Origin of the sequence: Acholeplasma laidlawii (assembly GCF_015709225.1) — a bacterium.
Classification (GTDB): Bacteria; Bacillota_I; Bacilli_A; order Acholeplasmatales; family Acholeplasmataceae; genus Acholeplasma; species Acholeplasma laidlawii_A.
On record NZ_JADNRS010000049.1, the window covers coordinates 1 to 57,671 of the forward strand.

Genomic DNA, 57,671 nt, shown 5'->3' on the forward strand with positions numbered 1-57,671 from the left:
TTACCTTTAGATAGGTAGGCCCTGATTCTTTATATATATATTATATAGTTAACTGAATTATTAATCCTGTAAGCGCGAATAATAAGGACGTGGTCCATAACATGATATAAGTCATTCTATCAATTATATTTCTATCTTGAATGTACTCTGGGTAAGTCATCTTCATACGCTTACCAACAATACCTTTAAAGAATTGTTGGACACCGTATATAAATAAGTCAAATACACCTTCATTTGCTACAAATACCATCCAGCCAAATGTAAAGAGTATAGCGGCTGAAACATAAAAGTAATCAAAGAAATACTTCCAGTCTGGTGAATATAAATAAATTAAACCAAATACAATAGAACCAATCACTATATCTATTAATAATAGTTTTAAAATCTTTCTTTTGTCTCTCATAGGTAAAACTCCTTAAAAAATTGTAAGTGGAAACAGTCAAAGTATATCATAAAAGGGCGATTTTTACGTTTAAAATAAAATTTTTTGCTATGAATACGTTTACATTACAACATTTGTCGTTTTTTTGAAATATTATTGTTGACTAAATAAATCAATTATAGTAAACTCTTTCCATACCTTAATTTGGGTAGAGAGGAAAAGAGAGAATGAAAAAAATATTATTTACACTTTTAGTGTTACTAAGCGCATTAGTTTTAATCGCATGTACTCCAAAAGATAGTAATACATATCGTACTTACACAAGCGGAACAGCTAAATTGAATCCATATTCTGAAAGTTTAGCAACTGCTAGTGAATTATTTGATTATGTTACAGATTCACTATATACAGGAGACTACGATTGGGCTAAAGCAATTGAAGAAGGAACTGCTACAAAAGTAGGTGACTTTACAAATGCTGCATCATTACCATATGCACGTGTTCCAAGAATGGCGGCTGGGGAACCAGTAGACGTTAATGGAGACGGTACTGTTTGGGAAATCACACTTAGAACTGACCTGAAGTTCCAAGATGGTACTCCAATCAACGCAAATACATTTGATTATTCATGGAGACAATTATTAGATCCTGATCAATTAAACGTAAGAGCAAGTAACCTTTATGATGCATCTAACTTACCGTTAGTAAACGCAGAGGCTTACACAAAACAAAAGAGTCCAAAATCTGATGCTTTTGGTGAATTTGTTTGGTTAGTAGATGGAAAAGAAGTGTCCATTGATAACGCATATTCACACGAAGTTGGTGGTTTTGACTACTACTTCGCTACAGTAGAAGGTTATTTTGTTGAATTCTATGGCGCAGATTATGCATCATACTTCCCAAGAAACTATACTAACTGGGCACTTACATTAGAAGACGGTTCATTATTAGCTGAAGACGCAGCTGGTAATCTTTCAAAATTACCTAACGGTGATGCAAACCCTGCATTCGATGCAGAAACAGCATTAGAAGGTTATGTTGCTGGTAGACCACAATTAAGATTTGAAGACGGTGCAGTCGTACCGGTTGCTGAAAATGGCGAACCAGTTGGCGGAACAAAAATCCCTAACGATCCTATGGCTTGGGCAAATGTTGGTTTCAAAGTTACAGGAACTCACAAATTCCAAATCACATTATCAGAACCTAAAGACGCTTGGTACGTTAAAGGTCAATTAATGAGTGGTATTACAGGTGTTGTTCACGAAGCTAAATACGAAGCTGGTAAATCAGCTGATAAACGTACTACTACTTACGGTACAATTGACAACCCATTAGTATCTTATGGTGCTTATAACTTAATCGAATGGCAAGATGGCGTATTATACTTATTTGAAAAGAATGATGATCATTACGCAGCTGACGAATATAGAATTGAAAGAATTAGATACGATGTTATCGCTGATCAAAGTATTGCAGTTAACGAATTTAAAGCAGGGCGTTTAGATATCGTTGGAGCAAGCGGTGAATACTTCAAAGAATTCAAAGACTCACCACAATTAAAATTAACTCCATCAACAGTGTTCTTCAGATTTGCATTTAACATTGCTGAAAGACCTGATGGATCAACTAATCCGATTTTAACTTATCCAGAATTTAGACAAGCATTCTACTACGCAATTGACCGTGAAGAATTTGCATCTGAAGTTAGAGCTCCGGCTTATGCTAACCAAGGATTCATCGGACCTGTCTACATTGCTACTGAATATGGTTCCGTTTCATACCGTGGATCAGACGCAGGTAAAGCAGTATTTGCTCCATTATCACCAGAAACAACTGGATTTAACCCAACTAAAGCTAAACAACTATTTGATGCAGCTTATGCTAAATCAGTAACTGATGGCAATATCGCAAATGGCGACAAAGTAACTGTAGAATATACATATTACAAAGTTGAAACTAACGACACTGTTGCTGACTGGGTAAAACAAACAGTTGAAGCTATCTTTGGTGATAAGTTCGAACTTAAATTAAATGGTGTATCTTCTGATGCATTAGACGCGGCTTGGGATAACTTTGACTTCGACATGACATTTGGTGGATGGCAAGGTCTAAACTTCAATCCAGTTTCCTTAATGGGTCAAGTTTATAACTCAATTAGTGGTGCAAATAACATGTTAGAAAATGGTTTCAATACTGGTGATATCGCGTTAGAAATCGAACTTCCAAACACTAAAGCAGCATTACAAAGATGGGTTGCTGACTTTAATGAAGAAACAGCATCTGAAGCACAATTAGCAGCATATGGAAGATGGACAGCAGCTTTAGCTAACTTTGGTGATACAGATACATATTCTGCGACATTTGATAATGTATATAAAGCAGCAGCATCTACATTCTATAACGTAAGTGATGTAAACTATACAGGTCGTAACGATGACTTTGATAGAATCACTGCAGCTATGGAAGCGGCTTTATTAGAAGAAATGATCGCGATTCCATTATTTACATCAGTTTCAGCTACAGTTTATAGTTCAAGAGTCAAATTTGAAGCTACCGAATACCATGCATGGATGGGTTGGGGTGGTCTAAAATACATGTACCTTGACTAAAAAAGTATTGTATTTTAACTAAACACATAGTATAATAAGTAAAACTTATTTCGACAGTAAGACCCTGATGATATAAAGCATTAGGGTTCTTATGTCGTATGAATGGAGAAATTATGAGAAATTATATCTTAAAAAGGGTTTTCCTCATTTTCATAACAGCGGCAATTATCATTTTTTTAGTATTCGTATTTATTAAAATGTTGCCAAACTATCACGCAGCTGTTCTAGGAGTTGACCCAGAACTACGAAAACTACTTGAGGAATTAGAGGGATATAATAAGCCGATCTTAGAACAATTTGTGATATGGATAAGAAATATTATTCAGTCTGGTAGTTTAGGAAGATCATTAAATAGAAGTAGAGACGTTACTGCTATTTTAGCTGATAGAATTCCTGTATCACTTAGATTAAATATCGTTCCTTATTTATTATCAATTCCAATTGGTATAGGATTAGGGATTTGGGCCGCACTTAAAAAGAATAAACTAACCGATCATTTAATTTCGATTGGTGTTGTTATTTTTATTTCCGTACCAACCTTTGTTGTAGCAACATTACTACAATATACAGTTGTCTACCAACTAGAGTGGTTAGACACACCTTTTGTTGCATCTAATATTGACTTCGCAGAGAATATCTTTAGAGGTCTAGCATCTTATGTAATGCCTGTTGTCGTTATGACTATTGGTTCTGTAGCTGGTTTAACAAGATTAACTAGAGCGGAATTAACGGAAGTATTAACATCAGAATTTATGTTATTAAGTAGAACAAAAGGATTAAACAAAAAGCAAGCAACAGTAAGACATGCGCTAAGAAATGCATTAGTTCCAATTGCACCATCTTTACTTGGTGGATTTGTATCTATCCTTTCTGGATCACTAATTATTGAAAGAATCTTTAGAGTTGAAGGCGTCGGTGGTATTTACATCGAAGCATTCAACAACAGAGATTATCCGTTAATCATGGGTTATCTAATGTTTTATACTGTAATCGGTTTATTTGCAGGTTTAATCGTTGATATTTCATACGGTATTATTGATCCAAGAATTAGAGTAGGAGCTGGAAAACGATGAACAATATAAATGTAGATAAAAGTAAATTTGTATTTACTCAAGATACGGGCGTTATCTATGATGAACAACTTAAGTCAAAGTCTGTAGGTTATTATCAAGATGCTTGGAACCGCTTTAAGAAGAATAAAGCTTCTTTAATCGCGTTTATTATCTTAATCGTTATTATGCTGATGTCAATGGTTGGTCCTCACATCAGAAACTATGATCTTGTAAGTAATCAAGAAAGTAGAAAATGGACTGACAGATTAAAAGAAATGCCGCCAAGAATCTCTGGTTTAGAGTGGCTTGGTTTTAATGGTCACAAAACCTTAGAAGGGTTCCCTCAACGTTTTGATATTTTACTTAATGATCAGAATGCTGAAGGTATTATTATTGGTAACTTTAGTAAACCAAATGCAGTAGGTATGGTTAAAGTTAAAGTTGACTATTACAAGTATGTAGATTACATGAACTCTTATGATAGTTATTTATCATTATCTATTAAAGAATATGAAACTATTAAAGCATATGAAGCATCAAATCCTGGTGAAGTTATTATTCATGAGGATGGTGAACTAATAAACGGTACATACCGTGTCAGAGTTCATTTCTTTAAATTCTTAGAAGTGGTTTATGGAAACACAAATCAAGACTTTTGGTTTGGATCTACAGTTGCAGGTAATGACCTATTTACATTAATGTGGGAAGGTTTAAGTGTTTCTTTATTAATCGCATTTATGGTTGCTGCTATTAATATTATTGTAGGTATTATTGTTGGTTCTATATCTGGTTATTATGGTGGTACATTAGACTTAGTTATTGAACGTATTTCTGAAATTTTATCAGGATTACCGTTTATGGCTATCTTAACACTATTATTATTAAGATTTGGTAATACAACTTGGATTGTTATCATAGCATTCACATTAACCGGATGGCTAGGTATATCCGCACTAACCCGTGCACAATTTTATAGATATAAAAACCGTGAATATGTACTTGCAGCTAGAACACTAGGTGCTAGTGATATTCGTATTATGGCAAAACATATTTTCCCGAGTACTGTAGGTACTTTAATTACATCTTTAGTATTATATATTCCAGGTGTTATTACATCAGAATCAACATTTGCATACCTTGGTATTATTAACTATAGTAATGCTCAAAGTTTCGGTGCATTACTATCAGATGGTCAAGCACGTATGATGTCAGCATTCCATTTAGTTATCTTCCCATCATTAGTTATTTCATTTATGATCTTAGCATTTAACTTATTTGGTAATGGTTTACGTGACGCATTTAACCCATCCTTGAGAGGAGTTGAAGAATAATGTCAGACAAAATTTTATCCGTTCAAGATTTAACTGTCTCATTTAGAACTCAACAAGGTACACTAAAAGCCGTTCGTGGAATTAACTTCGATTTACATCGTGGTGAAACACTTGCGATTGTTGGTGAAAGTGGTTCTGGTAAGAGTGTTACATCTAGAGCAATTATTGGTATATTAGCTGGAAACTCCATCCATGAAAAAGGATCTATTTACTACTATGACAGTGGCATTAAGAAATTAAAGCAAACCGAAGGTAGTGAAGAAGATCAACAAAATGAAGATGAAACTGATATTATCGACTTAATGACAATCTCAGAAGATGATTTCCATTTATTAAGAGGGACTAAAATCTCAATGATCTTCCAAGATCCAATGAGTAGTTTAAACCCAATTATGCGTGTGGGTAATCAAATTTCAGAAGCCCTTTATTTAAAAATGGGTATGACAAAAGAACAAGCTAAAGCAAGAGCTATTGAACTTATGGAAGAAGTGGGTATTACAAATGCTGCACAACGTTATTCTAACTATCCGTTCCAATTTTCAGGTGGGATGAGACAAAGAATCGTTATCGCGATTGCACTTGCAAATAATGCTGAAATCCTAATCTGTGACGAGCCAACTACAGCTTTAGACGTTACAATTCAAGCTCAAATATTAGAATTAATTAATCGTATCAAAAAAGAACGTAACCTTTCAGTTATCTTCATTACACACGATTTAGGTGTTGTTGCGAATATGGCTGACCGTGTTGCAGTAATGTATGCTGGTAAGATTGTTGAAACTGGTAATGTGGAAGAAATCTTCTATGATCCAAAACACCCATATACTTGGGCACTTCTATCAGCAATGCCTGATTTAGATTCAAAAGATAAACTATTTGCTATTCCTGGAACACCACCAGATATGCATTTCCCACCTGTTGGTGATGCTTTTGCCCCAAGAAATAAATTTGCTATGCAAATCGATTTTGAGCAAGAACCACCTCTATTTAAGGTCAGTGAAACGCATTATGCTTCAACCTGGTTGTTACATCCAGATGCACCTAAAGTGGATTTACCTGAATCTTTAAAGAGAAGAATTGAAAAGAATAAGGCAGGTATAACACGATGAATAGAGAAAAAGTCTTAGAAGTTAAAGGTCTAGAACAACACTTTAAAGTGGGTTCAGGACGTAATAAAATGGTCGTTAAGGCTGTTGACGGGATTAGTTTTGATATCTATAAAGGTGAAGTATTTGGTCTTGTAGGTGAATCAGGCTGTGGTAAAACTACGACTGGTCGTACAATCGTTAAATTATATGATGCTACGAATGGTGAAATCTTATTTAAAGGTCAACGTATTGGTGGTGGTGTAGGTACTTATGTTAAGCGCATTAAAGAAGCTAAAGCAGAAGCTAAGGCAGAAATCGATGCATTAAAGAGCGATACTACTACGGATAATAAAGATAAAATAGCACAAATTAAAAAAGATTTAAGTTTATTAGTTAAAGCCCAAAAACAAGAAATTAAAAGAATGAAAAAGGACAATGCTTTCAAAGGTGAATTAATAAACACCATGAAGAAAGTACAAATGATTTTCCAAGATCCAATTTCATCCTTAAATCCACGTATGACAGTTAAAGAAATTATCGCTGAGGGTTTACGTATTGGTGGTTTAAGGGATTCTAAAGTTATTGATGAAAAAGTATTTGAAATCTTAAAAGTTGTTGGTCTTGTTCCAGAACACGCATTCCGTTATCCACATGAGTTCTCAGGTGGACAACGTCAACGTATTGGTATTGCCAGAGCGTTAATTGTTGAACCTGAATTATTAATTGCAGACGAACCTATTAGTGCACTTGACGTATCTATTCAAGCTCAAGTCATTAACTTACTAAAAGATTTACAAAGTACTTTAAACTTAACTATTTTATTCATTGCTCACGACTTATCAGTTGTTAAATACTTTAGTGATCGTATCGCGGTTATGCACTTTGGTAAAATTGTTGAATTAGCTTCATCAGAAGATTTATTCAATAATCCACTGCATCCATATACTAAATCACTTTTATCAGCAATTCCATTCCCGAACCCAATTTATGAAAAGACACGTAAGAGATTCTCTTATGATGCATCAGTTCATAACTACAGTGAAACAAATCAACCATCGCTAGTCGATGTTGGTGGTAATCACTTTGTATACGGTTCACCAGATGAAATTGCAAACTATAAAAAAGAAGTTGTAGAAGCATCTAAAGCTAAAACTAGCTCAACACCTGTTGATGTAGTAGCTAAAGCTGAAATTGAAGAAAAAGTAGTTGCTAAAAAAACAGCTACTAAGAAACCGACAGCAGCAAAAGCACCAGCTAAAAAAGCTGATGCAACAACAAAAAAGGCACCCGCTAAAAAGCCAGCTGCTAAAAAAGTAACTAAATAAAACTTTTTAAAAAGAGAGTTTCCTTGGGGAACTCTCTTTTATCTTTAACTAGTTATTTATTTAATAAATCAATTAAATGTTTAGATGCAAAATCATAATATGGAGTTGGTGGATTTGTTGTACTGTGAACAAAATAAGCAACATGATCATCCAAAAAGTGGTAAACATTAATTAAAACAATGTTTTGTTTGTGGTTTCTAGCAAATAATACCATGTTTGTAGATTTAGCAAGTTCTTGTGTAAACTTCTTATCTGATTTAAACTGGTAAATAATTCTTTGACTATATTTTGCATTTTTGTATAGATGCATTTCTAATTTGTTAATCGATTTTTCAATGATTTCATTTTCAAAACTTAAGCTATTATCTGCAATCGCAACCACAATATAAAGCGTTTTAAATGCACGTTTGTTATTTGGTCCATTATCTATCTTATAGTAAATGCTGTAACCGCCATAAGACTTATATAACTGGTATTTTTCTTTTTTTAACATCTCAAACCATGCTTGAGATAATATGATCTGGTTTGTTTCTACTGCAGGTGCTAGATTTTCAAATAATGCACTATGTCTATATAAGAAATTATAGTAATCAAACTTAGATTTTAAGACTAAACTTAAGATTAAACCAATAAGTAATATGACAAATAAAATCGGCATTAACACATTAAATTCAAGTGGTAAAAATAGTAAAAACACTAAGAGTGCAAAGGTGATTACGACCTCAATTAAGATCCAAATTAAAAACTTTTTTTGTAATTTATTATATGTATTCATATCATCATTTCCTCTAGTGATATTCTATCATATTAACGTCCTAAATCGTAAATATAGAAGTCAGTTTCATGGGTTTTTACCACAATTAGTTTAAATTATGTATTTTATACATCATATTATAAATAGAAATGTAGTAACAATATTAGAATCTTTAAAATAACTTAAATATAAAACCTATGTTTAGATATCTAAGGCATTTAATGTTATAATAATTTAGGTAAATATTAATTTGTAGAAGGAGAATATAATGTCAACATTAACAATCAATGATTTACACGTATCCATTGAAGACAAAGAAATCTTGAAAGGTGTTAACTTAACTGTAAAAACAGGTGAAGTACACGCAATCATGGGTCCAAATGGTACAGGTAAATCCACTTTAGCTTCAGCATTAATGGGCCATCCTAAATATGAAGTGACACAAGGAAGTGCATTTTTAGATGATGCAGACCTATTAGAATTAGAAGTAGATGAGCGCGCTCGTCAAGGACTTTTTTTAGCTATGCAATACCCACAAGAGGTTAGTGGTGTAACCAATTCAGATTTTATGCGTCAAGCATTAAAAGCTGTTACAGGTAAAGATGTACCACTTATCAAGTTCATTATGGATTATGAACAATATGCAAGTGAATTAAAAATGCGTGAAGACTTACCACACCGTTACTTAAACGAAGGTTTTTCAGGTGGGGAAAGAAAACGCAATGAAATACTTCAACTTAAAACTTTAAAACCTAAATTTGCTATTTTAGATGAAATTGACTCAGGTTTAGATATTGACGCATTACGTATTGTGGGCGAGAATGTCAACGACATGGTTTCACCTGATTTTGGGTGTATACTAATTACCCACTATCAAAGAATTTTGGATTACATTAAACCAACACACGTTCATATTATGATAAATGGTAAGATTGTATTATCAGGTGGTAGTGACTTAATAGAAAAAATCGATCAATCTGGTTATGAATGGGTAAAAGAAGAACTAGGTATTGATTTTGAAGTTGGTAAAGAATAATTATGAGTATTATCCAATTAACAAATGTAAATAACCAATCACTACCAAGTGGTGTTACATTTAGTGACAATACATTAAAATTATTAAAAAAATCAGTTTTTAAAGACACTTTAACAATCAAACTTAACCATAGAGAACTAACGCGTTTAAATATCGTTGTTGAACCGAGTGTTGAAGCTAAACTTATTTTAGAACTTAATGACACGGATTCAAGTGATGTAACTTATGATATAGACATGAAACTTATGGAAAATTCACAAGTAAAGTTTCTACTTATTTCAGAAGTTCAATCAAACAATGCTAAGTTAAATTTTAAATCATCAAGTTTAGCAGATTCTAATATGGAGTTTATTGGTGGTTTTGTTAACAATGTGATGGATGCTAAACTATTTTTAGATCTTGATGGTAAAGGTGCTAATTTAAGGGTAAGAACAATTACAGTATCAAGTACAGATCATAGTCAAAAGCTAGATATTCATATGACACATTATGCACCATTTAGTTCAGCAGAAATGACCAACGTTGGTATAGCTGGTCAAAATGGTATTATTAAAATCAATGGTGTTGGACAAATTGAACAAGGTATGAATGGTTCATCAGCATTCCAAACACTTAAAGGTATTATTACAAATGATAAAGCCCAAATCGATGTGAACCCAATATTAATTATTGATGAACATGATGTGAAGGCTGGACATGCCGCTACAGTTGGTAAAATGGAAGATGAAGTTATCTTTTATTTAAGAAGTAGAGGTATTACATTAGAAGATGCGCAAAGATTAATTATTAATGGTTATCTACAACCAATTATTGATGAAATTGATGATGAACTCATCAAAGAAAATGTAGCAAAAATCGTAAACGAAAGAATATAGATAAATGATTGATGTAAAGAAGATAAGAGCACAATTTCCAGTTTATTCAAAATATCCTGATACAAGGTTTTTTGACTCTGCAGCAAGTGCTTTTAAACACCAATCAGTAATAGACGCTATGATGGATTATTTATCCTTTAATGGAACCAATGTTCACCGTGGTGTATATCAACTTGCAGCAGAATCAACTGAAAAGTATGAACATGCAAGAAGCGTGATTGCAAAGTTTATTAATGCGTCCACTGAGGAAGTTATCTTTACAAAGTCTACAACACATAGTTTAAACTTAGCAGCAAACAGTTTAGGGTTAACACTTCAAAGTGGCGATGAAATTATTTTATCTGAGTTAGAACATCATTCCAACTTACTACCTTGGTTAGAACTAGCATCCAGATTAAATTTGGTCGTTAAGTTTATACCTTTAATGGATGGTATGATCACGATTGAAAACTTCAAAACTGTTTTAACAGGTAAAACGAAGTTAGTCATTACGCATCACATGTCTAATGTGATGGGTTATGAAACACCACTTCAAGAGATGGCAAAACTGACACATGCTGTTGGTGCTAAAATCATTGTTGATGCTGCTCAATCTATTGTTCATATTAAAACCGATGTGAAAGCACTTGATGTGGATATCTTAGCCTTTAGTGGTCATAAAGTCTATGGACCAAATGGTATCGGTGTTTTATATATCAAAAGAGGGCTGATGTCTAAACTATCTCCAACAGAATTTGGTGGAGAAATGGTTGATAAAGTTCATTTAGAAGGCTCAACTTGGAAAAGTGGTGCCTATAAATTTGAAGCAGGTACTCCTGCAATAGCAGAGGCTATAGGACTTGCTAAAGCATTAGAGTTTATTGATTCAGTTGGTATTGAAAATATCCATCAACACGAACTTCACCTAAGAAATTATGTTGTAACTAAATTAAAAGATGAACCAGGTATAACTATTTTTAACAAACATGGAAAGACCAGTCTTTTATCGTTTAACATTGATGAGGTACATCCTCATGACACATCAAGCTTCTTAGATCAACATGGTGTTGCTGTAAGAGCGGGACATCATTGTAATCAACTTACAATGAAGTATCTAAATCAAGATGCAACGGTGCGTGCATCATTTGCAATATACAATAGTATTGAAGACTGTGACATATTAATTAAAGCAATCCTTGAAACAAGAGATTTCTTCCACAGTATATAGAAAGGAACTATTTATGGACTTAAAAACATTATATCGCTCAGTAATCATGGATCATTATAAAAACCCTAAAAACAAGGGATTAATCAATGATGAGGGTTACTTAACGGTCCACTTAAATAATCCAACATGTGGGGATGACCTAATTGTTCAATTACTCATCAAGGATGATAAAATTATCGACTTAAAACAACAAGGCAAAGGATGTAGTATATGCTGTGCATCTGCATCTATAGCCTCTGAACTATTAAAAAATAAAGACACAACAGAAGCCATAAAACTTATTCGTACCTTTTATGATATGTTAACTGGCAAAGAAATTAAAGATAAATCCGTATTAGAAGATGCCTTAGCATTTGAAGGTGTTGGTCAATTTCCAGCAAGAATCAAATGTGCAACACTTGCATGGAAAGCATATGAGAAGGGTTTAAATCCTTTGGAAGGAGAACAAAATAATGAGTGACACAAAAACAAAAATAGATAATATTGTTGGTGACTATCAGTTTGGATTCATAACGGACTCTAAACCCATCATGGATACTGGTAAAGGTATTAATGAGAAAATAGTTAGACAAATATCTGAAATTAAAAAAGAACCAAAATGGATGACAGACTATCGTTTAGAATCCTATAATAATTTTATAAATACACCAAACCCTAACTGGGGTCCTGATTTAAGTTTTATTGATTTTCAAGAATTTACTTACTATATCAAATCTACTGATAAAGCAATGAACTCTTGGGATGATGTACCGGAAAAGATTAAAGAAACTTTTGAACGCTTAGGTATTCCTCAAGCTGAAAGAAATTACTTAGCAGGTGTTTCCACACAATTTGAATCTGAGGTTGTTTACCACAGTTCAAAAGAAGAGTTAGAAAAACTAGGTGTTATCTATGTAGATACAGATACTGCAATTAGAGAGTATCCGGAACTTGTTAAAGAATACTTTGGTACAGTTGTAAGTAATAAAGATAACAAATATGCTGCACTAAATGCTGCAGTATGGTCAGGTGGTTCATTTATTTACGTACCAAAAGGTGTACGTGTAGAAAAACCACTACAATCATACTTTAGAATTAACTCTGATCAAATGGGTCAATTTGAAAGAACACTTATCATTGTTGATGAAGGTGCTTATGTAAACTACGTAGAAGGTTGTACAGCACCAATTTATCAAAAAGACTCGCTACACGTTGCAACTGTTGAAGTGATTGTTAAAAAGAATGCAACATGCCGTTATACAACCATTCAAAACTGGTCAACAAACGTTATTAACTTAGTTACTAAACGTGCATTTGTCTATGAAAATGGACATATGGAATGGATTGATGGTAATATCGGTTCTAACGTAAATATGAAATACCCTTCTTGTATCTTATTAGGTGAGCATGCAAAGGGTACGACAATTTCGATTGCTTTTGCAGGAAAAGACCAATGGCAAGATGCTGGTGCTCGTATGATTCACGTTGCCCCAAATACCACTTCAAACATTATTTCTAAATCGATTGCTCGTGGTGGTGGTAAGGTCAATTACCGTGGTAAAGTATCCTTTGGTAAAAACGCTAAAGGTTCTAAATCCAATATTGAATGTGACACGATCATCTTAGATGGTATCTCAACATCCGATACAATTCCTATTAACGTCATTAAAAACTCCGATGTATTCTTACAACATGAGGCAACAGTATCTAAAATATCAGAAGAACAACTATTCTACTTAATGAGTCGTGGTTTAACTGAAGAAGAAGCTACTGAAATGATTGTAATGGGCTTTATTGAACCATTTTCAAAAGAACTACCAATGGAATATGCTGTCGAGTTAAATCAATTGATTAAACTTGAAATGGAAGGCTCTATTGGTTAATAGATATATACGAACCACCTTATAGATAATAAATGCTATAAGGTGGTTTTCTTTTTATATAGTATAATGAGTATAGAAATTTATTTAGGGGTATTTATGAAAAAAATTATTTTGGCTATATGTATATTAACTGTATCATTTTTTTTGGTATCATGCGAGATAGGTAAAACTAACTATGAAATTAACCTAGATATGCCTGATTTTTTATATATTGGAGATAGTATGATACTTGAACCAACTAGTAGTAATGTTAACGATAAATTTACTTTTCAATCTAGTAATGTAGATGTAGCTTTAGTCGATACAACAGGTAATATACGTGCATTAAGTGTAGGGACTACAATAATAACTGTTACAAATGCCACAAACAATATCTTTGAAAAGGAAGTCACGGTACTTGCATTACCACCGGTAGAGGGGTTACAACTAAATGTTGTAAGTGAGCAAAATAATTTATTCTATGTTGGTAAGATATATCAGGTAACATTAGATTTTTTACCTGATAAATCATATAATTCTGATGTAAGATATAGTTATACTGCAAGCTTTATCGACTTTGATGATAAAACAGGAAATATCAAATTTTCTAAAGCTGGTAAGTATAGCTTAACTGCTTATCTTGCTAGTGACTGGCAAACTCAAACGACGATTGAATTTGAAGTGGTTTATAGTGATGAAGTTGAAGCATATAATCTATTATTTATTGGAAATAGTTTAACAAAATATACCTATAACATTCCAAATTTTATATATGAAATGTTAAGAGCGGATGATGTAGTTGTAAACTTTTTATTAGATAGTACAACTCCACAATGGATTATAGATCATGAAATCAACTTTAATTTTCTTATAACTAAAGATCAGTATACACATGTGTTTTTACAAGAGTATAGTAATGGACCCATCATGGATTATAAAAAGTTTGAAGATGCAGTCGTCTTGTTTGATAAAAAAATTATGGCACAAGGCGCTAAAACAGTACTTTATCAAACGTGGGGCTATAACTATGAAGACACATTAGCACGTGATAATATGACGAATCAATTAGGCGCGTTATACGAGCAAGCCGCTACAAAGATAGATGCGACACTATCACCAGTGGGTTATGCTTTCTTAAATATAAGTCAAAACCATCCAGAAATTAATTTATATCAAGACCTAAACCATCCAAGTTTATACGGTGCACTACTTTCTGCATATACACATTATGCAGTACTAACAAACAGATCACCACTTGAAAATGATTGGGTCCATCTAGATTTAGATGAAACTATTATGACGATACTTAAACAAGCAGCACATGATACAGTATTTAACTCCTAGACTTAAAAATAAAACACTTTAAACTAAAATCTTTCAGTTTAAAGTGTTTTTAAATAGTCCATTAAATCTCTTCGTTTTTGTTTCAGTTTTGAGTCGATATTTTCTATATAGAAAGTAATCAATGTCACTTCATGTGCTTGAAATTGAATTAAAGTAGTATCAAGTTCTTTGATAAATCCTTGAATTTTAAAGTGTATATATTCCCATAGAGCTATATACTTTTCATTCTTCATTAAACTACCATCCATGGCGTATTCAATACCAAAATCTAAAATGAGGTTTTGCGGATAATATGGTAGATTGTTTTTATCTAAATTTAGGTCATGAATAAGTATGTAACTTAAGATATCTATTCTAGATATTAAATTGATAAAGCTCACATGATGTTTAGCAAGTGTATCTGTAATTAAAAATAGATAACCAAATGAGGATTGAAGTTCACAGTATTTTAATAGATCATCTAATTGTTTTAATTTAGGTCTATTTAAATAATCTATTTTTGAGGTTATAAATACTTGGAACCAATCGATATAAATATAAGGATTTGCTAAGTGCTCTTTAAGTAGTGCTTTAAACATCTTATGATCTGATGTATAACCATTTTTATAAGCTTTAAAAAGCGTTTCATGCGCTTTAAGTTCATCAACTGTCTGTAGTTGTTCAATATGTTTTAAGTGACTATAAATAGTTTGATATAAATTGCGTATCTTTTTATCTTTAATCAGTTTTAAATCTTTATCTTGAAGCATAATTGGAAACCCTCTTATAATTACTATCAACTAACATTATAACACTTTATAATAGATTTAAAAAAGGGTGATAAGCATGATTTACTTTATTAAAAATGAATCAGATGGAGGCATCATTTATCCGAATAGAAGAAAATCTGGAACCTCTGCATTAGCAGTGGTTAAAAAACTATGTTTAAAGCACTTAACAAGTTTTGAAAGCTATCAGAAATCAGTACGCAATATAACAAAGGAACAATATAAAATACCGATTGTTTTAAGTAGCAAATATGCTTTTTTTGCGACAAAGTCATATCATCATATAGATAGTATTTGGATAAATTATATGCAGATAAAAGAAATTATATATATGGATAAATATATAGAGTTCATATTTGATGAAACTTACCGAATAAAGGTCGATTTATCGACTAAAAGTTATCAAAGATTAGTCAGTCTAATATTTAAAGTACTTAATTACAAAGTAAGTTTAGAATGAATACACTTTCAATTAATAAGTTATTGGCAACAATTTTATGTTCATGGTATAATATGACATGGAAAAACGTTTAACATAAGGAGAAATAAAATGGCTAAAAAAACAATTAGAGACATCGAATTAAAAAACAAAAGTGTATTAATGCGCGTAGACTTCAATGTTCCTTTGAATAAAGACGGATCTATCTCAGATGATACACGTATTACAGCTGCTTTACCTACAATTGAATATGCAATTGAAAAAGGTGCTAAGTTAATACTGTTCTCACACTTAGGACGTATTAAAACAGCTGAAGATAAAGCAACAAACTCACTTAAACCAGTTGCAGCTAGATTATCGGAATTAATCAACAAACCAGTTGTATTTATTCCTGAAACAAGAGGCGAAGCTTTAGAGGCTGCTGTTAAAAATCTAAAATCCGGTGATGTGTTAATGTTTGAAAATACACGTTTTGAAGATTTAGATGGAAACAAAGAATCTAAAAACAATCCAGAATTAGGTAAATACTGGGCATCATTAGGGGATGTATTTGTAAATGATGCGTTCGGTACAGCGCATAGAGCACATGCTTCTAACGTTGGTATTGCAAACAATATGGAAGTTTCTGTTGCAGGTTTATTACTTGAAAAAGAAATCAACTTTATTGGTGGAGCATTAGAAAATCCTGAAAGACCATTCGTTGCGATTTTAGGTGGTGCTAAAGTATCTGATAAAATTGAAGTGATTAAAAACTTACTAAAAGTTGCTGATAAAGTATTGATCGGTGGCGGTATGGCATTTACATTCTTAAAAGCTCAAGGCTTTGAAGTAGGTAAATCCTTAGTAGAATTAGATAAATTAGATTTAGCTAAAGAATTACTTGAGTTATCTAATGGTAAAATTGAATTAGGTTTTGATGTTGTTACAGGTAAAGCATTTGATAAAGATACTGAAACGAATGTAAGATCATTTGATGCAATTCCGGCAGATGAAATGGGCTTAGATATTGGACCTAAAACAGTAGCAAGATTTAAAGAAATTATTGCAAGTGCTAAAACTGTTGTATGGAATGGACCTCAAGGCGTATTTGAAATGGAAAAATTTGCAAATGGTACATTAGAAGTTACAAAGGCATTAGCAGACTTACATGGTAAAGCAATTACAATCGTTGGTGGTGGAGACTCTGCAGCAGCGGTTGCAAAATTTGGTCTTGAAGATAAATTTAGTCACATCTCAACCGGTGGTGGTGCTTCCTTAGAGTATTTAGAAGGTAAAGTATTACCAGGTGTAGAATTGGTAGATGTAAAATAATGATAGATATCGGCAAGAAAATCAGAGCACTCAGACTTGGTAACAACCTGACTCAAGAAGAACTTGCTAACCGCTTAGAATTGACTAAAGGCTATATTTCACAATTAGAAAACAATTTAACTTCACCTTCCATTCAAACATTATTTTCATTACTTGAAGTGTTAGGTGTAGAAACACATGAGTTCTTTTCTAAACCAGAAGGCGAAGACGCAAAAATTGTATTTACCAAGGAAGACTTTTACGAAAAAGAAAACCCTGATTTAGGGTCTACAATTTCATGGATTGTTCCAAATGCATTAAAGTATGAAATGGAACCAATTATTATTGAAATCATGCCGGGCGGTCAATCTACAATAGATGATTCACACCCTGGGGAAGAATTTGGATACGTATTAGAAGGTCAAGTGACCTTAGTATTAAACAAAACTAGACACATCGTAAAAAAAGGCGAAACCTTTTATTACATGGCTAATAAAGAACACTACTTACAAAATTTAGGAAATAGTGTGGCAAGAGTCCTCTGGATTTCCACACCACCAATGTTTTAAAAAATAAAGGAGAATGACTATGGAAAAAGAAATTATCATCGGTTCTACCGCTGGACTTCATGCAACACTAGCTGCTAAAGTCGTCCAAACAGCATCTAAATATGCTGTAGATATTAAATTATACTATAAAGATAAAGTTGTTGATCTCAAATCAATCTTAGGATTAATGAGTTTAGCAGTACCTAAAGGTGAGAACGTTAAAATTGTTGCAGCAGGACCTCATGCCGAAGAAGCAATTAAAGACATCTCTTCAATCTTAGGTTAATAGCAATGGCAAAAAGAATACCTGTAATTGCAGCAAACTGGAAAATGTTTAAAACTAAAGATGAGGCTTTAGAATTCATTTTCGCTGTAAATGGTGCAGTACCAAGTAGAGACGAAGTTGAGTCTATTATTTGTGCGCCAGCAATCTTATTAAACTTATTAGTAAAACGTGAAGGCGAACATATCCGTATCGGTGCACAAAATATGCATTATGCTGATGAAGGCGCATTTACTGGAGAAAACTCACCCGCACAAGTAAAAACAGCTGGTGCTGAATATATCTTAATTGGACACTCAGAACGTCGTAGTTTATTTAATGAAACAGACAAAGACGTGAACTTAAAAATGCATGCAGCATTTAAATATGACTTAGCTCCAATTTTATGTATTGGTGAACAATTAGATACAAGAGAAGCTAATAAGACTAAAGAAGTACTAGATGTTCAATTAGACAAAGCATTTGAAGGCGTTTCTAAAGAACAAGCATTAAAAACTATTGTAGCTTATGAACCAGTGTGGGCAATCGGAACAGGTAAAACTGCTACACCACAAATGGCAAATGATACAATCAAAGATGTACGTGCTAAACTAAGTGACCTATATGGTGCTGAAGTTGCAGCTCAAGTACGTATCTTATATGGTGGTTCTGTTAAACCAGATAACATTGAAAGTCTATTACAAGAATCAGATATCGATGGTGCATTAATTGGTGGCGCAGCATTAGATCATAAAAACTTCTTAACATTTACAAAAGCAGCAAAAAACAAATAATTAAACTTAAAGTGGGTCATGGATGAACGCCATGACCCTTTTATTATGCTAAAATAAAGTAAACATATGTATCCAGTTGACTACCTATATACCCCTATAGGTATAAATAGTGAATTTATGCTTTAAAAAGTGTAAATATGGGTAAAATCCTAATATTTAATGATTTAAAGCATATCAATTTATCAATATACCCCTTATGGTATAATTGAAGGTATAAATAAGGAGTAAAAATGATGATTAAACGAGCATTTGATCTATTGAAAACTAAAAAATATATAATTCAAGGTATCATATTTCTATTGTTATTCTTGTTTATATATTTTATTGTAGATTACTTAAATATGTCCTACGAAACTATGGCAAACCAATTTGGTATGTATCTTGTAGTGATTAACATCTTCATGAATGTTATCATGGCAATCCTATCAACGCTTTTAATGAACTTATCAACAGCAATGGTAGAGATTAAGGGTAGAGAATCTAAAGCGTCAAATTTAGGGTTTGTATCTGTATTATTTGGTATACTAACCTATGGTTGTACAAGTTGTGTGATTGCATTCTTTGCAGCAATCGGGATTAGTTTTAGTGTCATTGCATTACCACTTGCAGGATTCCCATATAAAATCATATCACTAGTACTTATAGTACTTGGCTTAGGTATTGTCATTAGACAAATACACTCAGGCGTTTGTAAAATTAAACTTTAGAGAAGATTAAGGAGAATTTAGATGTTTAACTTTAATTTAGATACACAACTTCATAACACATTCAACACAAACTTAATATATGACTTTATCGTTATTGGTGGTGGTCCATCTGGATTAAATGCAAGCATTTATGCACATCGTCTTGGTATGGTAACAGGTATCATTACTTATGATATTGGTGGTCAATTACTAAATACCAATGATGTAGATAACTACTTAGGATTACCAAATGACACCGGTAGTGGATTAACAGAAAAGTTTATCTCACATGTTAAACAGTTTAAAATCCCAGTTTTAGATAAAGTCTATGTTGATAAAGTAACAAAAGATAATGATATATTTCAAATATATTTAAACAACGGTGAGATGGTTCAATCAAAAACAGTCTTACTCTCAACAGGAAGCACACCTAAAAAGTTAGGCATTCCAGGTGAGGATATATTTGATGCTAAAGGTATATCTTATTGTGCAATATGTGATGCACCATTTTATAAAAACAAACACGTTGTTGTTGCAGGTGGAGGAAACTCCGCAATAGAATCCGCACTGGATTTAGCTAAATGGGCGAAAAAAGTTACAGTCATTCAAAGATCTAGATTTAGAGCAGATAAAATACTACTTGAAAACATGTATAAAAACGATAAGATCGATTACATGCTAGAAACTCAAATACTAGAAGTACATGGTACGAAACAAGTAGATGGTTTAACGATATTAGATAAGAAGACAAATAAAACTTCAATCTTTAAAGCAGATGGCTTATTTGTTGCAATTGGTATGAAACCAAACACGAAGTTTATTAAAGACTTCGTGAAACTTAATGACTATCATGAAGTCATCGTAAATAGTAAACAAGAAACTAATATACCTGGGCTTTATGGAGCAGGTGATATGGTAGATCAACCTCATAAACAAATAATCATAGCTGCAGCAGAAGGTGCAAAAGCAGCGATACATGCAAACCAATATTTAAAATTCAAAGGAGAATAACAAAATGAAAAGTTTATTAACACCAGATGTAGCTGGACAAATTAAAGAAGTATTAAAAATGATGGAAAATCCAATCAAAGTCATTTTATTTACATCACATGATTGTGAATCATGTGAACCAACTTTACAATTACTAGAAGAAGTAAGTGCTTTAAATGATAAGATTACTTTTGTTGAAAGAACACTAGAAGACGATAAAGTAGAAGCTGAAAAGTATAATATAACCTTAGCACCTACATTTGTTATACTAGATCAAAACAATAACTTTAGAAACTTTAGATTCAATGGTATACCTGCAGGTCATGAAATCAATTCACTTATTTCAGCATTAATTGATAGTGCTTCAACTAAGCCATTCTTTGATGAAAAGACACTTGCAAGATTAAGCAAAATTGACAAAGATGTGAACATTAAAGTGTTTGTAACATTAAGTTGTCCACATTGTCCTGGTGCAGTATCAAGTGCATTTAGACTAGCAATGACAAATCCTAATATTACAGCAGATGCTTATGAAGCTCAAACTTTTAGTGATTTATCCATGAAATATAATGTAAGCAGTGTACCAAAGATTATTATTAACGATAAGTATGAATTCTTAGGTAATCAACCAATTGAAGCATTCTTAAACGAAATAGAAAAAATTAAATAATATAGTTATAATGTTTGTTAAAATATGACAAAAATATCTTAATAAACTTGACAATACCGTTATATTTAGTTTGTAAAATAGTAATGCATTCGATTTAAAGTATGCCCTAGGTGGAAGATTGATTAAATTTAGAATTAAAATTAAGACAGTATTTATACTGGATGGTTATTTTTCAATTGAATAACCATCTTTTATTTTAAATAATCACCGACTTTACAATAGAAATTCTTTGTTTATTAATTATGATATAATATGGATATAGTGAACTAATTTTTAAGGGGATATGTATGAAGAAAGTAATATGGATATTTTTCGCAGTATTTTATTTGACTTCATGTTCGAATTTAGCACCTAAAGTCAGATTTGAGGTTGATGGGGGAATGCCAATTAATCCAATCTTGTTTGAAGATGTTGATAAGTTACCTATACCTATAAAAGAGGGTTTCAGTTTTGATGGATGGTATCTAGACAGTGATTACCATGAAGAGTTGATCAATTCCACCCAAATATCAAGAAATACCACACTCTATGCTAAGTGGGCAATAAATCAATACACTATTTCATTTGAAGTAAACGGTGGCACTGAATTAGAGAGTAATGTCTATGATTTTGAAGCTATAATTAATTTACCAATATTAGACAAAGAGGGTCATGTGTTTCAAGGTTGGTATTTAGATAGTAACTTTACAAATAGATTTGATTTAGTAAGGATGCCTTCAAAAAACATAACTTTATTCGCAAAATGGTTGTTGGCAGAGTATGAACTTAATTTTTATCACGAAAATCAATTATTATCAAGCATTACATTAGCGTATAATCAAGAGATTACAAAAAACATGATACCGGCTATACCAATTATCGAAGGAAAATCATTTGATCGATGGACACTTGAAATACCAAATAGTATGCCAGCAAATGATGTCAACGTGTCAACTATGTACAAGATAACTGAACATTTGATTACATTTATAGATTATGATGGCACGATTTTATTAGAAGCAATTGTGAAGCATAACTCTGATGCACCTTTACCACCAACACCAAATAATCATGAAGGAAAATTATTTTTGGAATGGAAGGGACAGACTAAAAACATCACTAGTGATGGTATTGTTGTAGCTGTTTATAATGATCTACTAACTGTATCCTTTGAAACAAATGGAGGATTTAATATTGAAGACGTTCAGATAGTGAAAGGTAGTTTGCTAACAAATTTACCTATAGCTATAAAAGAGGGTTTCAGTTTTGATGGATGGTATATAGATTCAGATTTGGTAATCGTATTTAATGAGAAAGAGATTTTGACTGAAGATATTCACTTATACGCCAAATTTAAGCGTGATGAAATTACAGAAATTGTAATTATGCATGGTGCGCCATATGAGGTTGACCCATTCGATGCGGCTTACTCTGGTAGAGATCAACAAGAAAGACAAAATAAACAAAGAGAAGTTGAATCAAGACTAAATGTTAAAGTGGTTTATAAAGGATTCCCTGCAGCGGCAGCTTGGGGACCAGACCGTGTTAATGAGATTATTAAAGCGTCAGTAGCGGGAGCTCCATTAGCAGATATCTTATGGACAAATTCTGACTGGACTGCTCAATTAGCTAACGCAAATGCAATTGTTCCGGTTGACAAATATTTGTCATCAACCGGTACAAACATTACAACAGAGGCTAAACAACTAGGAACATTTAAGGGTCAATTCTATGCATTCTCAGCAAACAAACCTACTGTGGATGTTGGTCTATACTTCAATATCGAATTAGTTAATGACTTAGGTATTGAAAATCCAGCTGTATTATACAATAATGGTGAATGGACTTGGTCTAAATTTGAACAATGGGCAGATGCTGCTAAAGCTGCGCTTCCAAGTTTGGGTGATGACTATAAAGTTCTAGGTGGTGTACGTGCTGTATATGCTGAAAATATGATTCCATTAAATGGTGGTTCATTAATAAACGTATTATCTGGACGTGTTGCATTCCATCAAGCACCAGCGTTAGAAACATATAGTTTCTTACACGGTCTATATAATAAAGGGCTATTTGAAGGTTCAGGTACTTATGATTCTGGATCTCCATTATGGCATTCAGGTAAAGTTGTTATACATCCAGGTAGTTTCTGGTTCTTAAATGCAGCAAACAGATGGAATTACTTATCATTTGACTTAGGATTTGTTCCTTATCCATCAAGTGATACATACACTGGTGATTATGTTTCTCCAATTAGTGGATTGCAGGTTTATAACCTATCCGGTGGACTTAGTCCTGCTAAGGAAGCATTAGCATTCCAAGTATGGAATGAACTTCAAATGTGGAAGACAGATACTGAACTATCAGATGAATTCTACGCAACATTGGTACAAAGATTCAATGATGAAGCTTCGATTAATGCTTACCTAAGCATATTTGATAAAACAAGATTAGATTTAACAGGTGCATTAGGTATCTCAAAATTCGCAGCAAATGGCTGGTACGGCGCAGCAAACCTTGCAATCGCTAATGGCGATGCTAGAGGTGAGATGGACAAGATCAGACCTGCTTACGAAGACGCACTTGCTACATATTTAAATTGATGAGGTAGTAAAAACTATAACTAGTCCATAAATGATTTGCTAGTTATAGTTTTTTTGTTTATGTAGCGTTATTAAGATAACATGATAAAATAAATATAGGAATCAATCAATACATAACTTCATAAGGAGATACACATGCATATTACCAAGTTGGAAGATAAACACTTAAGTGAAGCACTCAATCTATTTAACAAAACTACAAATAGAAGTGACTTTTTATATGAAAAATTAAACATCGATCAGTTTAGAATGAAGTTCCTTGGCTCCACTTCAATCTATGATATTCATTCCTTTGTTGCAGTAGAAAATGATCATGTTATCGGATATATTAGTGGTACCTATGATAAAGACACTAAAAAAGCTTATATTTCAATGATCATCGTTGATGAAAAACACATGAGAAAAGGTATAGGTTCTATGTTATTAAAAACACTAGAAGAATCCTTAATCAAACAAGATCTTATGATGAAGAAAATTGAAATAGTTTTCTTTAATCCGGTAGGGTTTAGTTGGATTGTCCCTAACACAGATGCAATACATCCAAATGCTCCAGGTATTGATCAAAACTCGATTGCTTACCTGTTCTTTAAATCTAAGAGCTATATAGATTTTGCTGTCCAAAATGCATACTATATGGATATTAGAAACTATGAATTTAGCAGTCAAACAAGTGAAGTCATTTCAAGTGTAGAAGAAAAGCGTGTTAAGTTTGCATACTATGATGTTAAAAAAGATCATGGATTAGCTGAATTATTAGACGATTTAGGAAGCCCAGTGTGGAAAAAAACGGTTACCCTACATGTTGAAAAGATGAAAGAAAATAATACTTTGTTAGTGCCAACCTTTAATCATAAAGTGATTGGATTTACAGGACCATTAATTGTTGAGCCTAATAAAAGAGGGTATTTTGCAGGTATAGGAACACACTCTGAATTTAGGGGATTTGGCCTGGGTAAAGCCTTATTCGCAAAACTGGTCAAGGGCTTAAAGAATTTAGGCGCATCTTATATGACGTTATTTACAGGTGAGAACAATCCTGCTAGACGTATGTATGAAAAAGAAGGTTTTAAGATTGTTAGAACATTTATAGATATGAGAAAGGTGGATTTTTAGATGAAAACGATTATGGCAATTGGTGGCCACATAGGGGATATGGAACTCACCTGTGGTGGCACACTTGCAACAATGAGTTTAGAAGGACATAAGATAGTTATTGTTGCACTTACTGGTGGAGAAAAAGGAAACCCACCACACTTAAGTGTTAAAGAATATAGAAAGCAAAAAGAAAGTGAAGCGGTTAGTTTTGCTGACATGCTTGGTGGTATAAGTGTTGTATTACCTTATAGTGATGGTGAACTACTTACCAATGATAAAGTAAAATTTGAAGTCGCAAAACTGATTAGAGAACACAAGCCAGATGTTTTGATTACACACTGGAAAAATTCGATGCATAAAGATCATGAGGCTACGTATCATATTGTAAAAGATGCGCAATTTTATGCAGGCATTAAAGGGTTTGAAACGGACCTACCACCACACTATGCAAGTGGACCATACTATGCAGAAAACTGGGAAGACCCAATTGACTTTAAACCTTATGTATATGTAAATGTATCTGAGGCTGGTTATAAGTTATGGCAAAAAGCAATCGATACTCACTGGTTTGCGATTCACTCTAAGTCATTCCAATATAAAAGATACTATGAAGCATTAATGATTGTAAGAGGTTGTGAAGCTAGAACACAATATGCAGAAGCATTCAACGTAGAAGAGTTGACTAAAAAGGTTATCAAACAGTCATTTTAAATAAGAGTAAGAAAAAAGGACATTTAGTAAAATGTCCTTTATTTTTGTAAACCTATTATCTGTTGTAGAATTCAACGATTAATTGTTCATTAATATCGAATAAGAATTCGTTTCTCTCTGGTAGTCTTGAGAATGTTCCAACACCATTAGCATCTAATGCAACATAGTCAACATGTGCGAATTGAGCTTCTAAAGCTTCTTTAACGATTGTTAAGTTCTTGCTCTTTTCTTTCAATTGTACTGTTTGTCCTGGTGCTAATCTGTATGATGGAATATCAACTTTCTTTCCATCAACTAAGATATGACCATGGTTCACTAATTGTCTAGCTTGAGCACGAGTCTTTGTAAAACCTAAACGATACACAACGTTATCTAATCTAGATTCTAAAAGTTTTAAGAAGTTCTCACCTTGTTTACCTTGCATCTTTGCAGATTCAAGGAAAGTTTTCTTAAATTGTTTTTCACTTACTCCATAAACAAAACGTACTTTTTGTTTTTCTTGTAACTGAATGCCGTAGTTAGATAATTTGGAACGTCTTTGACCGTGTTGTCCAGGTGCATAAGGTCTTTTCTTTAATTCTTTACCTGTTTCAGATATTGAATAACCTAAGCGTCTAGAAACTTTCCAAGTTGATCCTGTAAAACGTGACATAGAATTTACCTCCTTTTTATTTTTGGGTAAACACACCATCATAAATCTATATAATCCGCAAATTCCTTTTCACTTTCTAGCAGAAGAAAATTACTTAGTGCATCCATATAATGAAGGGATATTTATAAACCTATTTTTGGCCTGCTTTTGACCGCTTACTTATTTTATATTAAACCCTTACTAAAGTCAATATAATTTTCAATTAATAGACCGAATTGTTGTAAAAAGTCGACGAGATCTTTATCAAATCTATTTTCAACCGGACTATCTAAATCTAGTATCGCCCAAATAGCACCGTTATGTCTAATTGGGATGACAGTTTCCGACATAGAGATTGGATCACAAGTGATATGATTTTCAATTTCATGCACATTTTTAACAACAATAACTTCATTTTTAGAATAACTTGTACCTACTACCCCTTTACCAGGCATGATTAAATTACATGCAACTTTACCTTGGAAAGGTCCAAGCGTTAAAATACCATTTTTATACATATAAAAGCCAACCCAATTTAAATCAGGGATAGCATCATTTAAGAATGCGGATGCATTACTTAAAATTGAAAGATTTGTTGGTTCGGTTGAAAGTAAGCCTTCAGCACTTTCTAACAATACTTTATAATCCATTTTTAAAACACCTCTTCTTGTCTATAATATGAAATATTATATCAGTTTTTATGTTAAGTGAAACAAATATCCAAATTATGACATAATATTTATCTACTTTAGATGATATAATAATACATGGTGATATTATGGAAAAGGCAATTTTAATTCGCTTTGGTGATTTAGTACTAAAAGGTAAGAACAAACCTAAATTCATCGGCCAGATTAAAAAAAATATAAGAAGTAAGTTAAAAAACGTAAATGTAGAGTATACTTTCCAACATGATCGTATATATGTTCATTTTAATGAAGTAGATAGTGATGAAGTGATTAAACAACTAGGATATGTATCCGGTATACACTCATTTAGTTACATCTACAAAACAACAAAAGATATTGAATCTATTGCACAGCTTGCAAAAGAAGTGATTCAAAAGGAAGTTAAGCTTCCTACAACATTTAAAATAGAGACGAAGAGAACGGATAAAAACTATCCACTAAAATCTTTAGAAATCTCACAAAAAGTGGCATCACTCGTACTTCCATCATTTGACGGAATAAAAGTAGAAGTGAAAAACCCTGAAACAGTTTTAGATATTGAGCTTAGAAGCGAAGGTACTTATATCTATGTGGGTAAAATACCTGCACTCGGTGGTTTTCCAATAGGTTTAGGTGGTAAAGGTTTAGTGATGTTATCCGGTGGTATTGATTCTCCGGTGGCTGCACATCTTATGATGAAGCAAGGCATTGATGTGGAGTTATTCCACTTTGAATCCACACCACTTACACCATTAGAATCTGTTCAAAAGGTTATAGAAATCGCTAAAAAATTAGCATACTATACACCATATAATAAGATTAAACTACATCTTGTACCGTTTACTAAAATACATGAAGCGATACTAAGTTATGTAGCAGATCCGTATATTATTACGATCATGCGTCGTATGTTCTACAGATTAGGTGAAAGCTATGCTAATCAACATGGTTTAGATACCTTAATTAATGGTGAATCCGTTGGTCAGGTAGCAAGTCAAACCTTAAGTAGTATTAAAGTAATAGAGAATGTTACATCAATACCTATTTTAAGACCAGTCATTACGTATGATAAAAATGACATCATAAACTTATCTAAAAAAATAGATACATATGATATATCTATTTTACCGTTTAATGATTGCTGCTCAATTTATGTACCAAGAAACCCGGTTACTAAACCAACCATTGACCAAGCATTGAAAGAAGAATCTAGATTTGAGTTTAAAGAACTCTTAGAAGATGCACTTAAGAATGTTCAAACAATGATTATTACCCCTACCACTGATTTTGAAATCGCATTACACGGCTTTGATGTGAAAGATGCATTAAGTTCATATACACAGGAGTAGTTTATTACATGATAGAATCTAAAGACAATAAGAAATTTAAATCTTGGATGAAGCTTAAAACTAAAAAATATAGAGATCAAATGGATCAATATATAGTTTATGGCCAAACCTTTGTTGATTTAGCACTCAAAAAAGGTGTTGTAGAAGAAATTGTTACAACAAACCAAAATATTGATGGGACCTTAATTAGTGAAGGGCTCATGAAAGAACTGAAAGTGACTGAAACATCGTACGATGTTTTTGCAGTATGCAAAAAGATTTCAACACCTATTGTTTCAAACCAAATCTTAGTCTTAGATGATGTTCAAAATCCGGATAATGTCGGTGCTATTTTAAGAAGTGCACTCGCGTTTAATTTTATGCATGTGGTGTTTTCAAATCACACTGCAGACTTATATAATGACAAAACAATTCGTGCATCTGGTGGTGCACTTTTTGACTTATATATTGAAAGACTGGATATTCATGAATTCCTCACGTTAAAAAAACAAGAAGGCTTTCAAATATTTGGTGCAGATGCACATAAATCAGAGTTAGAACCAGATAAAGAAAACCCATTTATTTTAGTATTAGGTAATGAAGGTCAAGGCTTAAGAAGTAAGACCATTGAACTTTTAGATGGTAGATTAAATATTGAAACACATCATGTTGAAAGTTTAAATGTCACAGTTGCAGGTTCCATACTTATGTATGAATGGAGTAAGAAGAGATGAAAGCTATTCTATCCACATTCCTAGATTATAAACAAGCTAGTTTAGAAACTCAGATAGACTTGTTTAATAAACTAAATTTATCTCACTATATGTTAAGACGTATAGATGGTAAAGCAATTTATGAGATGACTTTAGATGAGCTAGATTTAATATACCCTCAATTTGAAAAGATACGTGTTTTAGCAGTAGATCCACTCTTACCATCTTTTCATATGGATCAAATGGATGGATTGGATCCTTATAATCAGTTACTAGAAGAAACTGTCACACGTGTTAAAAAGTTTAATGCTTCATACTATGTATATACCATTCCAGTATTTGATGAAACCATAAATGACTATAAACAAATCGTTGAAGTGGTTACTGAACACATTAAAATCATTAGAAAACATAAACTCAAAGTGTTCATTAAGTTTAGTGATAAACACACACCTAAAATGTACAGATACATTTTGGATGCGCTTAGAAACAAACATGTTGAAATTATATTTGATTACACTTACCTTTATAAGATAAATGAAGCAGAAGTCACAGCATACCGTATCTTAAGAGATTATATTGGTATGCTCATCATGGAAGATATCGATAAAACTGGAGCAGGTCGTGTGATTGGTAGTGGTGAACATATACCGGTTGCTCAGATTGCTAAAAGATTTATTAAAAAATCATTTGAAGGTTACATCGTTTTAGATTCAAGTTTAGTAGAACTCCTAGGCACTACTAAAGAACAAGGTTGGTTCTCAAAACTTGTATCTAAAAAGACTAAACATGAATTAAAGATCTATAATGATTTCATAGAACGTTACACATCAACAGACACATATAGGGTTTTAGTTGTTCAAATGGCAGTACTCTCACTCATGTTTTTAAATAAAAAAATAGCACTAGGATAAGGAAGGGAATAAACATGTTAAATATCAAAAAATTAGATTTAAAATACCAAAATGGATTTAGTCTTGTAGCAGAAAAATTAGGTATAGAGCTTGGTGATAATGGACTTGTGGTACATGTGGTTTTAGCACCACACTTAAGTTTAGAAAAAACATCAACACACTTAAATATTCAAATCAGCTCACACAATGAACTTTATGTAGCTTTAAGAGTATTTAAAGAAAACGAAGATAAAGCAACATTTAAAATAGATTATCCGAAAAAGATCAAGAACTTAACGTTCATGTTAGATGCATCAAGAAATGCAGTTGCAACCACTGACACAGTGAAAGATTATTTATTAAACTTAGTCATCTTTGGTTATGATGCACTACAACTTTATACAGAAGATACATTTGAAATGGAAGGCGAACCTTTCTTTGGCTATATGCGTGGTGCGTATACCAAAGTAGAACTTCAAGAAATTGAAGAGTTTGCTGAAGAGTTAGGTATGGAGTTAGTACCTTGTATCCAAACACTAGCTCATTTAAATGCCATTACAAGATATCGTCAATATGGTCATTTATTTGATACCTTAGATATTTTATTAGTAGGTGAAGAAAAAACCTATGAGTTCATCGAAAAGATGATTCAAACAGTTGCAACGACCTTTAAATCTAAAAAGATCAACATTGGTATGGATGAGGCTTACATGTTAGGTCGTGGTAAATATCTAGATAAAAATGGTTATCAAAATAGATTTGAAATCATGGTAAAACATTTATCAAGAGTACTAGATATCTGTAAAAAATACGGACTAGAACCTATGATGTGGTCAGATATGTTTTTTGCTCAAGGTTGGGGAGATTACTACAACAAGGAAAAACAAATTCCTCAATCAACCATTGATCAAGTACCTAAAGAAGTTAGTTTAGTTTATTGGGACTATTATCATACGGATGTAGATCATTATGAAAAAATGATTGAAAAACACCAAGCATTTAACAACCCAATTTATTTTGCAGGTGGCGCATGGAAGTGGATTGGATTCACACCGGATAACCGTTTTAGTTTAGCAGCAAATAAAGCAAGTATGATTGCTTGTGCAAATAAGGGTGTAGATAATGTTATTATCACCTCGTGGGGCGATAATGGAGCAGAAGCATCACCGTTTTCTATCCTGCCATCACTAGCTTATAACGGTGTATTAAAATATGGACACCAAGAGATAGATGATGCATTTAAACATACATTTAAAGTGGTTACTAAAGTTGATTTTGATGCCTTCATGCTAATTGATAGTGCGAACCAACTAACCAATAACTTAGCACATAAATCAACAGCGAACAAGCACTTCTTGTATAATGATATTTTACTAGGACTACTAGATTCATCTACAGAAGCACACTATCCAAAAATCTATACAAAACATATTAATAAGATGAAAAAACAAATGGATAACTATGGTGAATATAGATATATATTTGAAACCCAATTTGCCCTACTAAAAGTATTAAAGAAAAAAGTATTACTAGGTGTTGAACTTAGAAGTGCATATCAACGAAAAGATAAAGATGGTTTATTAAAATCCTTACGCGATTTAAAACAAACCAAAAAACTTATTGTAGCGTTTAAAGAATCCTTTATGAAACAATGGTATTTAGAAAATAAAGCATTTGGTTATGAAATTCAAGATTTAAGAATTGGTGGTATTTTACAAAGAATAGATACAGCAATACTTAAATTAAACCAATATCTAAATGGTCAAATAACACGTATTGAAGAACTTGAAGTTGAAGTACTTGATTACTATGGTCATAAAGATGTGGTACAAAAATCACATAACATTGCAGAGTTTAGATATAAACCAGTTGTCTCTGTTGGTGTTACAGTTTAATTAGAAACGACTGATAAAATAAAAAGGCTTAGAACCCAACATATGAGTTCTAAGCCTTAAGTTTATTCAGCAATCGGTTCTGATTCATCATCAGATGTTTCAAATAATGGAAAAGCATTTGGTAGGTTAGGATATAATTTAGATGTAAACATAATACCATCTAAATGATCGTATTCGTGTTGGAAGACAATTGCAGGATAACCTTCTAAGGTTAACTCAATTGGTTTTGCTGTTAAGCTTTCAAAATCAAGATGATAACCTCTAACCATAATACCGTAGTATCTTGGTGTTAAACCACTTGTTGCACGGTCTACTGAAAGACATCCTTCTCCACCAGGTAGGTAGGTTTCCTCGTGAGTGTGACCAATAATTTCAGGATTGATCATGACGTAAGAATAAAGTGTACCGTCCATATCTTCTACATGCATCGCAAACATTCTTTTTAATTCATTAATTTGTGGTGCTGCTAGTCCAACAGATGGGCGAAGGCGATGTTTTTTAACCATTGCATCATCTTGACTATTTTTCACATATTCTATTAGAGATTTACCTAAATCTATATCTTTTTGAGATAATGGTAATAGGACGGGTTTTGATGGGGTAGTTAAACTAGGGTGTCCTTCCCTAATGATATGGTTCATTTTAATCATATGTATTCACCTCTAAGACATATTATATCATAAGGAGATTATGATGAGACTAGACAAATTCCTCTCTAACTTAAATTATGGGAGTAGAAAAGAAATTAAATTAATGGTTAAAAACGGGCTTGTTAAAGTAGGTAATTTAACCGTTAAATCATCCGATGTTAAAATTGACCCAAATTATGATAAAATATTCGTTAATGGCACTGAAGTCATTTATAAAGAAAATGTCATACTTTCCTTTTATAAACCTACAGGCTATTTATCAAGTCATAAAGCGGAAATATACCCTTCATTATTTGAACTGATCGGTGCACCTTATAATCAATATGATTTAAAGATTGCAGGTAGACTAGATTATGATTCTGAAGGATTAATGATTCTTACAACAAGTGGTGATTTGGTTCACCAAATCACACACCCTAAGAAAAAAATCAGGAAAATATATGAAGCTAAACTAGATAAGAACTTTAATGAAGCATCCAAGTTAAAACTACTTCAAGGTGTTGAAATTATGGGTGAAGATAGCATACCTTATATCGGTACAGCACTTGATTTAAATTATAAGGAAGATGTTGCATATATAACTATTGATGAAGGTAAATTTCATCAAGTTAAAAAGATGTTTTTAGAAGTTGGTTTTCTAGTTACTAATTTGAAAAGAATTCAAATTGCTGATCTGAAGCTTGATCTAGAACCGGGAACATATAAAGAAATCGAAAAAAATGATATATTTGGAAGGTAATACTATGGAAATAAAAAGATGTGCATATATAGTCGACTTTAAAGGTAAAGAAGTACCTAAAAGATTAAGTAAGATGGATGTGAATCTAACTTACATCTCTAAAAAATTTAATTACGCTATTGTATACCTTGATGAAGCTAAGGGTGAAAAACTTTTAGTCAATCATTTAAAGAATGTTAAAGGCTTTATGGGGGTATCTCCTTCACTATTTTATGATGAAAATGCCAATATATAACATTGTCAACCAAAACTACTTGACAGATGTTATTATTGTGTTAAAATAGTATGGAATTAAATTTAGATATAAGGAGAAAATAATATGGCAGTTAAATTACGTTTACAACGTTTTGGTAATCACAAACGTCCATTCTACAGAATTGTAGCAGCTGATGCAAAAGCACCAAGAGATGGAAAATTCTTAGAAATAGTTGGAACATATGAACCAATTAAAGGTGCTGTAGCAGTTGATAGCGAAAAAGTTCAAGCTTGGATGAGTAACGGTGCACAACCTACAGATACAGTAAAGAGTTTATTCAAAAAGTTTAATGTTTTAAACAAATAATTATAAAAGGGGGTCAAACATATGGCAGTAGATTTTGCTAAATTAATCAAACAAATAGTTACGCCATTAGTGGTTTCCCCAGATGATGTTTCTGTAAAAGTATTATCAGAAGATGATCAAATCGTTCATATACAACTACTTGTAAATGAACAAGATTTAGGTCGTGTAATTGGTAAGGGTGGAAAGATTGCAACAGCAATCCGTACCATCGTTTATGCAGGTGCATCTAAAGTTGGTAAACGTGTCCATTTAGACATCGATACGTATTAATCAATGTTGTATTCTATTGGTAAAGTGGTGCAAACCCACGGCATCAAGGGTGAAGTTAAAATTAAACCCCATACAGATTTTGATCGTTTTGTAAAAGATTTTGATGTTATCATTAAAGACACGAAATATAAAATTCAAACTGTTAGAGAGCAAAAGGATTTATTATTAGTCTCATTTGTAGGCTACCCAACTTTAACTGACGTGGAACACTTAAAACAACAAGAAATATATACGGATGAAGAGCCTCTTGATTTAGAATCAAATGCATTTCATCTGCCCAAATTAATTGGTCTTAAAGTATATGACCAACATAATTATTTGATTGGAACAGTCTTAGAATTGGTTGATGTACCACAAGGTTATCTCCTAAGAATTCTTAGAGATGATAACGGTAAAACAGTGCTTATACCGTTTATAGATAAATTCATTAAGTTAGTTGATGAAACATCTATTCACATTGAAACGATAGAAGGTTTAATATGATTATTGATATTATTACAATCTTCCCAAACTTCTTTGATCAATTTTTAACAACATCTAAAATCAAGCATGCAATCGAAGATAAGCGTGTGGAAATTAATATCCATGACTTAAGATTGTATACCGATTTAAAAGGTGGAAAAATTGATGACACACCTTATGGTGGTGGTGCGGGTATGTTAATGATCTATCCACCTTTTCATAAACTTATTAATAAATTAAAAACTAAAGATACGTATACAGTTTTATTATCACCACAAGGGAATGTCTTCAATCAACAAGTAGCAACCAAGTGGCGTGATGAAATTAAACACTTGATTTTAATTTGTGGGCATTATGAAGGTATTGATGATCGTATTCAAAACTTAATCGATGAAGAAATAAGTATTGGTGATTATGTATTAACTGGCGGTGAGATACCTGCAATGGTCATTACAGACAGTATTACAAGGTTGATTCCTGGTGTGATTAATGAAGCATCTTATATGGAAGATACCCATCAACAAGGGTTACTTAAATACCCACAATATACTAAACCTGATGAATATTTAGGCATGAGCGTACCGGATATATTAAAGTCTGGACATCATGAACATATTAGATTATGGCGCTTAGAGAAGAGTTTAGAGAAAACATATCTCAAAAGACCTGATTTATTAGTGAATAGAGATCTTACTAAGGAAGAAAGTAAGATATTAAGTAAAATAAAAAAAAATCTTGAATCCCAATAGGGTTTCATGTATAATTTAAAAAGCACGCTGGTCCGCTGAGTTTTATCTACTCAAGAACAGACGTAGAATAAGGAGAATCGTTATATGGCAAAACTAAAAGGTCAAGCGTTAATCGCTGAAATCACAAAAAAGCACTTAATTGAACGTCCAAGTTTTAATGCAGGAGACACTGTTGGTGTTTACGTTAAAATTAAAGAAGGCGCGAAAGAAAGAATCCAGTTATTTGAAGGTTTAGTAATTAAACGTCAAGGCGCTGGCATTGGTGAAACATTTACAGTACGTAAATTATCAAGCGGTATTGGTGTTGAAAGAACATTCCCAATACATGCACCTGCAGTAGACCGTATTGAAGTCATTCGTTACGGTGTCGTACGTAGAGCTAAATTAAATTACATCCGTACTTTAAGTAAAAAAGCTTCACGTATTAAAGAAAGAAAACAAAAGTAATTTGTTTATTGTAAAGCACTCAAGTCTAATACTTGAGTGCTTTTCTTTTTATAAATACAAATTTTATGTATAATATGTTCGGTTTATGAAAGTTTTTACATTTTGTTACATTACATATTGTAAGTGCTTACAATTTATGATATAATTTCTAGTATTAAAGGAGTGATATCTATGAGTAATGCAACAATTTATGACGTTGCTGGGGCTGCAGGTGTTTCATTAGCAACAGTTTCCAGAGTTTTAAATTCACCAGAGAAGGTTAAAGAAGAAACGCGTTTACGTGTTTTAAAAGTAATTAAAGAGTTAGGTTATAGACCAAACGTTATCGCTAGAGGTCTAGCAAGTAGAAAAACAACAACTGTCGGTGTTGTCATTTCAGATATTACTAGAGCATCTGTTTCTGAAATGTTAGGTGGTATTGCTGATATTGCTGAAAAGTATAAATATTCTATTAAACTTTTTACAATGCATGATGAGGCTGATGTATTAGATACCTTACAAAATATTGTTGCAGAACAAGTGGATGGTATTCTTTATTTAAATGATGAACTAAGCGATAAAGACGTTGAATTAATCAAACGTATGTTTAATGAAAACAAAATTCCTTATGTGTTTGCTAATGTTGCAACATCAGATCCAATTGTACCTACAGTTTCTATTGACTATGTTAAAGCAGGTTATGAAATTACTAAGAAACTCATTGAAAAAGGCTGTAAGGATATTTACTTACTATCAACAGCTAGAAGATATAGCGTAAATGATAAAAAAGAAGAAGGTTATACTAAAGCTATGGTTGAAGCTAAACTTGAACCAATGATTTTTAGAACCAGTGGAGATACATCCATTAATAAACCTCACTTTGAAACATTCTTTGCAGATATTAATGTAGATGGCGCAATCGCAGTTAGAGACTCTATTGCAGTATCGTTTTTAAATACAGCAATCAATAACGGTAAAAAAGTACCAGAGAACTTAAAGATTGCTGGATTCCAAAATACGAAGTATGCAGCATTATCAAGACCTGAACTAACATCTATTGATATTCCAGTCTATGATATTGGTGCTGTATCTATGAGATTATTAACCAAGTTAATGCAATCTCATGATGTTGAAAACACAAGAATCATCCTACCTCACAGAATTATTAACAGAGAATCAATTTAATCAATCGATGATTTAGACTAAAGTAGTATATATCAACTTACAAAAAGAGATCTAGTACATGGTGGAAGACTAGAAGTTAATGATATAAATGAATTACAACTAATGAGATTACTTATAATAATGAGTGCACAGCAATGTGAACTAAGGTGGTACCACGATTTAATGCGTCCTTAGGTTGATTTTTCAACCTAGGGACTTATTTTTTTAACAAATTATGATAAGATATGAAAGTATAAAGAAGGATAGTGAATAAAATGGACTTATTTAAACAACTAGAATATAGAGGCATGGTCAAAGATGTAAGTGATCTTGAACTTGCTAAACAATTATTAAATGAACAAAAAATTAAATTTTATGTGGGTTATGACCCAACAGGTGAATCTTTAACAGTAGGGCACTTAGTTCAAATTGTACGTATGTTGTATCTACAAAAACATGGACATACACCGGTTGTATTAATTGGTGGTGGTACAGGTTTAATTGGAGATCCAAGAGAAACAAGTGAACGTTCTTTATTAACACTTGAAAAATCACTTGAAAATGCTAAGAAAATTGAAAATCAAATTAGAGGACTTATTAAAGGTAATGTAGAGTTTGTAAATAACTACGAATGGTTATCTAAAATTAATTTGATTAGTTTTTTAAGAGATTATGGCAAACATTTTAGTGTATCTTATATGTTACATAAAGATACTGTTCAAAAAAGATTAGAATCAGGTATTTCTTATACAGAGTTTTCTTATATGATTTTACAGTCTATTGACTGGCTAAATCTATACCAAAACCGTGATGTTAAAATTCAATTTGGTGGATCAGACCAATGGGGTAACTTAACATCTGGATTAGAACTGATTCGCCGTGTATTAGGTAAAAATGATGCAGTTGGTTTATCTAGCCCACTGTTATTAAAAGCTGATGGTACAAAATTTGGTAAATCAGAATCTGGTGCGTTATGGCTAGATAAAGAACTCACATCACCTTATGAATTATACCAATACTTTTTAAATAGTAGTGATACGGATATTGAACAATTCTTAAAACTTCTTACTTTAATTGAACAAGATGAAATTGAAACTATTTTAGAAACACACCGTGAAAAACCAGAACTACGTCATGCTCAAAAAGTACTAGCTAAAGCGGTTGTAGAATTAGTACATGGTAAAGAAGAGTTAGAAACTGCACTTCAAGTAACAGATGCATTATTTAGTGGCGAGTTTGATGGTTTAACAAAATCAGCTTATAAAACACTAGAAAGTGTTATTAATGTGGTGCATTTTAATGGTGAAAACTTAATTGAACTTGTTGTAAAATCAGGACTTGCATCCTCTAATAGAGAAGCAAGAGAATTTATTTCAAATGGAGCAATTAGTATCCAAGGTGAAAAGATAACAGATTCCATGTATAATGTAGTAGAAACATCAAAAGCATTTGATTCTTATGCAATCATTAGAAGAGGAAAGAAAAAATACGCACTCATCGTATTTTAAATATAGCGATGGATATAATATTATATAACCCATTATCAAATAAAGGCAAAAATATAAAAATTGCAGAAAAACTTCATAAAAAAGCTACCAAAGAACAAAGGGAATCTAAAATTGTTAACCTAATTGAGATCAAGGATGTTCAAGCGTTTTTAAATGGTTATAATGCAGATGACCGTATGATCTTAATTGGTGGGGACGGCACTTTAAATCGTGTTGTAAACCAAATTAAAGATATCGTCATAAAGCCTCAGATCTATATGTATAAAGCAGGTACGGGTAATGATTTTATGCGCAGCATTAAATCAAAGAAAAACTTAGTGGATATCAAACCACATATCCAAAATTTACCGATTTTAAAGGTAAATGGTAAAGAAGAATTGTTCCTAAACGGTGCTGGTGTTGGCCTTGATGGTCTTGTTTGTTACAACGTAAATACATCTAAGGAATCCAAAAATAAATCAAACTATTTTAAAAATGCCTTTAAATCATTTATGTCATATAAACCAGTATCGGTCTTAATTGATGTTGATGGTAAGGTGTGGGAAGAAAATAAGGTTTGGTTTGTTACAGCGATGAATGCCCCATATTTTGGAGGAGGTATGAAACTTGCACCTAATAAACTGCGAAAATTAGATCATTTAGAATTGGTAGTCATAAAAAAGGTACCTAGATGGTTGATTTTTATGATATTTCCAACTATCTATTTAGGATGGCATAAAATATTTAGAAGTTTTGTAAGATTTTACAAAGGACAACACATCAAAGTAACGATGTTAACAGATAGCTATCTTCAAAGAGATGGTGAACATGAATATCCTGTAAGAGAATTTGAAGTATTTAAAAATAAATAGAATATAGAAAAATAAGTCTAGATTGAATACCATTTCAGTCTAGATTTTTTTCAAATATACCTAAGGTTTTAATTAAAATATCTGAAATGCTTTCGGATAATCATAAAAACATGGTTTATACTATCTATGCTAATGAAGTTGCAGCTATTATTCCGACCAGTGACTTTAATAAAGCATATGAAATTGGTTTAAACCTACTAAATAAGATGGCCGATTCTATCGCTATCGATAGATACCAAATTGGCATACTACTCAATGGGAGTATCGTCCAATATCCACTCCATATAAAAGATTCCAATGATGCTATAAAAAATTCAGCCATGATATTAGATCAAACGATAAATGACTTTGGTCTCCATGAATATAATGATGAAATGGAAAGAAAAAGTAGACTACAGGGTGAACTGGTTTCTGAGTTACTACATGCTATAAAAGAGAATGAATTTCACTTGGTCTATCAACCTAAAATTTCTTTAGATGGCAGCGAGCAATTAAGTGTTGAAGCGCTACTTAGATGGCATCACCCGTATAAAGGTACGATTAGCCCTATGGTATTCATACCAGTTGCAGAAGAATCGGGTCTTATCAATGAAATAACTAAGACTGTGATTAGAAACGTTATTGAGCAGACCTTATTATGGAAAGAAAAGGGTCTTGATGTTAAAACATCTATCAACATCTCTCATCGCGACTTTAATCATAAAGATTTTTTGACATACATCCAAAAATCAATGGCTGAATGCCAAATAGATCCTTCGTTCATTGAGTTTGAGATTACTGAAAGAGGTGTACTTGAACGTAATGATAATATAATAAAATTATTTACTAATTTAAGAGATATGGGAATTAAAATATCAATTGATGACTTTGGCACAGGGTATAATTCACTTATCCACTTAGTACAAGTACCAATGGATTATCTAAAAGTTGATAGATCCTTTATCATCAATATTACAAAACCTAAGTATCAAAAGAGGATTCAAAGATTAATTAGTTTAGCACACGATCTAGATATTAAAGTAATTGCTGAAGGTGTTGAAACCAAAGAACAACTCGATTTCCTTAAAGACATGAATTGTGATATTGTACAAGGTTATTACTTATCTAAACCGTTAGAAGCAGATGCTCTTGAGGCATTTTACAAAAATAGGGTATAAAAAAAGTGATGATATCATCACTTTTTTCTTTTTAAGCCCATTTTCGAGAGGATTTTCGAAAGTTTTCTTTGAGCATACATGGAAGCTTTTTGAGCACCCGCATCTAATATATCGTCTAAGGTATTTGAAGCTATTAAAGTTTTATAATTTTCTTGAATTTGACCAATATGTTCGGCAACAATTTCAGCCAAGTCAGCCTTAAATCCAGCGTAGGATGTTTCATATTTGTATTTAGATTCAATGTCTTTAATATCTAAATTTGTAATTGCAGAGTAAATTGTAAGTAAGTTTGAGATACCTGGCTTATTGACTTCATCAAAATATATTTTAGTATCTGAATCTGTTACAGCAGACTTAATCTTATTTTTAATTTGATTTAAGTTATCTTCTAATAAAATATAAGACTTTTGAGATAAGCCTTCAGACTTACTCATTTTTTTAGTAGGTTCTTGAAGGTCTTTAATCTTAGCGCCCACTTTAGTTACATAGCCCTCAGGAACCACAAATGTGTCTCCATACATATGATTAAATCTTTGAGCTAAAGTTCTTGTAAGTTCTAAGTGCTGAGTTTGGTCTTCTCCAACTGGTACGATACTTGCATCGTATAATAGTATATCTGCAGCCATAAGTGCTGGATAAGTTAAAAGAGAAGTACGAACGCCTTCAGTTTGTGAGGTACGCTTTTCTTTAAACTGAATCATACGCTCCATTTCACCAATGTAAGCAGTAGACTCCATAATATATGAAAGCATTGCATGTTCCATCACCTCAGATTGAACAAATAAATTCACTCTGTTTGGATCTAGTCCACATGCGATATAGTATGCTGCAATATCGCGTACTCTCTTTTTTAATAATTGCTTATCTTGTGGTGTTGTTATTGCATGTAAGTCAGCAATAAAAATAAAGAATTCTGTTTCTGGTAATTCATTTTGTAGTTTAACAAATTGTTTGATTGCTCCAATGTAGTTACCAAGTGTTAACTCACCGGTTGGTTTAATGCCTGATACAAGTCTTTTCATTAAATGATTCCTTTCTGTAAATAAAAATTCGTCCTTAAAAGTATAATAACTTCTAAGGACGAAATATAATTTCGCGGTACCACCTTAGTTCTAGATAAAAATCTAGCACTTATATGTAGTTGTATAAGCTCCAAGGTCCATTCACGACTAAGTTTTTCCTATATTTCACCAGGCTATAGGTCTCTAAATAAAAAGTTAGTAGTTACTTGTTCTTATCATTGCTTATTCATATTGTATAATTTTATGAATGATTAGTCAATTATAAAGATTATTCATTTAATAAAGCTTCTAATTGATCTAATAAAGATTCCATACGTTTTACAACTGCTAGGAAAGATTCTTTCTTAGTTAAATCTGCACCAGCAATTTTGGCTTCATCCACTGGATACATAGAACCACCAGTTTTTAACATATCAATATAGTTATCAAATGCTTTAGGTGTATTTGATTTAACATTATCATAAATCTTTAATGAAGCACTAAATGCTGTTGCATATTGGTATACGTAAAATGGTGTGTAGAATAAGTGAGGTATATATGCCCAAACATATTGTTTACCTGGTTCTTTAGTAATGTCTAACCCGTAGTAATGTTGGTATAAATCAATCATGATTTGGCTTAATGCTTTTTCATTGACTGGTTTACCTTCACTTACAAGTTTATTTGCTTCATATTCATAAGTAGCAAATAAAGTTTGACGGTAGAAAGTTGAATGAATGTTATCGATTGCTAAAGATAGTAATTCAATCTTTTCTTGTTTAGAATTAGATTTTTCTAATAAGTAATCTAATAAAGCATGTTCATTGAATGTAGACGCGATTTCTGCAACGAAGATCGTGTAGTTAGAAATAGCCATTGGTTGTGCTTTATCAGAGAAAATAGAGTGTGCTGAGTGTCCTGCTTCGTGTGCAAGTGTAAATACTGCATCTAATGTATCATTATGATTTAATAAGATAAACGGATGATGACCATACATACCAGAAGAATAAGCACCACTACGTTTTCCATCTTGAGGTTTTGCATCTACAAAGCCATCTTTGATCGCATCTTTTTGGTTATCAACGAATTCTTTAGGGAAGTTTTTAATAGATTCTAAGAATAGTGCTTTGGCTTCATCATATGGATATTTTTTACCAGATTTTGCAAGTGGTAAGAAACGATCATATGTGAAGTATTCATCCATACCTAAAGCTTTTTTTCTAATTTCAATATAACGTTTTAATGTATGTGTATTTTCATATGCAGTATCTTTTAAGTTATGGAATACTGAGGTAGGAATATTATTGTTAAAGAGTGCTGCATCTAAACTGGATGCGTAACCTCTATTTTTATTATTTGCTGATAGTGACTGTAAAACTAAGTTATATGTTGCAGCAAATGCTGTTTTATTATCCACATATTTTCTATATAAGGACTCAAAAATTGCTTTTCTATCTTCAGGTGTTTTAGCGTCTTCAATTAATGCTCTAAACTGTGCTTGAGTGACTAAGACATCACTACCATCTGACAATTTAATTGTTTCATCTTTACGATCGATTGTAGATAATGCTTGGTATAAAGAGGTAGGAATATTTCTAATTGGTGAGAAGTTAGACATTAACTGTTCACTTTTTGCATCTAAAATATGTTCTTGGCCTCTAAATAACTTTTCATAAGGAAACTTGAATGGTTTTAAGAATTCATCCTTTTCAACAAAACCTAAGACTGTTTCTTTTCCTAGGTCAATAATCTCTGGTGAGATGAATGAAGTTAATTGATTCAACTCAGATAATACTAAACCAACTTGTTGATTCATTTGCATTTTCTTAGTATCTTTTAAGTTTAAATCAGATGCTAAATGTGCATACGCATATACTTTGTATAAAAGTTTGGTGACATCCTCATCGAATTTATGATAAGCTAAGAAATCATCAAAATTACCAAGTTTTCCTTTGAAATTACTGAATTTAGCAACCTCTGTTTTTAATAAATTGAAATCTTTTTCCCATGCTTCATCATTCGGATAAAAGACTGATAAATCCCATTTTGACATATGGTCCACGCTCCTTAAATAAATTATAGTAATTATATCAATAAAATATCAAAATATAAAGAAAACAAGTAATTATATGCACATTTGTTTGATGAATACGTTTTCAGTTTGAGGTTAAAAATAAATTCCGGGTTTACTATTGTAAATTGTTTGACAAAACTATATAATAACAGTAGACACTCCTGAAGGCATTAGCCTTGCATAACTGGAGTAGCATGATAGGAGGAGACTAAAGATGATTACAATTTATACGACTCCAAGTTGCTCATCATGTCGTAAGGCAAAAAAATGGCTCGATGAGCATAAGGTAGCATATGAGGAAAAGAATTTATTCAACCACCGCATTAATGATACCGACATTGAGATGATGTTAAATCACGCCGAAAATGGATTTGATGACATTATTTCAACACGTTCTAAAGTGTTTAAAGAACAAGAATTAGAAGTAGAAGATATGTCAGTATCCGAACTTAAAAACTTTATTATTAGCCATCCGTCTGTTTTAAAACGTCCAATTATCGTTGATGCTAAACGCATGCAAGTAGGATATAATGATGAAGAAATTCGTGTGTTTATTCCAAAGAAATTAAGAGAAATGATCATGAGAGAAAACTCTGAGGAAGATTTTACACATTATGAAGACACATTGAGCAGATATTTTGCAACGATTGACACCAAAGAAACTGATGAAGAATAACTTTTATGAGTTATTCTTTTTTTTATATTCATGGTAAAATGGCTCTATAGTGTAATAGCGTGAGGAGATTTTTAAATGGAACAAAATACAAGAAGGCAAGAAATCATTCAGGAAAACTTCTTTAGTTATTTAAAGTTAAAAGGTATCACAATGTCAGCTTATGCACAAGCAAACGATTTAGATAGGACACTTTTATCCAAATGGAAAAGCGGTGTTTCTAACATGAGTCCTGAACATATTTATCAAGCTGCTTCTTATTTTAGTATAAGTGTTAATGAACTTTACTACACTAAAAATGAACTTTTAAGAATCGAGGCAGTAGAAACTGGATTTGAACCTCAAATACCACAAAAAATAAAACTATTTCTAAATTATAAACCATTCTTTAAAAAACCTTTTGTTTTGATTGCTTTATTATTAATAATCGCTGTAACACTGACTTTTATTGCTGACATTTTAAAGTTAAAGAGCGAGTATTTTATGGTACTCGTGTTAAGTACTATGATTATTTCATTATTTATTGTTATGAGATATCTTAGGAAGAAAGAACAATTTATTATTAATTATACCGACGATATATATTATCAAGCTAAATTGGAAGAGCCAGTTTCAGTTAAAATGCATATTTACAGTAGAATCACCATGTTTATACTCATGATTATGTTACTTGTATTCAATTTATTGTCATTAAGCCAATTAGATGAATCGCTGTTTCAAATCATTGGTTTATATATAGTAATTCTTATGTTCTATATGATGGTCTTAATTGTATCTATTGTGCATCTACCATTTAGATTTAAAACAATCCGTTATGATAATCAGCTAGAAGGTTACGATTTAAGTTTTTTACTTATAAGTTTAGGATCTTTTCAACTTGTTTATTTTCTTTTTACATTGTTGATTAACACGATAAATATTGCCACACTTATATTAAGTTGTATATTGTATATTATAAATATTATAGATTTTATCAATATCTCTAAGTACTATAATCAATATGACATTATATTTGATGCCTATGGTAATCCACCTCAAAAACTTTATAAAGACAAATAGTTGAAGAATTGTCACAATCATATTAAAGATGTTGCTATATTGTCACAACGTCTTTTTTTATTGTTTTATGCCACTATAATAGGTTTATCGATAAAAGATAACTTGAAAAGAGGGCATAAAAAATGGCACGAAGAAAAAAGAACCAAACGGATATATTAGATATTTTTATAGGTGTTACATCACTACTTGTAACACTAATTACACTTATGATGAACCTATTCATTAAATTGATTTGTTTTATCTATGATGTAATTACCATCTATCAAAGCGGATATAAGAAGAAATCAGGCAACGGATTCTTTAAAACCTATTTTAACAAAGGTCATATGGGTGAGTTTAGATTATATCGTAAACTAAAAAGACTAATGAAGGCAGAGGATATGATATATACAAATATTTACTTACCTGGTTTAAATACGACACATACAGAACTAGATCTATTAGTTGTAAGCAAAAAAGGTTTAATCGTATATGAAGTTAAAAACTATGGAGGCTATATTTATGGTTCTAAACAAGATACGCATTGGACACAAGTTCTAAATCATTTTAGTAAACACAAATTCTATAATCCGTTACGACAAAACTATGCACACCATAAAGCACTAGAAAACTATTTAGCAATTCCATTTGAATCGGTCTATCCAGTGGTTAGCTTTTCAAATCGAAGTAGGTTAAGTAAAATTAAAGTGGATGACACAGCGCGTGTAATGCAGACAAAAGATACGATTAAATATACAAAAGATATATTAACCCATGGACCAGATATATTTAGTGATGATATGTTAAGTGAAATTAAATCTAGATTAGAACTGGCCATATTGAAAGATCAATCAACGAAGACGAATCATGTAAATGAGGTTATCCAGTTGATTAAAAAATGATGGAGTAAGGGCGGGGAACCTTAAGTAGCGCCATGTAAAAACACCTATTTGATATCAGTAGGTGTTTTTATTATAAAAAAACGTCTAAACTTTTAAGTTTAAACGTTTGTTAAGTATTTATAGAGTTGGTACAACACAAAGTAGTGCGCGTTCGCTTTTTCTCTTGGTTTGTTCAAATTCAATATTGAATTTGTGTAACATCTTGTTAAAGATTTCTAAACCAGTTTCAAAATGATCTGCTTCGTATTCAAGTTCGTAATCGGTTCTACCGCAATACTCATTATAATCTAAGAATAGAATACCACCCATGTAAGGTGTAGATGCTCTAAAGTTGTCTAATGATGTTTGGAAATATACATGATAATCAATTTGTTCAAAGAATTCTTTTGTATGGAATCCGTCTTTTTTCATCTTTTCAGCTTGTTCAGCATCAATTAAGACATGATACTCAAATGAACCTGTTTCACTTTGAGACTTTAACGTCAATTTAAATGCATCTCTTTTATGTCTGATTCTAAGAACCATAGAGCGCTTGTTTAAATCAAGGTCAGGTGTATCAAAATAGTAGTTAGTTTGTTTGAAAACATTTTGGTCTAATTCAAATATATTAATAAGTTCATCATATTTTTCTTTAGTGATGCGTGTTTTAAATTCAATTTCTACATTCATGTGCATTATAATATACCTCTTGTAAACAATTATATCATAGTTGTATTATTTTTTAAATAATGGGGATTATGGTAAGTAAACGTTTACAATTTGAAATTATCTTAAAATACGAGCATAATAAAATAATTATGATAAAATAGTAGTGAATAAAAATCAAAATATTAGGAGGAATTACATATGGCTATCAAAGTAGCAATTAACGGATTTGGTCGTATTGGTAGACTTGCGTTTCGTTTAATGGTAGATAACCCAGCATTTGATGTTGTGGCAATCAACGATTTAACGGATACAGAAACTCTTGCTTACCTTTTAAAGTATGATACAGCTCAAGGTCCTTTCAAAGGTCATGAAGTATCAACAAACGGAGATAAATTAGTAGTTGATGGTAAATCAATCACTGTTTACGCTCAAAAAGATCCATCTGAGTTACCATGGGGTACACTTGGTGTTGACGTAGTATTAGAGTCAACTGGATTATTCACATCAGCTGAAAAAGCTGGTTTACACATCAAAGCGGGTGCTAAGAAAGTTGTAGTTTCTGCACCAGCAACAGGTGAAGGCGTTAAAACTGTTGTTTACAACGTTAACGACAACATCTTAGATGGAACTGAAACTATCGTTTCAGCTGCATCATGTACAACTAATGCTTTAGCTCCTTTAGCAAAAGTTTTAGATGATAACTTTGGTATCGTTAAAGGTTTCATGACTACTGTTCATGCTTACACTAATGACCAATCATTAATGGATCAACCACACAAAAAAGGTTTCATGTCAAGACGTGGACGTGCTGCTGCTTCTAGCATCATCCCATCTTCAACAGGAGCTGCTGCTGCAATCGGTTTAGTATTACCTCAATTAAAAGGTAAATTAGACGGAACAGCTTTACGTGTACCTACAATTACTGGTTCAATCGTTGACTTAACAGTTGAATTAGGTAAAGAAGTGACATTAGCTGAAATTGATGCTGCTTTCAAAGCTGCTGCTAACGAATCATTACAATATCAACCAGATCCAATCGTATCTGCTGATGTAATCGGTTCACACTTCGGATCAATTTATGATGCAAACACAACTCAAATCTTAAAAACAGATGCTAAATTTGTTAAAGTTATGGGTTGGTATGATAATGAAATGTCATATACTGCTCAACTTATCAGAGTTATGGCAAAAATCGCTAATTTAACTAAGTAAGATAGCAATCGATTTCACCCCGTAGCCTAGGTTGCGGGGTTTTATCTATTTTACCCTTGTAATTTAAAAAGCATAGGACTATAATGAAAAAGGTATAAAAATATGCTATGATATACATAACAATGCATAAATGTAAACGGCAGAAATAAAAGTAAGTAAAAGAAGGCGAATAAAAGACTATGAAAACATTAATTCGTGAGGTTATTCAACTCGATCAACAAGCTAGATTAGAAATTGAAAAACTAAAAAAAGAAAAAGAAGAACTCTTCAATTCCTTTAAAGAAATGAAGGCGGATTTAAAAAATCAACAACTACTTGAACTTGAAAAACAAACCAAGCAATTAGAGGTTGATGCCCAAATACTATTCGAACAACGTCTTGTTCAATACCAAAAAAAAATGCCATTAGGGAAGCAAACATCGTTAAGCAATATGAAGCGAATAAAGATGTTTGGCTTAAAGAACTAATGGATTTTATATTAGGTGAAGATAATTGATTGGCGCACATAATGCACTAATTACTAAGATTAAGACCATTCGTGCGAATGCCTTAAAATCTAGTGATTATGATGAACTACTTAAAAAAAGATCACTTTCTGATGTATCTTCATTCTTGAAGAAACATCCAGGATATCAAGATATTTTAAGTAAGGTTTCAGAAAATACAATTAATAGAAGTCGACTTGAAGGTCTCATTCGTCGTCAAAAATTTAATGATTTAATGCGTATCATTAAATTCTTAAAGATGAAAGATCAATCTTTTTATTTGCTTAGTCTTCTGCATCAAGAACATGAAGTACTATTATCTATGATACGTAGTTTTATTTCTAGTGAAGTATATGATGTTGTTAAAGATTTACCGGTCTACTTTAACCAGTATTCCAAAATTGATTTTGAAGCAATCGCACTCACTAAAAATTTAGCTGAATTTGTCGAGGCATTAAAAGGCACTAAATATCAAGAGATGTTAAAGAGTTTTAGAAATGTTAAAAATGAAGACATTAAGTATTATGAATTTGAAGCTTTATTTGAAAATGATTATTACGATTATGCCTTTACTCACATTCAAAAACATTACAAAGGTAATCGTAAAAAAGAATTAGAAGATGTTTTCAAATCCAAAATTGAAATTGAAAACATCACTAAGATTTATCGTTTAAAGAAATATTATAAAGTCAATAATTTAGAGATTAAATCGACACTGATCCCAACCAATAGAATTGGTGAAGAAAAGTTAGAACAAATCTTAAAAGTAGAAGATCCAAATCAAATATTAAATCGCATTATTGAAATGGGCGATAAAACATTTGTGGGTGAACAAGACCAAATATATCTAGAATATTTTACAGATCATATGCAATATAAGATTGCAAGTAAACTAATGTATTACGGTACACATCCATCTATGGTCTTCTTAGGTTATATGATTTTATCAGATTTAGAAGTAAGCAATTTAATTCACTTAATAGAAGGTATTAGATACAGTGTACCAGAGAGTGAAATCAGAACCATGATGGTATTTTAGAGGTCCTTATGATAACAAAAATGAAATTAGTCAACTTAACAGCGGATAAGCGTATGGTCGATGAAGTCTTAAGAAGATTCATTGATTTTTCAGGGTTCCATCCAGTAGATAATCAAAAGATCTTAAGTACTGTGCATGGTTCAACTACTTTTGAGGGTACAAACCCTGCAACAGAGTTACTTGAACAAATCCATGAGATTGAAGAAGAACTTAACTTAACCTTACTTCCTGTTAAAACAAGAAAATTAAAAACAACTTTAGATGATATGCATCAATATATTTTAAAATCTCACCAAGAATTTAAGACAGAATTTGATGATATTAAGGCATTAGAGCAAGAAAACTCTAATATATTGATTGCTTTAAAGCAATTAGAAAATTTAGCGGATTTAGAATTATCATTTGATGATTTATTCTCTGCTAAGTTTGTTACTGTACGTATTGGTAAACTACCTTTTGATAGTATCGAACGTATTAGTTATTATAGTCATAAACCATTTATCTTTATTCCTTTTACTGAAGAAAAAGAAACAAAGGAATTATGGTGTCTATATTTAACTTCTAATGAATATAAACGTGAAATTGATAACTTATTTACTTCCCTATACTTTGAGCGTGTTTACATTCCTGACTTTGTACATGGTACACCAGAAAATGCTCAAGAAGCATTAAGAGAAGTGATTAAGAAAAACGAACAAGAGATTAAAGAGTTTAGACAGATTTTAATTGATTTAGTACAAAAGTATCAAGAGCGCCTAGGTATTATTAAAGGTGAATTAGAGTTTATTGATTTAATGTATAAATCAAGACGTCACGTTGTATTACTGGGTGACAGAATGTCGATTTCCGGGTTTGTTGAAGCAAATAAAGTAGCTCAGTTTGAAAAGTTATTTGATGGTTTAGCCAACTTAAGTGTCGATGCATCAGAAGCTCAAAGTGATAGACGTTTTACACCACCTACTAAACTTAAAAACAATTGGTTTAGTAAACCATTTGAAACTTATGTTGAAATGTATGGTATTCCAACCTATGGTAGTATTGATCCAACCAACTTAATGGCAATCACTTATACCTTATTATTTGGTATGATGTTTGGTGATTTAGGTCAAGGCTTATTATTATCACTTATTGGGTTCTTATTAGGTAAGTTTAAAAATTGGAGTTTAGGTCCAATTATTGCTAGAATCGGCTTAAGTGGCGCATTCTTCGGACTTATTTATGGTGAATTTTTCGGTAACCAAGACTTCTTAATGCCACTTTATGATTGGCTAGGTATTGATTTCTTACCTTTCCACGCGATGTCATCTAGTAATACGATGACACTTGTATTACTGAGTGTGAGCTTTGGTGCGATGTTATTATTAATGTCGATATTTGTAAGCACATTCTATAAGTTTAAACTTAAAGAATATGCAAAAGCAATCGCCTCCCCTAATGGTTTAGCTGGTCTTATATTTTATGGTTATATCTTAGTGGGTATCGCAGGTGGTATGTTGTTACAAATTCCTGGATTGTTCTCAATTATTCCAATCATATTATTCATTGGTATACCAGTTATACTGATGTTCTTACAAGAACCAATCGAACGTAAATTCCATGGGGAAGCAATGTTTCCTGATGGTGTTGGTGGATTCTTAACAGAGGCAGTATTTGAAATGTTTGAAATTATATTAAGTTATGTAACAAATACCTTATCATTCTTACGTGTTGCCGGATTCGTCTTAGTGCATGCTGGGTTAATGATGGTTGTTAATACTTTAGCAAATGATGGTACAAACCTTGTTGTCTTAGTATTAGGTAACTTATTTGTTATGGGTCTTGAAGGTTTACTAGTAAGTATTCAAGTATTAAGATTAGAGTTTTATGAAATGTTTTCACGTTACTATGATGGTGACGGAATAGTGTTTAATCCAATATCTTAGGAGGAAAGAATTATGGAATGGATTTTATTAAGTATCATCGTGTTAGGGGTAATCTTTATCGCATTACCTTTAGTTAAAGTTTTTAAGGGTTCAGTATCTGCTTTATCAGCTAAAAAAAGAATTATGTTACACATTGGTTTATTTGCAACATTCTTCTTTACAGTAGCAATCATTGCACCTTTTGCATTTGCAGCTGAGTTTGCAACTCCAGGTGTAGCTGAATCAGGATTTTTCTATCAAGCAGCAGCATTTGGTTATTTAGGTGCAGCAATCTCAACTGGTGCATCAGCACTTGGTGCGGGTATTGCGGTTGCAGCTGCAGCGCCAGCAGCGATTGGTGCTATTTCTGAAAATCCAAAAAACTTAGGTAAATCATTAATCTTCGTTGCTTTAGGCGAAGGGGTTGCGATTTACGGTATGTTAATTTCTATCTTGATTTTAAATACGATTCCAGCAATCGCTTAATTAAAGGGAAATTATCATGAGGTTTTATCTTTTAAGTGACAACGTAGACACATTAGTCGGGTTAAGATTAGTAGGCATCGAAGGTGAAGTCATCCATGAGAAAACACACCTTGTTGAGACATTAAAAACAATCACGCAAGATGAATCGATTGCGATTGTTTTACTCACTACCAAGGTCGTTTTACTGGCACCTGAATTAATATCCGAATTAAAACTTAGAAATCAAAACCCATTATTTATAGAAATACCAGACAGACACGGAAAATCAAATATGGGTGAGAGTGTCGATGATTATGTATCTAAAGCAATCGGTGTAAAACTAACAAAGTAGGTGTATCATGAAATTTAACAATAACGAAGAATTAAGTAAATATTTCAAAACAGCCATTGAAAAGGAATCTAGTCTTGAAATTGAAACTTTAAGAACTGAAATTGAAGGTATGAAGTCAGAAGCACGCCAAAAATTCAAAAAAGAACTTGAAGAAGAAAAGTTAGATATCTTATCAAGTCGTGCTAGAGATATTTACAAGCAATACCAAGAAGAACTATCAGTTAAGCAACGTACGCTTGATCTTTTAGTTATGGAAAAAAGAATGCATTTGATTGATGAATTATTTGATACGCTTGAAGAAAAAATAAAAGAATTTAGAAAAACACCAGAAAGCGTTAAGTGGTTTAAGAAAAAACTAACCAAGTATGATCTTAAATCTTTTGATACGATAGAGTTAAACCCATTAGATAAAGATATTGCACCTAGCCACTTGAAGGTGAAGTTAAATCCTAATATACGTGCAGGCTTTATTCTTTATAATGAAAATTTAAACCGCTTAGTTGTTGAAACAATTTCTTCAAATTTAGAAGAAGCACGTAAATACTTCTATGAAAATGCGAAATGGTTTAGTGAGTAGATGTTTATGAAAAATACAATTAGAGTAATTAACGGACCGGTTGTTAAACTTGGTTCTACAGATGAATTTAAAATGTTAGAAATGGTCTATGTTGGACCAAAAAGATTAATTGGAGAAGTAATTTCCATTTCTGATACTGAAACAGTTATCCAAGTTTATGAAACCACACAAGGTTTAAAAGTTGGGGACTTAGTTTACCCTACAGGTGAACTTGTTTCAGTGATGCTTGGTCCTGGTTTAATGGGTAATATTTTTGATGGGGTTTTAAGACCACTTCAAAAAATAAAAGACTCTGACGGTCCATTTATTAAAGCTGGTTCTAATATTCCAAGTTTGGATTTTGAACAAACATTTGATGTTGAGGTTAAAGTTCAAGAAGGTAATTATTTAGGTTGCGGTATGGTATATGCAGTGATTAAAGAAACCAGTGCGATTGAACATCGTTTAATGGTTCCACCACATATAGAAGGTATTGCTAAATCAGTGAAACCTTCTGGAAGTTATCAAGTTAAAGATACTGTCTTAGTGTTAGAAACTAAAGATGGTGATGTGGAATTAAAATTATACCAAACATGGCCAATTAAAAAAGCAAGACCTGTTACAGAAAGACTTGAATTATCTACACCACTGATTACTGGTCAACGTGTAATTGACACACTATTTCCAATTGCAAAAGGTGGTACAGCAGCAATTCCTGGTGGATTTGGTACAGGTAAGACCATGTTACAACATCAACTCGCTAAATGGTCTGATGCAGATATAATCGTCTATGTTGGTTGTGGGGAACGTGGTAATGAAATGACACAAGTCTTGGAAGAATTTACTAAGTTAGTAGACCCAAGAACCAATCAAACTTTAATGGATAGAACTATTTTAATTGCAAACACATCCAATATGCCAGTAGCAGCAAGAGAAGCGAGTATTTATACAGGGCTTACTGTTGCTGAATACTACCGTGATATGGGGTATCATGTTGCGATTATGGCAGACTCTACATCACGTTGGGCAGAAGCACTTCGTGAAATTTCAGCAAGACTTGAAGAAATTCCTGCTGAAGAAGGTTATCCATCTTATTTACCAAGCCGTATCTCTAAATTCTACGAACGTGCTGGTATGATGATTAATCAAAATAGATCAACTGGATCAGTTTCAATTATTGGTGCAGTTTCTCCTCAAGGGGCAGACTTTAGTGAACCAGTCACTCAAAATACAAAGCGTTTTGTTAGAGCATTTTGGGCACTTGATAAATCACTAGCGCATCAAAGACACTTTGCAGCGATTAACTGGAATTTGAGTTACTCAGAATATATTTATGATTTATCAAGTTGGTATGACAATACACTGGACCCTAAATTCTTAAAATATAGAAGTAGAATTTTAAGTATACTTGCTGAAGAATATAAATTAAATGAAATCGCAAGTTTAATGGGTAGTGACGTTTTACCAGATAACCAAAAACTTACGATTGAAATTGGACGCGTTATCCGTACTGGATTTCTCCAACAAAATGCATTCAATGCAGTGGATACATTCGTACCACTACATAAACAATTAAACATGATTGAAACCATTTTATACCTATATGATAGTTCATTAAGATTCATTGAAAAAGGTAAAGCTTTAACACTTATCTTAAAATCAGGTATATTTGATCAGATCATTCAAATGAAATATGAAATTGGAAATGAACCAACTGACGAATTTGACAAATTAAAACACCTAATTGATCAAACAATTGATTCAATTTTCTAAAGAGAGGATAATTAAATATGAGTTTAGAATATGTAGGTCTAAAAGCGATTAAGGGTCCAATTATCTTTTTAGAAGGATCAAAAGATATTGGTTATGAAGAAGTCGTTGAAATCCGTATTGGTAACAATGAAGTACGTCATGGACGTGTCATTGAAATATCTGGTGACATCGTAGCGGTTGAAGTATTTGAAGGTACTGACGGTATGATGTTAAAAGATGTATATACTAAATTTTTAGGTCATCCACTAAGAATGGGATTATCTAAAGAAGTGTTGGGACGCACATTTAACGGTGCAGGTTTACCAATTGATGGGTTAGGACCAATCTTTTCCAATATAAGTATGGATGTCAATGGTGAATCCATGAATCCAGTATCTAGAAGATATCCTAAAAACTTTATTGAAACAGGTATTTCATCTATTGATACATTAGCTACTTTAATTAGAGGTCAAAAACTTCCAATTTTTTCAGCAACAGGTTTAACACATAATGAGCTTGCTGTAGAAATTGTTAAACATGCTAAAATAGCTGAAAAAGAACATGACAAGTTCTGTATCGTATTCGCTGCTATGGGTGTTAAACACGACGTAGCACAATACTTTAAATCACAATTTGAACAAGCACACGTTATGGATAGAGTTGCTATGTTTTTAAACACAGCATCTGAACCAATTGTTGAACGTATTTTAGCACCACGTGCGGCACTAACAACTGCAGAATATTTAGCATTCCATGAAGACTACCATGTATTAGTTATTATGACTGATATGACAAGCTACTGTGAAGCCCTAAGAGAGTTTTCATCTTCTAAAGGTGAAATTCCTGGACGTAAAGGATATCCTGGATATATGTATTCAGATCTTTCATCCCTATATGAACGTGCTGGTATGATTGAAGGTAAATCTGGTTCAGTGACTCAAATTCCAATATTAACGATGCCTAATAATGACATTACACATCCAATTCCTGACTTAACTGGTTATATTACAGAAGGTCAAATCGTATTAGATGGACAATTAAAACAAAGAGGCATTTTCCCGCCTATTAGTGTACTACCATCACTTTCACGTTTAATGAAAGATGGTATTGGTGCAGATTATACGAGAAAAGACCATGCAATTGTAGCAGACCAATTACTAGCTGCTTATGCAAAATATAATGAAGTTACAGCACTTAGCCAAGTCATTGGTGAAGATGAACTAAGTACAAGTGACCAACACTTTATGATGTTTGGTAAATTATTTGAAACCCACTTTATTAATCAAGGTGAAGAATCTAGACGTTTAGGTGATTCATTAGATTTAGGATGGGATTTATTAAGTCTATTACCAGAAGATCAATTAAACCGACTAAGTAGAGACCAAATTAGTCAATATATTAACAAAGAAAAAGCATATGCAAGATTTGAATTAAATGATAATGATACAATTGAGCGCATGCTTGGAAAGAACTAATAATTTATGAGCCAAGTAATTCCAACTAAAGGCAACTTAATACATCTTAAAGCTAAAGAAGCCCTCGCTAAAAATGGAGAGGTTTTATTAGATAGAAAGAAAAATATTTTAATACAAGAAGTATTAACTTTAGTTACGGATATTACAGAGGTACGTACCAAACTACAAGAAACTTATAAGAAGGCATATCAAGCATTACAAGATGCAAATATCACACTAGGTATTGTTAGTGAGATTGCTAAAGCAATTCCAATTGACCAAAACCTACAAGTCACTTACCGTTCTTTAATGGGTGTGGACTTACCAGTGATATTATATGAAAAACCTAATATACGTTTAAGTTATGGATTACGTGCTACAAACTCTAAATTTGACTATGCATACAAAACGTTTCAAGATGCTAGAGATTTAACCGTAGAACTTGCAAAATTAGAATCTACATTATATAGATTAGCCAATGCAATCCGTCAAACTAAAAAAAGACATAATGCATTAAAAAATGTTATTCTACCAAACCTGGATACAGATATCCACTGGATTAAAGAAAGACTAGAAGCTGAAGACCAAGAAGAGTTCATTCGTTTAAAAACCATCAAAAATAAACAAGAAAAGGCTAAAGTGAATGGAAAGCAAATCTAAGTATATCCGTTTAATCAAGAATATCGTATATTACGGTATTATATTCTTTTTACTCATAGTAATTGCAGTATCCTTATTTATTCCAAATGGCTTAGTTAAAGTATTTGGTGTTGGTTGGTACCGCGTTGTATCTGAGTCGATGGAACCCCTTATTATGACGGGTGATTATATTGTTGTTGTAAAAGATACGGATGTTGAGGATTTCGAAGATGGCGATATCATTATCTTTCAAACATACTTTTATAACAGTCGAGTAGGTATGTATATTAGTGATGTTGTAACACATCACTTTTATGATATTGACGATGAAGGCTATATCCTTACCTACCCACACTCACAATATGACCTAGCACCAGAACTTCGTAGATTAGATGAATGGCGAAGATCTTCAACTGAGATCTATAGATTAAAACCAGAAGATATTATTGGACGTCACCAGTCAACCATAAAAATGTCTATGGTATCTGCATTTATTACATCCCCTTATGGTGTTGCAGTGATTATTATCAATATTGGATTAGTGATCGGACTCATTGTCCTTTATCAATATGACAAACATAAAAAACAAGAAAAATTAGGTGAAACGAACATACCTGATGAAAACCTAAATGGAGATACAAATACCAATGTGGACAACTTGGATGAATGAAGAACTAATAAAGCCGTATTTTAAAAATCTCATGTCTTTTTTGGATGAGCGTTCAAAGACTGAAACAATCTATCCACCAAAAGAGGATTGGTTTAACGCGTTTTTATATACTTCTGTAAATAATCTTAAAGTCGTTATCCTTGGTCAAGATCCATATCATGGACCAAACCAAGCGCATGGTTTAAGTTTTTCAACATTAAATGAAAAACTACCACCAAGCTTAAAAAACATATATCAAGAATTAAAAGATGATTTAAATATCGACATATCAACAAAAGGTGATTTAACATCCTGGGCTAGGCAGGGTGTTTTGTTGCTTAATACGGTCTTAACTGTTGAAGCATCTAAACCACTTTCTCATAAAAATAAAGGTTGGGAAACTTTTACACACCAAATGATAAAGCATATCAATTTATTAGATCAACCGATTGTCTTTATCCTTTGGGGAAATCAAGCAAAAGACATCAAA

The 57,671-nt window shown here is 32.3% G+C and carries 60 protein-coding genes, 1 pseudogene and 1 other annotated feature (1 of these 62 running past the window's edge); of the genes and pseudogenes, 52 read left to right on the forward strand and 9 right to left on the reverse strand.

From position 1 onward, the window contains the following. Positions 1 to 40: 40 nt before the first annotated feature. Positions 41 to 403 (reverse strand): DUF3899 domain-containing protein, encoded by a 363-nt coding sequence (locus IY230_RS04865; protein WP_196370295.1) that lies wholly within the window; start codon positions 401 to 403, stop codon positions 41 to 43. Between the two features lie 206 nt (positions 404 to 609). Here IY230_RS04865 and IY230_RS04870 point away from each other — a divergent pair, with 206 nt between their 5' ends. The 5 genes and pseudogenes from IY230_RS04870 to IY230_RS04890 form a co-directional block, all read left to right on the forward strand. Then, complete coding sequence (locus tag IY230_RS04870; RefSeq protein ID WP_196370297.1) at positions 610 to 2,991, forward strand: ABC transporter substrate-binding protein; 2,382 nt, start codon at positions 610 to 612, stop codon at positions 2,989 to 2,991. A gap of 113 nt (positions 2,992 to 3,104) precedes the next feature. Then, a complete protein-coding gene (locus IY230_RS04875) occupies positions 3,105 to 4,064 on the forward strand; it encodes an ABC transporter permease (RefSeq protein ID WP_196370299.1) in 960 nt (319 codons plus the stop codon). Then, on the forward strand, positions 4,061 to 5,374 hold the full coding sequence (locus IY230_RS04880) for an ABC transporter permease (RefSeq protein WP_196370301.1): 1,314 nt from the start codon (positions 4,061 to 4,063) through the stop codon (positions 5,372 to 5,374). The genes IY230_RS04875 and IY230_RS04880 overlap by 4 nt, the downstream gene beginning before the upstream one ends. Then, positions 5,374 to 6,483 (forward strand): ABC transporter ATP-binding protein, encoded by a 1,110-nt coding sequence (locus IY230_RS04885; protein WP_196370303.1) that lies wholly within the window; start codon positions 5,374 to 5,376, stop codon positions 6,481 to 6,483. The genes IY230_RS04880 and IY230_RS04885 overlap by 1 nt, the downstream gene beginning before the upstream one ends. Then, a pseudogene (locus tag IY230_RS04890) lies at positions 6,480 to 7,589 on the forward strand (ABC transporter ATP-binding protein); the annotation flags it as partial. The gene IY230_RS04885 and the pseudogene IY230_RS04890, both read left to right, overlap by 4 nt. A gap of 250 nt (positions 7,590 to 7,839) precedes the next feature. On the opposite strand, the gene IY230_RS04895 reads toward IY230_RS04890, so the two are convergent. Next, positions 7,840 to 8,562 carry a hypothetical protein gene (locus IY230_RS04895; protein ID WP_196370307.1) on the reverse strand — a complete coding sequence of 241 codons (723 nt, stop codon included), beginning with the start codon at positions 8,560 to 8,562 and terminating at the stop codon, positions 7,840 to 7,842. Between the two features lie 247 nt (positions 8,563 to 8,809). Here IY230_RS04895 and sufC point away from each other — a divergent pair, with 247 nt between their 5' ends. The 6 genes from sufC to IY230_RS04925 all read left to right on the forward strand — a co-directional run bounded on the left by sufC (position 8,810) and on the right by IY230_RS04925 (position 14,844). After that, the gene (gene sufC, locus IY230_RS04900; RefSeq protein ID WP_196370308.1) at positions 8,810 to 9,577 is read left to right on the forward strand and encodes a Fe-S cluster assembly ATPase SufC; all 768 of its coding nucleotides are present in this window, start codon (positions 8,810 to 8,812) and stop codon (positions 9,575 to 9,577) included. A 2-nt stretch (positions 9,578 to 9,579) separates the two neighbouring features. Further along, complete coding sequence (locus IY230_RS04905; protein ID WP_196370310.1) at positions 9,580 to 10,452, forward strand: SufD family Fe-S cluster assembly protein; 873 nt, start codon at positions 9,580 to 9,582, stop codon at positions 10,450 to 10,452. Between the two features lie 4 nt (positions 10,453 to 10,456). Next, a complete protein-coding gene (locus tag IY230_RS04910; protein WP_196370312.1) occupies positions 10,457 to 11,659 on the forward strand; it encodes an aminotransferase class V-fold PLP-dependent enzyme in 1,203 nt (400 codons plus the stop codon). 13 nt (positions 11,660 to 11,672) lie between these two features. Further along, on the forward strand, positions 11,673 to 12,119 hold the full coding sequence (gene sufU / locus IY230_RS04915; RefSeq protein WP_196370314.1) for a Fe-S cluster assembly sulfur transfer protein SufU: 447 nt from the start codon (positions 11,673 to 11,675) through the stop codon (positions 12,117 to 12,119). After that, positions 12,112 to 13,521: a Fe-S cluster assembly protein SufB gene (gene sufB, locus IY230_RS04920; RefSeq protein WP_196370315.1), complete on the forward strand. Its 1,410-nt coding sequence runs from the start codon at positions 12,112 to 12,114 to the stop codon at positions 13,519 to 13,521. The genes sufU and sufB overlap by 8 nt, the downstream gene beginning before the upstream one ends. Before the next feature lie 96 nt (positions 13,522 to 13,617). Next, positions 13,618 to 14,844, forward strand: coding sequence for an Ig-like domain-containing protein (locus tag IY230_RS04925; RefSeq protein WP_196370316.1), 1,227 nt, complete (start codon positions 13,618 to 13,620; stop codon positions 14,842 to 14,844). A 38-nt stretch (positions 14,845 to 14,882) separates the two neighbouring features. On the opposite strand, the gene IY230_RS04930 is transcribed toward IY230_RS04925, so the two are convergent. Further along, positions 14,883 to 15,593 carry a hypothetical protein gene (locus tag IY230_RS04930; protein ID WP_196370317.1) on the reverse strand — a complete coding sequence of 237 codons (711 nt, stop codon included), beginning with the start codon at positions 15,591 to 15,593 and terminating at the stop codon, positions 14,883 to 14,885. 76 nt (positions 15,594 to 15,669) lie between these two features. Here IY230_RS04930 and IY230_RS04935 point away from each other — a divergent pair, with 76 nt between their 5' ends. The 11 genes from IY230_RS04935 to IY230_RS04985 all read left to right on the forward strand — a co-directional run bounded on the left by IY230_RS04935 (position 15,670) and on the right by IY230_RS04985 (position 25,675). After that, entirely contained in the window at positions 15,670 to 16,071 is a 402-nt protein-coding gene (locus tag IY230_RS04935; RefSeq protein ID WP_196370318.1) for a competence protein ComK, read from the forward strand. A gap of 90 nt (positions 16,072 to 16,161) precedes the next feature. After that, entirely contained in the window at positions 16,162 to 17,361 is a 1,200-nt protein-coding gene (locus tag IY230_RS04940) for a phosphoglycerate kinase (RefSeq protein ID WP_196370319.1), read from the forward strand. Further along, positions 17,361 to 17,909 (forward strand): helix-turn-helix domain-containing protein, encoded by a 549-nt coding sequence (locus IY230_RS04945; protein ID WP_196370320.1) that lies wholly within the window; start codon positions 17,361 to 17,363, stop codon positions 17,907 to 17,909. The genes IY230_RS04940 and IY230_RS04945 overlap by 1 nt, the downstream gene beginning before the upstream one ends. Positions 17,910 to 17,928: 19 nt before the next feature. Next, positions 17,929 to 18,174, forward strand: coding sequence for an HPr family phosphocarrier protein (locus IY230_RS04950; RefSeq protein WP_196370321.1), 246 nt, complete (start codon positions 17,929 to 17,931; stop codon positions 18,172 to 18,174). 5 nt (positions 18,175 to 18,179) lie between these two features. Continuing rightward, positions 18,180 to 18,944, forward strand: coding sequence for a triose-phosphate isomerase (gene tpiA / locus IY230_RS04955; protein WP_230852603.1), 765 nt, complete (start codon positions 18,180 to 18,182; stop codon positions 18,942 to 18,944). A gap of 230 nt (positions 18,945 to 19,174) precedes the next feature. Continuing rightward, on the forward strand, positions 19,175 to 19,651 hold the full coding sequence (locus tag IY230_RS04960) for a hypothetical protein (RefSeq protein ID WP_196370323.1): 477 nt from the start codon (positions 19,175 to 19,177) through the stop codon (positions 19,649 to 19,651). A 21-nt stretch (positions 19,652 to 19,672) separates the two neighbouring features. Then, the gene (locus tag IY230_RS04965) at positions 19,673 to 20,641 is read left to right on the forward strand and encodes an NAD(P)/FAD-dependent oxidoreductase (protein ID WP_196370325.1); all 969 of its coding nucleotides are present in this window, start codon (positions 19,673 to 19,675) and stop codon (positions 20,639 to 20,641) included. A gap of 4 nt (positions 20,642 to 20,645) precedes the next feature. Then, the gene (gene pdo, locus IY230_RS04970; protein ID WP_196370327.1) at positions 20,646 to 21,290 is read left to right on the forward strand and encodes a protein disulfide oxidoreductase; all 645 of its coding nucleotides are present in this window, start codon (positions 20,646 to 20,648) and stop codon (positions 21,288 to 21,290) included. 287 nt (positions 21,291 to 21,577) lie between these two features. Continuing rightward, positions 21,578 to 23,869: an InlB B-repeat-containing protein gene (locus IY230_RS04975; RefSeq protein WP_196370329.1), complete on the forward strand. Its 2,292-nt coding sequence runs from the start codon at positions 21,578 to 21,580 to the stop codon at positions 23,867 to 23,869. A 135-nt stretch (positions 23,870 to 24,004) separates the two neighbouring features. Beyond that, positions 24,005 to 24,982 carry a GNAT family N-acetyltransferase gene (locus IY230_RS04980; RefSeq protein WP_196370331.1) on the forward strand — a complete coding sequence of 326 codons (978 nt, stop codon included), beginning with the start codon at positions 24,005 to 24,007 and terminating at the stop codon, positions 24,980 to 24,982. After that, positions 24,983 to 25,675: a PIG-L deacetylase family protein gene (locus IY230_RS04985; protein WP_196370333.1), complete on the forward strand. Its 693-nt coding sequence runs from the start codon at positions 24,983 to 24,985 to the stop codon at positions 25,673 to 25,675. Between the two features lie 55 nt (positions 25,676 to 25,730). On the opposite strand, the gene rpsD is transcribed toward IY230_RS04985, so the two are convergent. Next, on the reverse strand, positions 25,731 to 26,327 hold the full coding sequence (gene rpsD / locus IY230_RS04990; RefSeq protein WP_012243130.1) for a 30S ribosomal protein S4: 597 nt from the start codon (positions 26,325 to 26,327) through the stop codon (positions 25,731 to 25,733). Positions 26,328 to 26,491: 164 nt separating this feature from the next. Then, entirely contained in the window at positions 26,492 to 26,956 is a 465-nt protein-coding gene (locus IY230_RS04995) for a GAF domain-containing protein (RefSeq protein ID WP_012243129.1), read from the reverse strand. A 128-nt stretch (positions 26,957 to 27,084) separates the two neighbouring features. On the opposite strand from IY230_RS04995, the gene thiI reads away from it, so the two are divergent. Genes thiI through IY230_RS05015 form a run of 4 tightly spaced genes read left to right on the forward strand, consistent with a single transcriptional unit; the run spans position 27,085 to position 31,803 of the window. Continuing rightward, positions 27,085 to 28,323: a tRNA uracil 4-sulfurtransferase ThiI gene (thiI, locus tag IY230_RS05000; RefSeq protein WP_230852604.1), complete on the forward strand. Its 1,239-nt coding sequence runs from the start codon at positions 27,085 to 27,087 to the stop codon at positions 28,321 to 28,323. An 8-nt stretch (positions 28,324 to 28,331) separates the two neighbouring features. After that, complete coding sequence (locus IY230_RS05005) at positions 28,332 to 29,036, forward strand: TrmH family RNA methyltransferase (RefSeq protein WP_196370335.1); 705 nt, start codon at positions 28,332 to 28,334, stop codon at positions 29,034 to 29,036. Continuing rightward, positions 29,033 to 29,929 (forward strand): hypothetical protein, encoded by an 897-nt coding sequence (locus IY230_RS05010; protein ID WP_196370337.1) that lies wholly within the window; start codon positions 29,033 to 29,035, stop codon positions 29,927 to 29,929. The genes IY230_RS05005 and IY230_RS05010 overlap by 4 nt, the downstream gene beginning before the upstream one ends. Before the next feature lie 14 nt (positions 29,930 to 29,943). Then, positions 29,944 to 31,803: a beta-N-acetylhexosaminidase gene (locus IY230_RS05015; protein WP_196370339.1), complete on the forward strand. Its 1,860-nt coding sequence runs from the start codon at positions 29,944 to 29,946 to the stop codon at positions 31,801 to 31,803. Between the two features lie 62 nt (positions 31,804 to 31,865). Here IY230_RS05015 and def read toward each other — a convergent pair whose 3' ends face one another. After that, the gene (gene def / locus IY230_RS05020; RefSeq protein WP_230852605.1) at positions 31,866 to 32,453 is read right to left on the reverse strand and encodes a peptide deformylase; all 588 of its coding nucleotides are present in this window, start codon (positions 32,451 to 32,453) and stop codon (positions 31,866 to 31,868) included. 43 nt (positions 32,454 to 32,496) lie between these two features. Here def and IY230_RS05025 point away from each other — a divergent pair, with 43 nt between their 5' ends. From IY230_RS05025 to IY230_RS05075, 11 genes are all read left to right on the forward strand, one after another. Beyond that, the gene (locus IY230_RS05025) at positions 32,497 to 33,192 is read left to right on the forward strand and encodes a pseudouridine synthase (protein WP_196370341.1); all 696 of its coding nucleotides are present in this window, start codon (positions 32,497 to 32,499) and stop codon (positions 33,190 to 33,192) included. 4 nt (positions 33,193 to 33,196) lie between these two features. After that, on the forward strand, positions 33,197 to 33,427 hold the full coding sequence (locus IY230_RS05030) for a hypothetical protein (protein ID WP_196370343.1): 231 nt from the start codon (positions 33,197 to 33,199) through the stop codon (positions 33,425 to 33,427). Positions 33,428 to 33,511: 84 nt separating this feature from the next. Continuing rightward, on the forward strand, positions 33,512 to 33,754 hold the full coding sequence (gene rpsP, locus IY230_RS05035) for a 30S ribosomal protein S16 (protein WP_196370345.1): 243 nt from the start codon (positions 33,512 to 33,514) through the stop codon (positions 33,752 to 33,754). A 21-nt stretch (positions 33,755 to 33,775) separates the two neighbouring features. Continuing rightward, the gene (locus IY230_RS05040) at positions 33,776 to 34,024 is read left to right on the forward strand and encodes a KH domain-containing protein (RefSeq protein ID WP_064211941.1); all 249 of its coding nucleotides are present in this window, start codon (positions 33,776 to 33,778) and stop codon (positions 34,022 to 34,024) included. Between the two features lie 3 nt (positions 34,025 to 34,027). Further along, a complete protein-coding gene (rimM, locus tag IY230_RS05045; RefSeq protein ID WP_196370347.1) occupies positions 34,028 to 34,507 on the forward strand; it encodes a ribosome maturation factor RimM in 480 nt (159 codons plus the stop codon). Beyond that, positions 34,504 to 35,235 (forward strand): tRNA (guanosine(37)-N1)-methyltransferase TrmD, encoded by a 732-nt coding sequence (gene trmD / locus IY230_RS05050; protein WP_069580593.1) that lies wholly within the window; start codon positions 34,504 to 34,506, stop codon positions 35,233 to 35,235. Before rimM ends, trmD begins: the two co-directional genes overlap by 4 nt. Before the next feature lie 84 nt (positions 35,236 to 35,319). Continuing rightward, positions 35,320 to 35,682, forward strand: coding sequence for a 50S ribosomal protein L19 (gene rplS / locus IY230_RS05055; protein WP_196370349.1), 363 nt, complete (start codon positions 35,320 to 35,322; stop codon positions 35,680 to 35,682). 171 nt (positions 35,683 to 35,853) lie between these two features. Then, complete coding sequence (locus tag IY230_RS05060; RefSeq protein ID WP_069580592.1) at positions 35,854 to 36,846, forward strand: LacI family DNA-binding transcriptional regulator; 993 nt, start codon at positions 35,854 to 35,856, stop codon at positions 36,844 to 36,846. A gap of 254 nt (positions 36,847 to 37,100) precedes the next feature. Beyond that, a complete protein-coding gene (gene tyrS / locus IY230_RS05065) occupies positions 37,101 to 38,333 on the forward strand; it encodes a tyrosine--tRNA ligase (protein WP_196370351.1) in 1,233 nt (410 codons plus the stop codon). Positions 38,334 to 38,341: 8 nt separating this feature from the next. Beyond that, entirely contained in the window at positions 38,342 to 39,184 is an 843-nt protein-coding gene (locus tag IY230_RS05070) for a diacylglycerol/lipid kinase family protein (RefSeq protein ID WP_196370353.1), read from the forward strand. Positions 39,185 to 39,294: 110 nt separating this feature from the next. After that, positions 39,295 to 40,341, forward strand: a complete 1,047-nt coding sequence (locus IY230_RS05075) for a putative bifunctional diguanylate cyclase/phosphodiesterase (RefSeq protein WP_196370355.1) — start codon at positions 39,295 to 39,297, stop codon at positions 40,339 to 40,341. A gap of 17 nt (positions 40,342 to 40,358) precedes the next feature. Here IY230_RS05075 and trpS read toward each other — a convergent pair whose 3' ends face one another. Further along, positions 40,359 to 41,363, reverse strand: coding sequence for a tryptophan--tRNA ligase (trpS, locus tag IY230_RS05080; protein WP_196370357.1), 1,005 nt, complete (start codon positions 41,361 to 41,363; stop codon positions 40,359 to 40,361). Positions 41,364 to 41,414: 51 nt separating this feature from the next. Beyond that, positions 41,415 to 41,591 (reverse strand) — a binding site (T-box leader). 40 nt (positions 41,592 to 41,631) lie between these two features. After that, positions 41,632 to 43,395: an oligoendopeptidase F gene (gene pepF, locus IY230_RS05085; RefSeq protein ID WP_196370359.1), complete on the reverse strand. Its 1,764-nt coding sequence runs from the start codon at positions 43,393 to 43,395 to the stop codon at positions 41,632 to 41,634. Between the two features lie 235 nt (positions 43,396 to 43,630). Between pepF and spx the strand changes: the two genes are divergently transcribed. The 3 genes from spx (at position 43,631) to IY230_RS05100 (ending at position 46,029) form a co-directional block, all read left to right on the forward strand. After that, positions 43,631 to 44,092: a transcriptional regulator Spx gene (gene spx / locus IY230_RS05090; protein ID WP_196370361.1), complete on the forward strand. Its 462-nt coding sequence runs from the start codon at positions 43,631 to 43,633 to the stop codon at positions 44,090 to 44,092. A 75-nt stretch (positions 44,093 to 44,167) separates the two neighbouring features. Beyond that, on the forward strand, positions 44,168 to 45,148 hold the full coding sequence (locus IY230_RS05095) for a helix-turn-helix domain-containing protein (RefSeq protein WP_196370363.1): 981 nt from the start codon (positions 44,168 to 44,170) through the stop codon (positions 45,146 to 45,148). Between the two features lie 122 nt (positions 45,149 to 45,270). Next, positions 45,271 to 46,029, forward strand: coding sequence for a nuclease-related domain-containing protein (locus IY230_RS05100; protein ID WP_196370365.1), 759 nt, complete (start codon positions 45,271 to 45,273; stop codon positions 46,027 to 46,029). A gap of 117 nt (positions 46,030 to 46,146) precedes the next feature. On the opposite strand, the gene IY230_RS05105 is transcribed toward IY230_RS05100, so the two are convergent. After that, positions 46,147 to 46,704, reverse strand: coding sequence for a CYTH domain-containing protein (locus tag IY230_RS05105; RefSeq protein WP_196370367.1), 558 nt, complete (start codon positions 46,702 to 46,704; stop codon positions 46,147 to 46,149). A gap of 171 nt (positions 46,705 to 46,875) precedes the next feature. Between IY230_RS05105 and gap the strand changes: the two genes are divergently transcribed. The 12 genes from gap to IY230_RS05165 all read left to right on the forward strand — a co-directional run. Next, on the forward strand, positions 46,876 to 47,889 hold the full coding sequence (gene gap / locus IY230_RS05110) for a type I glyceraldehyde-3-phosphate dehydrogenase (protein ID WP_196370369.1): 1,014 nt from the start codon (positions 46,876 to 46,878) through the stop codon (positions 47,887 to 47,889). Positions 47,890 to 48,068: 179 nt separating this feature from the next. After that, complete coding sequence (locus IY230_RS05115) at positions 48,069 to 48,356, forward strand: hypothetical protein (RefSeq protein ID WP_196370371.1); 288 nt, start codon at positions 48,069 to 48,071, stop codon at positions 48,354 to 48,356. Between the two features lie 25 nt (positions 48,357 to 48,381). Further along, on the forward strand, positions 48,382 to 49,413 hold the full coding sequence (locus IY230_RS05120; protein ID WP_196370373.1) for a V-type ATPase subunit: 1,032 nt from the start codon (positions 48,382 to 48,384) through the stop codon (positions 49,411 to 49,413). A gap of 8 nt (positions 49,414 to 49,421) precedes the next feature. Continuing rightward, positions 49,422 to 51,335 (forward strand): V-type ATP synthase subunit I, encoded by a 1,914-nt coding sequence (locus tag IY230_RS05125; RefSeq protein WP_196370375.1) that lies wholly within the window; start codon positions 49,422 to 49,424, stop codon positions 51,333 to 51,335. A gap of 12 nt (positions 51,336 to 51,347) precedes the next feature. Then, a complete protein-coding gene (locus IY230_RS05130; protein ID WP_012243102.1) occupies positions 51,348 to 51,800 on the forward strand; it encodes an ATP synthase subunit C in 453 nt (150 codons plus the stop codon). Between the two features lie 16 nt (positions 51,801 to 51,816). Further along, on the forward strand, positions 51,817 to 52,131 hold the full coding sequence (locus tag IY230_RS05135; protein WP_069580582.1) for a V-type ATP synthase subunit F: 315 nt from the start codon (positions 51,817 to 51,819) through the stop codon (positions 52,129 to 52,131). Positions 52,132 to 52,138: 7 nt separating this feature from the next. Next, positions 52,139 to 52,708, forward strand: a complete 570-nt coding sequence (locus IY230_RS05140) for a hypothetical protein (protein WP_196370377.1) — start codon at positions 52,139 to 52,141, stop codon at positions 52,706 to 52,708. Then, positions 52,709 to 54,460: a V-type ATP synthase subunit A gene (locus IY230_RS05145; RefSeq protein ID WP_196370379.1), complete on the forward strand. Its 1,752-nt coding sequence runs from the start codon at positions 52,709 to 52,711 to the stop codon at positions 54,458 to 54,460. A 17-nt stretch (positions 54,461 to 54,477) separates the two neighbouring features. Next, entirely contained in the window at positions 54,478 to 55,914 is a 1,437-nt protein-coding gene (locus IY230_RS05150; RefSeq protein ID WP_196370381.1) for a V-type ATP synthase subunit B, read from the forward strand. Between the two features lie 6 nt (positions 55,915 to 55,920). Beyond that, positions 55,921 to 56,553, forward strand: a complete 633-nt coding sequence (locus IY230_RS05155; RefSeq protein ID WP_196370383.1) for a V-type ATP synthase subunit D — start codon at positions 55,921 to 55,923, stop codon at positions 56,551 to 56,553. Further along, the gene (locus IY230_RS05160) at positions 56,537 to 57,202 is read left to right on the forward strand and encodes a S26 family signal peptidase (RefSeq protein WP_196370385.1); all 666 of its coding nucleotides are present in this window, start codon (positions 56,537 to 56,539) and stop codon (positions 57,200 to 57,202) included. Before IY230_RS05155 ends, IY230_RS05160 begins: the two co-directional genes overlap by 17 nt. Continuing rightward, positions 57,162 to 57,671, forward strand: partial view of a uracil-DNA glycosylase gene (locus IY230_RS05165; RefSeq protein WP_196370387.1) — the 5' portion only. The gene runs 156 nt beyond the window's last position; only the first 510 of its 666 coding nucleotides appear in the window; it begins with the start codon at positions 57,162 to 57,164; its stop codon lies off the right edge, out of view. The genes IY230_RS05160 and IY230_RS05165 overlap by 41 nt, the downstream gene beginning before the upstream one ends.

What these genes read in the sequence shown, in the direction of transcription:
- IY230_RS04865 (WP_196370295.1), bottom strand. Translation starts at nt 403, where the DNA reads ATGAGAGACAAAAGAAAGATTTTAAAACTATTATTAATAGATATAGTG.
- IY230_RS04870 (WP_196370297.1), top strand. Translation starts at nt 610, where the DNA reads ATGAAAAAAATATTATTTACACTTTTAGTGTTACTAAGCGCATTAGTT.
- IY230_RS04875 (WP_196370299.1), top strand. Translation starts at nt 3,105, where the DNA reads ATGAGAAATTATATCTTAAAAAGGGTTTTCCTCATTTTCATAACAGCG.
- IY230_RS04880 (WP_196370301.1), top strand. Translation starts at nt 4,061, where the DNA reads ATGAACAATATAAATGTAGATAAAAGTAAATTTGTATTTACTCAAGAT.
- IY230_RS04885 (WP_196370303.1), top strand. Translation starts at nt 5,374, where the DNA reads ATGTCAGACAAAATTTTATCCGTTCAAGATTTAACTGTCTCATTTAGA.
- IY230_RS04895 (WP_196370307.1), bottom strand. Translation starts at nt 8,562, where the DNA reads ATGAATACATATAATAAATTACAAAAAAAGTTTTTAATTTGGATCTTA.
- sufC (WP_196370308.1), top strand. Translation starts at nt 8,810, where the DNA reads ATGTCAACATTAACAATCAATGATTTACACGTATCCATTGAAGACAAA.
- IY230_RS04905 (WP_196370310.1), top strand. Translation starts at nt 9,580, where the DNA reads ATGAGTATTATCCAATTAACAAATGTAAATAACCAATCACTACCAAGT.
- IY230_RS04910 (WP_196370312.1), top strand. Translation starts at nt 10,457, where the DNA reads ATGATTGATGTAAAGAAGATAAGAGCACAATTTCCAGTTTATTCAAAA.
- sufU (WP_196370314.1), top strand. Translation starts at nt 11,673, where the DNA reads ATGGACTTAAAAACATTATATCGCTCAGTAATCATGGATCATTATAAA.
- sufB (WP_196370315.1), top strand. Translation starts at nt 12,112, where the DNA reads ATGAGTGACACAAAAACAAAAATAGATAATATTGTTGGTGACTATCAG.
- IY230_RS04925 (WP_196370316.1), top strand. Translation starts at nt 13,618, where the DNA reads ATGAAAAAAATTATTTTGGCTATATGTATATTAACTGTATCATTTTTT.
- IY230_RS04930 (WP_196370317.1), bottom strand. Translation starts at nt 15,593, where the DNA reads ATGCTTCAAGATAAAGATTTAAAACTGATTAAAGATAAAAAGATACGC.
- IY230_RS04935 (WP_196370318.1), top strand. Translation starts at nt 15,670, where the DNA reads ATGATTTACTTTATTAAAAATGAATCAGATGGAGGCATCATTTATCCG.
- IY230_RS04940 (WP_196370319.1), top strand. Translation starts at nt 16,162, where the DNA reads ATGGCTAAAAAAACAATTAGAGACATCGAATTAAAAAACAAAAGTGTA.
- IY230_RS04945 (WP_196370320.1), top strand. Translation starts at nt 17,361, where the DNA reads ATGATAGATATCGGCAAGAAAATCAGAGCACTCAGACTTGGTAACAAC.
- IY230_RS04950 (WP_196370321.1), top strand. Translation starts at nt 17,929, where the DNA reads ATGGAAAAAGAAATTATCATCGGTTCTACCGCTGGACTTCATGCAACA.
- tpiA (WP_230852603.1), top strand. Translation starts at nt 18,180, where the DNA reads ATGGCAAAAAGAATACCTGTAATTGCAGCAAACTGGAAAATGTTTAAA.
- IY230_RS04960 (WP_196370323.1), top strand. Translation starts at nt 19,175, where the DNA reads ATGATGATTAAACGAGCATTTGATCTATTGAAAACTAAAAAATATATA.
- IY230_RS04965 (WP_196370325.1), top strand. Translation starts at nt 19,673, where the DNA reads ATGTTTAACTTTAATTTAGATACACAACTTCATAACACATTCAACACA.
- pdo (WP_196370327.1), top strand. Translation starts at nt 20,646, where the DNA reads ATGAAAAGTTTATTAACACCAGATGTAGCTGGACAAATTAAAGAAGTA.
- IY230_RS04975 (WP_196370329.1), top strand. Translation starts at nt 21,578, where the DNA reads ATGAAGAAAGTAATATGGATATTTTTCGCAGTATTTTATTTGACTTCA.
- IY230_RS04980 (WP_196370331.1), top strand. Translation starts at nt 24,005, where the DNA reads ATGCATATTACCAAGTTGGAAGATAAACACTTAAGTGAAGCACTCAAT.
- IY230_RS04985 (WP_196370333.1), top strand. Translation starts at nt 24,983, where the DNA reads ATGAAAACGATTATGGCAATTGGTGGCCACATAGGGGATATGGAACTC.
- rpsD (WP_012243130.1), bottom strand. Translation starts at nt 26,327, where the DNA reads ATGTCACGTTTTACAGGATCAACTTGGAAAGTTTCTAGACGCTTAGGT.
- IY230_RS04995 (WP_012243129.1), bottom strand. Translation starts at nt 26,956, where the DNA reads ATGGATTATAAAGTATTGTTAGAAAGTGCTGAAGGCTTACTTTCAACC.
- thiI (WP_230852604.1), top strand. Translation starts at nt 27,085, where the DNA reads ATGGAAAAGGCAATTTTAATTCGCTTTGGTGATTTAGTACTAAAAGGT.
- IY230_RS05005 (WP_196370335.1), top strand. Translation starts at nt 28,332, where the DNA reads ATGATAGAATCTAAAGACAATAAGAAATTTAAATCTTGGATGAAGCTT.
- IY230_RS05010 (WP_196370337.1), top strand. Translation starts at nt 29,033, where the DNA reads ATGAAAGCTATTCTATCCACATTCCTAGATTATAAACAAGCTAGTTTA.
- IY230_RS05015 (WP_196370339.1), top strand. Translation starts at nt 29,944, where the DNA reads ATGTTAAATATCAAAAAATTAGATTTAAAATACCAAAATGGATTTAGT.
- def (WP_230852605.1), bottom strand. Translation starts at nt 32,453, where the DNA reads ATGATTAAAATGAACCATATCATTAGGGAAGGACACCCTAGTTTAACT.
- IY230_RS05025 (WP_196370341.1), top strand. Translation starts at nt 32,497, where the DNA reads ATGAGACTAGACAAATTCCTCTCTAACTTAAATTATGGGAGTAGAAAA.
- IY230_RS05030 (WP_196370343.1), top strand. Translation starts at nt 33,197, where the DNA reads ATGGAAATAAAAAGATGTGCATATATAGTCGACTTTAAAGGTAAAGAA.
- rpsP (WP_196370345.1), top strand. Translation starts at nt 33,512, where the DNA reads ATGGCAGTTAAATTACGTTTACAACGTTTTGGTAATCACAAACGTCCA.
- IY230_RS05040 (WP_064211941.1), top strand. Translation starts at nt 33,776, where the DNA reads ATGGCAGTAGATTTTGCTAAATTAATCAAACAAATAGTTACGCCATTA.
- rimM (WP_196370347.1), top strand. Translation starts at nt 34,028, where the DNA reads ATGTTGTATTCTATTGGTAAAGTGGTGCAAACCCACGGCATCAAGGGT.
- trmD (WP_069580593.1), top strand. Translation starts at nt 34,504, where the DNA reads ATGATTATTGATATTATTACAATCTTCCCAAACTTCTTTGATCAATTT.
- rplS (WP_196370349.1), top strand. Translation starts at nt 35,320, where the DNA reads ATGGCAAAACTAAAAGGTCAAGCGTTAATCGCTGAAATCACAAAAAAG.
- IY230_RS05060 (WP_069580592.1), top strand. Translation starts at nt 35,854, where the DNA reads ATGAGTAATGCAACAATTTATGACGTTGCTGGGGCTGCAGGTGTTTCA.
- tyrS (WP_196370351.1), top strand. Translation starts at nt 37,101, where the DNA reads ATGGACTTATTTAAACAACTAGAATATAGAGGCATGGTCAAAGATGTA.
- IY230_RS05070 (WP_196370353.1), top strand. Translation starts at nt 38,342, where the DNA reads ATGGATATAATATTATATAACCCATTATCAAATAAAGGCAAAAATATA.
- IY230_RS05075 (WP_196370355.1), top strand. Translation starts at nt 39,295, where the DNA reads ATGGTTTATACTATCTATGCTAATGAAGTTGCAGCTATTATTCCGACC.
- trpS (WP_196370357.1), bottom strand. Translation starts at nt 41,363, where the DNA reads ATGAAAAGACTTGTATCAGGCATTAAACCAACCGGTGAGTTAACACTT.
- pepF (WP_196370359.1), bottom strand. Translation starts at nt 43,395, where the DNA reads ATGTCAAAATGGGATTTATCAGTCTTTTATCCGAATGATGAAGCATGG.
- spx (WP_196370361.1), top strand. Translation starts at nt 43,631, where the DNA reads ATGATTACAATTTATACGACTCCAAGTTGCTCATCATGTCGTAAGGCA.
- IY230_RS05095 (WP_196370363.1), top strand. Translation starts at nt 44,168, where the DNA reads ATGGAACAAAATACAAGAAGGCAAGAAATCATTCAGGAAAACTTCTTT.
- IY230_RS05100 (WP_196370365.1), top strand. Translation starts at nt 45,271, where the DNA reads ATGGCACGAAGAAAAAAGAACCAAACGGATATATTAGATATTTTTATA.
- IY230_RS05105 (WP_196370367.1), bottom strand. Translation starts at nt 46,704, where the DNA reads ATGCACATGAATGTAGAAATTGAATTTAAAACACGCATCACTAAAGAA.
- gap (WP_196370369.1), top strand. Translation starts at nt 46,876, where the DNA reads ATGGCTATCAAAGTAGCAATTAACGGATTTGGTCGTATTGGTAGACTT.
- IY230_RS05115 (WP_196370371.1), top strand. Translation starts at nt 48,069, where the DNA reads ATGAAAACATTAATTCGTGAGGTTATTCAACTCGATCAACAAGCTAGA.
- IY230_RS05125 (WP_196370375.1), top strand. Translation starts at nt 49,422, where the DNA reads ATGATAACAAAAATGAAATTAGTCAACTTAACAGCGGATAAGCGTATG.
- IY230_RS05130 (WP_012243102.1), top strand. Translation starts at nt 51,348, where the DNA reads ATGGAATGGATTTTATTAAGTATCATCGTGTTAGGGGTAATCTTTATC.
- IY230_RS05135 (WP_069580582.1), top strand. Translation starts at nt 51,817, where the DNA reads ATGAGGTTTTATCTTTTAAGTGACAACGTAGACACATTAGTCGGGTTA.
- IY230_RS05140 (WP_196370377.1), top strand. Translation starts at nt 52,139, where the DNA reads ATGAAATTTAACAATAACGAAGAATTAAGTAAATATTTCAAAACAGCC.
- IY230_RS05145 (WP_196370379.1), top strand. Translation starts at nt 52,709, where the DNA reads ATGTTTATGAAAAATACAATTAGAGTAATTAACGGACCGGTTGTTAAA.
- IY230_RS05150 (WP_196370381.1), top strand. Translation starts at nt 54,478, where the DNA reads ATGAGTTTAGAATATGTAGGTCTAAAAGCGATTAAGGGTCCAATTATC.
- IY230_RS05155 (WP_196370383.1), top strand. Translation starts at nt 55,921, where the DNA reads ATGAGCCAAGTAATTCCAACTAAAGGCAACTTAATACATCTTAAAGCT.
- IY230_RS05160 (WP_196370385.1), top strand. Translation starts at nt 56,537, where the DNA reads ATGGAAAGCAAATCTAAGTATATCCGTTTAATCAAGAATATCGTATAT.